Annotated in this window: 42 protein-coding genes and 4 pseudogenes (1 of these 46 running past the window's edge); 21 read left to right on the top strand and 25 right to left on the bottom strand. The window is 71.3% G+C overall.

Features of this window, described 5'->3' with window-relative positions; translation table 11 throughout:
* Positions 1 to 97: pseudogene (locus LJ657_RS49425) on the top strand (IS5 family transposase); the annotation flags it as partial.
* A gap of 21 nt (positions 98 to 118) precedes the next feature.
* Here LJ657_RS49425 and LJ657_RS41500 read toward each other — a convergent pair.
* The 3 genes from LJ657_RS41500 to LJ657_RS41490 all read right to left on the bottom strand — a co-directional run bounded on the left by LJ657_RS41500 (position 119) and on the right by LJ657_RS41490 (position 1973).
* Complete coding sequence (locus LJ657_RS41500; RefSeq protein WP_232654871.1) at positions 119 to 442, bottom strand: 6TM ABC transporter family protein; 324 nt, start codon at positions 440 to 442, stop codon at positions 119 to 121.
* Between the two features lie 80 nt (positions 443 to 522).
* Entirely contained in the window at positions 523 to 696 is a 174-nt protein-coding gene (locus tag LJ657_RS41495; protein ID WP_232654870.1) for a hypothetical protein, read from the bottom strand.
* Positions 697 to 740: 44 nt separating this feature from the next.
* Positions 741 to 1973 carry a cupin domain-containing protein gene (locus LJ657_RS41490; protein WP_232654869.1) on the bottom strand — a complete coding sequence of 411 codons (1233 nt, stop codon included), beginning with the start codon at positions 1971 to 1973 and terminating at the stop codon, positions 741 to 743.
* 364 nt (positions 1974 to 2337) lie between these two features.
* Here LJ657_RS41490 and LJ657_RS41485 point away from each other — a divergent pair.
* Positions 2338 to 2511 (top strand): annotated as a pseudogene (locus LJ657_RS41485) (uracil-DNA glycosylase); the annotation flags it as partial.
* 409 nt (positions 2512 to 2920) lie between these two features.
* A complete protein-coding gene (locus LJ657_RS48400) occupies positions 2921 to 5917 on the top strand; it encodes a helix-turn-helix transcriptional regulator (RefSeq protein ID WP_308117127.1) in 2997 nt (998 codons plus the stop codon).
* 151 nt (positions 5918 to 6068) lie between these two features.
* Here LJ657_RS48400 and LJ657_RS41470 read toward each other — a convergent pair whose 3' ends face one another.
* Positions 6069 to 6449, bottom strand: a complete 381-nt coding sequence (locus LJ657_RS41470) for a hypothetical protein (protein WP_232654868.1) — start codon at positions 6447 to 6449, stop codon at positions 6069 to 6071.
* A 323-nt stretch (positions 6450 to 6772) separates the two neighbouring features.
* On the bottom strand, positions 6773 to 7480 hold the full coding sequence (locus LJ657_RS41465) for a hypothetical protein (protein WP_232654867.1): 708 nt from the start codon (positions 7478 to 7480) through the stop codon (positions 6773 to 6775).
* Positions 7481 to 7627: 147 nt separating this feature from the next.
* Between LJ657_RS41465 and LJ657_RS41460 the strand changes: the two genes are divergently transcribed.
* On the top strand, positions 7628 to 9616 hold the full coding sequence (locus LJ657_RS41460) for a WD40 repeat domain-containing protein (protein ID WP_232654866.1): 1989 nt from the start codon (positions 7628 to 7630) through the stop codon (positions 9614 to 9616).
* A gap of 539 nt (positions 9617 to 10155) precedes the next feature.
* Here LJ657_RS41460 and LJ657_RS41455 read toward each other — a convergent pair.
* The 3 genes and pseudogenes from LJ657_RS41455 to LJ657_RS41445 form a co-directional block, all read right to left on the bottom strand.
* A pseudogene (locus tag LJ657_RS41455) lies at positions 10156 to 10278 on the bottom strand (uracil-DNA glycosylase); the annotation flags it as partial.
* Between the two features lie 72 nt (positions 10279 to 10350).
* On the bottom strand, positions 10351 to 11436 hold the full coding sequence (locus LJ657_RS41450) for a WD40/YVTN/BNR-like repeat-containing protein (RefSeq protein ID WP_232654865.1): 1086 nt from the start codon (positions 11434 to 11436) through the stop codon (positions 10351 to 10353).
* A 222-nt stretch (positions 11437 to 11658) separates the two neighbouring features.
* Positions 11659 to 12693, bottom strand: coding sequence for an IS110 family RNA-guided transposase (locus tag LJ657_RS41445; RefSeq protein WP_232654864.1), 1035 nt, complete (start codon positions 12691 to 12693; stop codon positions 11659 to 11661).
* A 318-nt stretch (positions 12694 to 13011) separates the two neighbouring features.
* On the opposite strand from LJ657_RS41445, the gene LJ657_RS41440 reads away from it, so the two are divergent.
* The 4 genes from LJ657_RS41440 (at position 13012) to LJ657_RS41425 (ending at position 17475) form a co-directional block, all read left to right on the top strand.
* A complete protein-coding gene (locus tag LJ657_RS41440; RefSeq protein WP_232654863.1) occupies positions 13012 to 14226 on the top strand; it encodes an IS110 family RNA-guided transposase in 1215 nt (404 codons plus the stop codon).
* Between the two features lie 226 nt (positions 14227 to 14452).
* Entirely contained in the window at positions 14453 to 15037 is a 585-nt protein-coding gene (locus tag LJ657_RS41435) for an Rv1733c family protein (RefSeq protein ID WP_232654862.1), read from the top strand.
* 218 nt (positions 15038 to 15255) lie between these two features.
* On the top strand, positions 15256 to 16083 hold the full coding sequence (locus tag LJ657_RS41430; RefSeq protein WP_232654861.1) for an MIP/aquaporin family protein: 828 nt from the start codon (positions 15256 to 15258) through the stop codon (positions 16081 to 16083).
* A 168-nt stretch (positions 16084 to 16251) separates the two neighbouring features.
* Positions 16252 to 17475 (top strand): MFS transporter, encoded by a 1224-nt coding sequence (locus LJ657_RS41425; RefSeq protein ID WP_232654860.1) that lies wholly within the window; start codon positions 16252 to 16254, stop codon positions 17473 to 17475.
* A gap of 55 nt (positions 17476 to 17530) precedes the next feature.
* On the opposite strand, the gene LJ657_RS41420 is transcribed toward LJ657_RS41425, so the two are convergent.
* From LJ657_RS41420 to LJ657_RS41400, 5 genes are all read right to left on the bottom strand, one after another.
* Complete coding sequence (locus LJ657_RS41420) at positions 17531 to 19417, bottom strand: phospholipase C (RefSeq protein ID WP_232654859.1); 1887 nt, start codon at positions 19415 to 19417, stop codon at positions 17531 to 17533.
* A gap of 205 nt (positions 19418 to 19622) precedes the next feature.
* On the bottom strand, positions 19623 to 20846 hold the full coding sequence (efeB, locus tag LJ657_RS41415) for an iron uptake transporter deferrochelatase/peroxidase subunit (protein WP_232654858.1): 1224 nt from the start codon (positions 20844 to 20846) through the stop codon (positions 19623 to 19625).
* Positions 20843 to 21052: a hypothetical protein gene (locus LJ657_RS41410; protein ID WP_232654857.1), complete on the bottom strand. Its 210-nt coding sequence runs from the start codon at positions 21050 to 21052 to the stop codon at positions 20843 to 20845. Before LJ657_RS41410 ends, efeB begins: the two co-directional genes overlap by 4 nt.
* Positions 21049 to 22278, bottom strand: coding sequence for an EfeM/EfeO family lipoprotein (locus LJ657_RS41405; RefSeq protein ID WP_232654856.1), 1230 nt, complete (start codon positions 22276 to 22278; stop codon positions 21049 to 21051). Before LJ657_RS41405 ends, LJ657_RS41410 begins: the two co-directional genes overlap by 4 nt.
* A gap of 319 nt (positions 22279 to 22597) precedes the next feature.
* Positions 22598 to 24268 (bottom strand): DNA alkylation response protein, encoded by a 1671-nt coding sequence (locus LJ657_RS41400; protein WP_232654855.1) that lies wholly within the window; start codon positions 24266 to 24268, stop codon positions 22598 to 22600.
* Positions 24269 to 24340: 72 nt separating this feature from the next.
* Between LJ657_RS41400 and LJ657_RS41395 the strand changes: the two genes are divergently transcribed.
* Positions 24341 to 25084, top strand: coding sequence for a PaaX family transcriptional regulator C-terminal domain-containing protein (locus LJ657_RS41395; RefSeq protein ID WP_232654877.1), 744 nt, complete (start codon positions 24341 to 24343; stop codon positions 25082 to 25084).
* Between the two features lie 92 nt (positions 25085 to 25176).
* Here the strand turns inward: LJ657_RS41395 and LJ657_RS41390 are convergent, their stop codons facing one another.
* Both LJ657_RS41390 and LJ657_RS41385 read right to left on the bottom strand, forming a co-directional pair.
* On the bottom strand, positions 25177 to 25980 hold the full coding sequence (locus LJ657_RS41390; protein ID WP_232654854.1) for a pectate lyase: 804 nt from the start codon (positions 25978 to 25980) through the stop codon (positions 25177 to 25179).
* A gap of 29 nt (positions 25981 to 26009) precedes the next feature.
* The gene (locus LJ657_RS41385; RefSeq protein ID WP_232654853.1) at positions 26010 to 26984 is read right to left on the bottom strand and encodes a pectate lyase family protein; all 975 of its coding nucleotides are present in this window, start codon (positions 26982 to 26984) and stop codon (positions 26010 to 26012) included.
* A 345-nt stretch (positions 26985 to 27329) separates the two neighbouring features.
* On the opposite strand from LJ657_RS41385, the gene LJ657_RS41380 reads away from it, so the two are divergent.
* Positions 27330 to 28643, top strand: a complete 1314-nt coding sequence (locus tag LJ657_RS41380) for an extracellular catalytic domain type 1 short-chain-length polyhydroxyalkanoate depolymerase (protein WP_232654852.1) — start codon at positions 27330 to 27332, stop codon at positions 28641 to 28643.
* A gap of 82 nt (positions 28644 to 28725) precedes the next feature.
* Positions 28726 to 29294, top strand: a pseudogene (locus LJ657_RS41375) (cation-translocating P-type ATPase C-terminal domain-containing protein); the annotation flags it as partial.
* A gap of 108 nt (positions 29295 to 29402) precedes the next feature.
* On the opposite strand, the gene LJ657_RS41370 reads toward LJ657_RS41375, so the two are convergent.
* A complete protein-coding gene (locus LJ657_RS41370; protein WP_232654851.1) occupies positions 29403 to 30482 on the bottom strand; it encodes an NADH:flavin oxidoreductase/NADH oxidase in 1080 nt (359 codons plus the stop codon).
* 92 nt (positions 30483 to 30574) lie between these two features.
* Between LJ657_RS41370 and LJ657_RS41365 the strand changes: the two genes are divergently transcribed.
* The gene (locus tag LJ657_RS41365; protein WP_232654850.1) at positions 30575 to 30940 is read left to right on the top strand and encodes an ArsR/SmtB family transcription factor; all 366 of its coding nucleotides are present in this window, start codon (positions 30575 to 30577) and stop codon (positions 30938 to 30940) included.
* Here LJ657_RS41365 and LJ657_RS41360 read toward each other — a convergent pair.
* Together LJ657_RS41360 and LJ657_RS41355 are read right to left on the bottom strand one after the other, a co-directional pair.
* A complete protein-coding gene (locus LJ657_RS41360) occupies positions 30863 to 32260 on the bottom strand; it encodes a nucleobase:cation symporter-2 family protein (RefSeq protein ID WP_232654849.1) in 1398 nt (465 codons plus the stop codon). The two genes, LJ657_RS41365 and LJ657_RS41360, sit on opposite strands and share 78 nt — an antisense overlap.
* 128 nt (positions 32261 to 32388) lie before the next feature.
* A complete protein-coding gene (locus LJ657_RS41355; RefSeq protein ID WP_232654848.1) occupies positions 32389 to 33735 on the bottom strand; it encodes an FAD-dependent oxidoreductase in 1347 nt (448 codons plus the stop codon).
* A gap of 190 nt (positions 33736 to 33925) precedes the next feature.
* On the opposite strand from LJ657_RS41355, the gene LJ657_RS41350 reads away from it, so the two are divergent.
* Positions 33926 to 34393, top strand: coding sequence for a DUF6214 family protein (locus tag LJ657_RS41350; protein ID WP_232654847.1), 468 nt, complete (start codon positions 33926 to 33928; stop codon positions 34391 to 34393).
* Here the strand turns inward: LJ657_RS41350 and LJ657_RS41345 are convergent.
* The gene (locus tag LJ657_RS41345) at positions 34378 to 35064 is read right to left on the bottom strand and encodes a TetR/AcrR family transcriptional regulator (RefSeq protein WP_232654846.1); all 687 of its coding nucleotides are present in this window, start codon (positions 35062 to 35064) and stop codon (positions 34378 to 34380) included. The two genes, LJ657_RS41350 and LJ657_RS41345, sit on opposite strands and share 16 nt — an antisense overlap.
* Before the next feature lie 331 nt (positions 35065 to 35395).
* On the opposite strand from LJ657_RS41345, the gene LJ657_RS49205 reads away from it, so the two are divergent.
* Complete coding sequence (locus LJ657_RS49205) at positions 35396 to 35524, top strand: DUF2630 family protein (RefSeq protein ID WP_372488044.1); 129 nt, start codon at positions 35396 to 35398, stop codon at positions 35522 to 35524.
* A 14-nt stretch (positions 35525 to 35538) separates the two neighbouring features.
* Here LJ657_RS49205 and LJ657_RS41335 read toward each other — a convergent pair whose 3' ends face one another.
* From LJ657_RS41335 to LJ657_RS41325, 3 genes are all read right to left on the bottom strand, one after another.
* Complete coding sequence (locus tag LJ657_RS41335) at positions 35539 to 36228, bottom strand: HAD family hydrolase (RefSeq protein ID WP_232654845.1); 690 nt, start codon at positions 36226 to 36228, stop codon at positions 35539 to 35541.
* Entirely contained in the window at positions 36225 to 36899 is a 675-nt protein-coding gene (locus LJ657_RS41330) for a phosphatase PAP2 family protein (protein ID WP_232654844.1), read from the bottom strand. The genes LJ657_RS41335 and LJ657_RS41330 overlap by 4 nt, the downstream gene beginning before the upstream one ends.
* Before the next feature lie 61 nt (positions 36900 to 36960).
* The gene (locus LJ657_RS41325; protein WP_232654843.1) at positions 36961 to 37506 is read right to left on the bottom strand and encodes a DUF5134 domain-containing protein; all 546 of its coding nucleotides are present in this window, start codon (positions 37504 to 37506) and stop codon (positions 36961 to 36963) included.
* A 168-nt stretch (positions 37507 to 37674) separates the two neighbouring features.
* On the opposite strand from LJ657_RS41325, the gene LJ657_RS41320 reads away from it, so the two are divergent.
* From LJ657_RS41320 to LJ657_RS41305, 4 genes are all read left to right on the top strand, one after another.
* On the top strand, positions 37675 to 39339 hold the full coding sequence (locus LJ657_RS41320) for an FUSC family protein (protein WP_232654842.1): 1665 nt from the start codon (positions 37675 to 37677) through the stop codon (positions 39337 to 39339).
* Between the two features lie 46 nt (positions 39340 to 39385).
* Positions 39386 to 39928 (top strand): MarR family winged helix-turn-helix transcriptional regulator, encoded by a 543-nt coding sequence (locus LJ657_RS41315; RefSeq protein WP_232654841.1) that lies wholly within the window; start codon positions 39386 to 39388, stop codon positions 39926 to 39928.
* Positions 39929 to 40065: 137 nt separating this feature from the next.
* Positions 40066 to 42630: a carbohydrate-binding protein gene (locus LJ657_RS41310; RefSeq protein ID WP_232654840.1), complete on the top strand. Its 2565-nt coding sequence runs from the start codon at positions 40066 to 40068 to the stop codon at positions 42628 to 42630.
* Between the two features lie 28 nt (positions 42631 to 42658).
* Complete coding sequence (locus tag LJ657_RS41305; protein ID WP_232654876.1) at positions 42659 to 42952, top strand: DUF1905 domain-containing protein; 294 nt, start codon at positions 42659 to 42661, stop codon at positions 42950 to 42952.
* Here LJ657_RS41305 and LJ657_RS41300 read toward each other — a convergent pair whose 3' ends face one another.
* Positions 42953 to 43717 (bottom strand): VOC family protein, encoded by a 765-nt coding sequence (locus LJ657_RS41300; protein ID WP_232654839.1) that lies wholly within the window; start codon positions 43715 to 43717, stop codon positions 42953 to 42955.
* Between the two features lie 178 nt (positions 43718 to 43895).
* Between LJ657_RS41300 and LJ657_RS41295 the strand changes: the two genes are divergently transcribed.
* The gene (locus LJ657_RS41295) at positions 43896 to 44810 is read left to right on the top strand and encodes a GNAT family N-acetyltransferase (protein ID WP_232654838.1); all 915 of its coding nucleotides are present in this window, start codon (positions 43896 to 43898) and stop codon (positions 44808 to 44810) included.
* Between the two features lie 2 nt (positions 44811 to 44812).
* On the opposite strand, the gene LJ657_RS41290 is transcribed toward LJ657_RS41295, so the two are convergent.
* A complete protein-coding gene (locus tag LJ657_RS41290; RefSeq protein WP_232654837.1) occupies positions 44813 to 45205 on the bottom strand; it encodes a VOC family protein in 393 nt (130 codons plus the stop codon).
* A gap of 71 nt (positions 45206 to 45276) precedes the next feature.
* Between LJ657_RS41290 and LJ657_RS41285 the strand changes: the two genes are divergently transcribed.
* A complete protein-coding gene (locus LJ657_RS41285; RefSeq protein WP_232654836.1) occupies positions 45277 to 45816 on the top strand; it encodes a GNAT family N-acetyltransferase in 540 nt (179 codons plus the stop codon).
* 20 nt (positions 45817 to 45836) lie between these two features.
* Here the strand turns inward: LJ657_RS41285 and LJ657_RS41280 are convergent, their stop codons facing one another.
* On the bottom strand, positions 45837 to 46520 hold the full coding sequence (locus tag LJ657_RS41280; protein ID WP_232654835.1) for a glycerophosphodiester phosphodiesterase: 684 nt from the start codon (positions 46518 to 46520) through the stop codon (positions 45837 to 45839).
* Positions 46521 to 46915: 395 nt separating this feature from the next.
* On the opposite strand from LJ657_RS41280, the gene LJ657_RS41275 reads away from it, so the two are divergent.
* Positions 46916 to 48214, top strand: partial view of a DUF6421 family protein gene (locus tag LJ657_RS41275; RefSeq protein ID WP_232654834.1) — the 5' portion only. The gene runs 99 nt beyond the window's last position; the window shows 1299 of its 1398 coding nt (coding positions 1-1299); it begins with the start codon at positions 46916 to 46918; its stop codon lies beyond the right edge, outside the window.

The following is a 48214-nucleotide window of genomic DNA, read 5'->3' as shown; positions in this document are numbered from 1 at the left end:
TCTCAAGCGCCACCGGGCCGTCGCCACTCGTTACGACAAACTCGCCGTCCGCTTCGAAGCGACCGTGCTGGTCGCAGCCATTAACGAGTGGCTGTGACCAGCACTTTCGCAACAGGCCCTAGACCGCCCCACGCAGGTCGTTCATCATGCGCTGACCGACGGTCAGCGTCAGATAGGACTGGACGACGCCCGCCGCGGAACCGAGGGCGGCGAGGACGAGCATCCCGCCCGCCAGTGCCGTCAGCAGCCCCGTCCGCCCCCGCGGCAGGGCCACGTCCAGCAACTCGCGGAGCATCAGCGGTGGTGCCAGCGCCAGCACCGAAGACCCGGTGACGATCAGCAGGACCACGGTGAGCCGCCCGGCGTACGGGCGGAAGAGTCCGGCGACCCGGCGCGCCGAGACGCGCGGCGGTGGCTCTCCCAGCGGTGTCCGAGCCTGCATGGTCCCCCCTCCTGTCTGCAGTGTGGCCGGGCCGGGGCCGCGCGCGTCGCGCGGCCCCGGCCCTCACCCGTACGGCCAGGTCACTTCTTGCCGTCCCACGGGTCCCAGTCGTCGTCGTCCCCTATGTCCCCGTCGAAGTTCCCGTCGGGGTGGTCGCTGTTGTTGGGGCTCCCTCCCCCTCCGTCGTTGAACGGCCGGACGACCGTGCCCGCGTGCAGCACCCGGATGTCTTCGGGATTGAGCGATGTCGCCATGATTTTCACCTCCTCTCACAAGGCCATGACAGTGCGTCACTGTCTTAGGCGAGGGTGAGGAATCCCTCGCGAACCAGGGTCCGCACCAGCAGGAGGCGCCCCGGCCCGTCCAACTCACCGCGGATGCCGGCCGCGGTGAACCCCGCTCCGCCGCTCTGCGCCACGTAGCGCACTTCGGGCTCCACGTGCGCGGGCAGCTGCACGGTCTTGCCGTGGAAGTCCAGGTTGACCAGTCGGCCGTCGACGCCCAGCCGGAACGGCAGGCCGGTCCGCCGACGCACCTTGGTGTCGGCCTCCACCTCGGCCTGGTGCTCCAGGTCGGCCAGATGACCGAGCAGGTCCGGCGGGCTCAACGCCAGCGAACGCGCCAGAGACGCCTCGACCAGCTCCGGAGGCCGCAGCCGCTCGGCCAGCGCCGCAACCAGTTGGGCCGCGGTCTCCTGCGCCGTGCGCTGTGCCGCCTCGTCCCAGCCGAAGCCGAGCGGCAGCCCGTGGCGGAAGCGGACATCGGCGTGGGCCGCGCCCCGCACCGCCTCCTCAAACACGTCGTGCCACAGGACCGGGTGCACACCCAGCGTCATGTGGACCGAAGTCCGGTCGTTCGAGGTGCCCGCGTGCACGGTGCCCCGCGGCAGGTAGAGCACGTCGCCGTCGCACAGGTCGAACTCCTGGAGCGGCTCCGTCGGTTCGGGTAGGGACTTGTTGTGCGGCTGACTGGCCAGCGGCAGGTCGAGCGGGGCCCCGAAGAGCTGCCACCGTTTGCTGCCGTGCACCTGGCAGATGAAGACGTCGTGCGTGTCGTAGTGCGGTTTGAAGCCGCGGTTCCCGGCGGGCGTCACATAGATGTTGGCCTGGATGCGCGCGGTGATCTCGGTGCCCAGTGCGTAGGCCAGCCGCCGCAGCGGCGCGAAGCGCCGCTCGAGCGCGTTGACGACCACGGTGGAGCCGTCCCGGTAATGCTGGTAGAGGACCTCCAGGCCGTGCGCGCCGCCCTCTCCCCGGCGGGAGTTGAGCTGATTGACGGGGGTTTCCTTGCCGTCCCGCACGACGCGAAGGTCGCCGTCGCGGACATTGGAGAGCGAGAGGACCCGGTCCACGTCGGCCAGAGTCAGCAGTTCCGCGAAGTAACCCGGCGCACCCCGGCCGACGAGGAGCGGCTGCCGGGCCCAGTACTCCTGCCGGAAGGTCTCCTCATCCACCGGATCGATCAGTCGGGCGAGCGTGAACCCGTCCGGTCCGGCGGAAGTCCTGTCCACACCGTCAGAGTGCAGTGCCATCAGCCCATCCCCCTCACTCCTTGGCAGTACCAGGACCGTAGGTGCGGCGTCCGCCGCGCAGTACCTGAGAGTTCTCAGGGTCCGTGCACTGCGGTATGCCGCTGCTGTGCGGTATGCGGAGGGAGGGGCCCGACTGCTGAGCGGCGGGCTGTGCGTGGGGAACTCACACCATGGCGGAGTGGGTTGACCACTGGTTGCGACGGGCTCCCCTCCTTCTCGGTGACCGGCTGCGAGCGTTGCTGGACCGGCCCGATGACCTTGGCGAGGAGGCGAGCAGCGCCGCGTGCGGCGTCTGTGCGCGGAGGGGCTTCTGTTTGTGCGAGGTCCCGGCGGCCGGACGTAGCTTCCGTCCGGGGCGAATGCCTTGACGCCGTGGACGCAGCAGGGGGTGCTGCCGCTGAACAGGGCGCTCGCGAGGGCGCCGCGCAGTCCGGGCGCGCATCGTGGCAAGGGGTGGGAGGAGGTCACCGAGCGGGCGATCCGGGCGCCGGCGGCACGGGGCAAGCCGCCGATGTCGATCCTCTGGGGGCGCGACGCCCCGTGCGCGAGTCTGCCCCGCCGCGCCGGCGCGACGAGATGCTCGACCTGCTCGCCGCGAGGGCCCCGCGCCCTGCACAGACAACACCACCCCCACGGACGTGACCTTGTCGGCCTCCACCCGCGGCACGGGCTGCTGCGCCGCCCGGCGCCACGTGGGGCACCGCCGCAGGAGTGGCCGTGGCCGTGTGCCCCGCTGCGGAGGTGCAGGCGTCGGCGCGCCGGATCGCTGCGCGGTACGCGAAACGGATCGAAGCGCTCACTGACCCGTAGCCGCACGGCCCTGTCCAGTGCCACACGAAAACACCGCCGAGCAGCGGCCGCTGCCGACTCCGGCCCTAGGCAGGTCACCATTCAGCCCACAAGTCGGCCAACTTCATGACCTAATATCCGAATCGACGACAACGGTCGTGATCGCTCGCGTGTACATCCAGGGAAGGGAAGAGGAGTACTTGGCCCCCAAGGATCCGACCCATGACAACGGCGCCGTTCTCGACGGCAGACACACGCAGGTCGAGGGTCTTTCCGTGGTCGTGCAGGATCTGACCGACGGCCGGGGAGCGATCCTGGAGGTCACCGGTGAGCCGGGGATCGGCAAGACCACCCTGCTCGGGCTGCTCGCCGAGCGGGCGGCTGAGGCGGGGGCACTGGTGGCGCGAGTTCATGCCGCGCGGGGTACGCCGCAGCCCGGTCAGGTCATCACAGAGGTGCTGGATGCCCTGGAGATACGGGATTGCCCCATCCCGCGGGAGCTCGGCGCCGGGGCGGGCGACGATCTGCGGAGCGTGCTGAGCCGCTGGGCGGCGCGGCGCGGCGGCGTACTTGTTCTCGACAACGTGCATCTGTGCGACGAGCATTCCGCGAGACTGATCGCGCAGCTCGTCCGGACACCCCCGCCCGGCCCGTTCGTCCTGGCGCTGGCGCACCGCCCGCGGCAGTCCAGCCCGGTACTGAGGGAAGCGCTCCAACACGGAGTCGAGACCGGCTCGGTCACTCGCCTGGCCCCGTCCTCCCTGGATCTCCGGGCGATATCCACCTTCCTCGGCCACGGGGGGTCTCACGCCGACACCACGTCCCGTCACGCCTTCCCCGACCCGGCGCGTGACCACGCGTACACCGAGTGGCGCGCCTCCCCGGCACCCGTGATCGACGGCGCATACGCCGAGCAGTTGCAGGCCGCTTCCGGCGGCAACCCGCGGATGCTGCGGATCCTGGTCGCTGCGCGGTGGGACCCGGACGAATGGCCGCTGAGTGCCGGTCCGGACCGGGACGGCATGCTCCGGGAAGCCGTCCCCGTCGTCACCGAGCTGGATTCCATCACCGCTGACGCCGCGCTCTCGGTCCAGGTCGCCGCCGTTCTCGGCGATCCCTTCCTGCCGGACGACGTCGCTGCGGTCTCCGACCTCGGCCTGCAACGGACCCTCGGAGCCTTCACCGAACTCGTCGCAGTGGACCTGATACGGCCGCTGCCCTGGGGCGGCGGCTACGTCTTCCGGCACCCGGTGCTCGGCCACGTCGCCCTGGAACACGCCTCGCCGTCGCTGCGCGTCAACGCCCATAGACGGGCCCTGGATCTGCTCACCACGCGAGGCGCGTCGGCGCTCCGACGCGCCCGGCAGGCCGAGCACCTGGTGGGCGCGGGCAGCGCGGAGGCCCGGCAGATTCTGGTCGAGGGCGCAGCGGAGGCGATGGCCAAGTCCCCGGCCGTGGCCGCCCGCTGGCTGCGCCTGGCGCTGGACCACCTGCCCGCCGGGGACGGGATCAGCGCCCTCAGGGTCGTTCTGGTGCTCGACTGCTGCCGGGCTCTCAGCGCCGTGGGCCGCCTGCGGGAAGCCCGTTCCCTGGTGCACGATCTGCTCCGTCATCAGTCGGATCTCTCCGAGGACCTGAGGCTGAGCGCCTACGCCGTCTGCGGAGAGCTGGAGCGGTTGCTGGGCCGCCACCAGGAGGCCGAAGCAGTCGTCCGGACGGCACTCGACCTCATACCCCGCCCCCTGCCGGTTCCGCTGCCGGCGCCGGCAGCGGAACTGATCACCGCATACGGACGGGTGGAGTTGTTCCGGGGTGCCTACGGCGAGGCACGTGACGTCGTCCGCGAGGCGATTGAGGCCGCCGGAGCGGTCGGCCCGGCGGTGCCCTACCTACGGGCCCTGGGCGCCCTCGGCGATACCCAGCTCGGGCTGCTGCCCGAGGCTGTCGCCGAGGTCACCGAGTGTGCCCGCATCGTGGACGCCCTGCCGGACGCCGCTGCCGTCACCATGCCCGACGTCCTGGCGATGCTCGGCTGCGCGGAGCTGTTCCAGGAGCGGTTCCACGACGCCTACCGGCATCTGGAACGAGGATTGCAGGCGACCACGGGTGCCACCCGGAGGTTCATCCGGATGAACCAACTGGTGGCCCTGTGCCATCTGGACCAGACGACGGGGCGTCTGGAGTCCCTCTGTCGCCGTGCCGGCGAGGCCGAACTGCTCGCCCGGATGACGGGGGCCGACGAAGCCGCCGGGCTCGCCATGATCCTGCGGGCGACGGGGCTGCTGTGGACACGGCCACGGCGGGACACCGACAGGCTGCTCGAACTCGCCGGGGAAGGACTTTCCCTGGCCCTGCGCAAGCGGGGCTGGCGGGCAGCCGTAGCGGTGGGCCTGCGCGCCCACGCCCAGTTCCTCGGCGGGGACCCGGCAGGCTGTCTGCGCACCCTCGTCGAGGAGGGCGGCCCGCGGCTGCAGCGGCTGCAGCGGGCCTGGCAGCCCTCTCTTCTGGCCCTCGCCTCCGTCGCGGCACTGCGTTGCGGTGACTTCGACGCCGCACGCGACTGGGCCAGGGCGGGGGAGGGCGCGGCCGAGCAGCTGGGGCTGCCGCTGCAACAGCAACACGTGCGCAGAGCCCGGGCGGCGCTCCACGCCGCCGAGGGAGAACACCGGATGGCGGCAGGGCTGTTCCACGAGGCCGCGGAGTCGTTCCGCCGCGCGGGCCTGCCGGTGGAACACGCCTGGACCCTGGTGACCGGGGCGCCTTCGGTGCACGCGGCCCATGGGCCCCAGCAGGCGCTGGAGTGGCTCGACACGGCAGGAAAGGCCGCTCGGGCCTGTGGCGCACAGCGGATCCGTGAGGAGGCGGCAAGGGCCAGGGTCCTGCTGGCGGCGTCCCGCGCCGCCATCGGTACGACGGTCGTGACGGCGCAGGACGCCGAGGCCCCTGCGCCAATGGCCCTTCTCACCGAGCGAGAGCGGGAGATCGCGGAACTGGCGGCAGGGGGCAAACGCACCAGGGAGATCGCGGAGCAGCTCTTCGTCAGCACCAGGACGGTCGAAACCCACCTCGGGCGTATCTACCGCAAGCTTGACATCCCCTCCCGGGCGGCACTGCCGCGCGCACTCGGCCGCGTGGTTCACCGGCCCACCATTTGACCAGTCGCTCCGGTCCTTCGTCGGCGGTCGCGCCACGGCCCCGTGGCGCGGGTGATGACCATGACCGTGCCGACGAGGCTCCTCGTTCCCGGTCCGGCCCATGGCCCGCTCGCCGCCTGGTCCGACGGCCGGCCGTCCGCTTTGCCGCCGGTCAGGAACGGAGTTCGGGCAGCAGTGCCCGGACGGTCTTGGTCATAGCCGGCCAGGCCGCCGTGACCTGTTGAGCCGTCAGGGGTTTCAGGCTCTGGACCTGGACCTCGCATTCCAGGTTGCTGTCCCGGACCAGGAGCCGGAGGTCGTCACTGAACGGTGCGGCCTCCTTGACGTTCTCGTAGCGGAAAGCCCCCCGGCCGAGCCCCGGCTCCCGCACCACCGGGCCTCGGGCCTCCTGCGCTGCCGAGGACAGCCGGTACTTGTACTGCTTGATCGCGGTGGCGACGTCCTTCCACGCGGTGCAGTAGATGGTCGAGCGGCCGTCCACCTTCGTGCCGGCCGTTCTGAAGCCCTGCAGGCAGGCGGCGCCGCTGGCCATCGCCGGATCGGATCCGGTCCGCTCCCCTTTCGTCGGGCCGGCTGTCGGCGCGACGGCGGCAGTCAGGGGGCCGAAGTCGACCTTCGGGCAGAGGTCCGTCGGCGGACGGTAGTCGCCCGGCCCGTTCGTCGGCCCGGCAGACGCCGTCGGCGTTGCTCCGGCATGAGCCGGTGCCTTCCCGTCCCCGCTGCCGCATCCGACCAGTGAGCCAAGGACGAGCAACGCGCCGGTACCCCATCTCGCTGCACGCATGCCTTTGCCCGTAAGACTCACGCTGTGCTGGGCGGCTCGCTGCCTTTGGGACAAGCCCATCTTCTCTCCCCTCAGGGTCGGCGCGCCTGCGGCCGACGGGTCGTCACCCTCGCAGAGCGCAGTCCAGGATCCATCGGGGGAAACACGGAACGCTCTACGTAGACAACGGGACGAGTCAGGCCGTTCACGGCGGGAGCGTCAGGCGGCGGACTGCTCGTGCAGGCCGTGGGCGAACGCCAGGAACAGATGCAGGTTCGTGATGTCCTTGGCATGGTGGTTGGACCAGCGGACGGGGGCGCCCGCTGCGCCCGCACCACCGCGTCCTGCATCCGGGGACCCCAGACGCCGGGATCCTCGTAGAACTCCGTGATCCGCACCGACCCCTGGCCGGGGGTGCTTGCCGAGTAGGTGTATCTGGTCGGCGCGGGGCGGCAGTTGATGATCAGCTGGGTGATCTCCTGCTGGACACGCAGGGCGTCCCAGCGCAGGGCGACCGGCTCGCCGCCGGACAGAGGGTGCACGACAAGCCCCTCTTCGAACAGGCGCAGCCGCTGGGCGACCCGCTTCCGGCTGAAGTCGGGGAAGCGGCGCATGCAGAACCAGTGGTACAGCAGCCCGGGGACCAGGAAGAACAGCATGAGCATGAGGCAGTTGAAGACATGCGCGGCGAACACCGCCCGCCCGAGGCGCTTCGGCGCGAACACGCGTTGGAGCGCCCCCAGCCGATGGCGGGCGGCCAGGTCGGTGACCTCGGGCGACGCGGGGGTGAGTGGAGTCATGGGGACGAACCTCCGAGCCGCGTCCACACGTGACAACCGTGGGTCTACGTACATCAGTTACGTATCTTCCGCACCGGTCGCCGGCGTGCATCCCGGACGGTACGTGGAGCCGGGCCGGTGTCGGTGGAGCCGGTTACCGTACCGGTCATGTCTGGTGCTCTTCAGGATCACGGCCCACGAGAACTCACCCTGGTGTGGGAAAGGCCCGCGGGCAGGGTGCGGCCCTCGGTGACGTTGCGTGCGTTCAAGGACGGTCTGGGTGTGGCGGTCGTCGTGCCCGTGGGGGACGACCGCGTCCTGCTGGCCGCGTCAGGCGATCACGAAGAAGACGACGTGGTGCGGTTGTGGGACCCGGTGACCGGCGAGCAGGTGGGCGGCCCCCTGCGGGAGAACTCGAAACAGGGTGGGCTCGTCATCGCGATGGTGGCCCTGCCGTTCGCCGGCGGACACACCCGGCTCGCCACGGCGCACTACGACGAGGACGACGATGGGCATGTGGTCTACCTGTGGGACACGGTCACCGGCGAGCAGGTCGGTGGGCCGCTGCCCGGCCCGGGACGCGCAGCGGAGCTGGTCGCCGTACCGACGCCGGACGGGCGGAGCCTGTTGGCAGTCACCCCCTACGATGAGGAAGAGGTGTGGCTGTGGGACGCGGCCACAGCCGAGCGGACCGTCGGTCCGCTGAGTGCCCCCGCGGGTGTGGACGGCCCGAGCGCGATGGCGGCGGTAACGCTCGCCGACGGCCGCACGCTGCTGGCCACCGCCCATGGCCACGCGGAAGGCGCCCTGCTGGGGCTGTGGGACCCGGTGACGGGGGAGTTGGCTCAGACACTGCTGTGCCCGCACGAGGACGAGGGCTGGCCGAGCGGACTGGCAGCGGTGCGGCTGCCCGACGGAGGCAGCCTGCTGGCCTTGTCCGTCAATGACGACGACCACGAGACGGTGCGGCTGTGGGACGTCGCTACCGGTGCTCCGGCGGGCGGGCCGTTCACCGGCCGCGGACTGCGTCCCGTCCCCATGGCCGACGGGACGACCCTGCTGTCGATCGGGTCGGGACTGTGGGATCCGGCATCCGGGCGCCGCATCGGTGACCTGGGGACGAACGGTGTACCCGCCGCAGTCGCAGCGGTTCCGTTGCCGGGTGGCCCGACATTGCTCGCAGGAGAAGTGCCCGGTGGTGCGGGCTGGTTGTGGGATCCCACCGCCGTGGAGCCACCGAATGAGCCGGCGGAAGTCGGCTGGGACGGCCTGGTGGCACCGGTGACGGTCCCCGACGGGCGAACGCTGCTCGCCACCCGCAACGACACGACTGTCTGGCTGTGGGACCTGCGCACCGGTGAATCCGCCGGACGGCTTCACACCGGCGATACGGACGTCCTCACGGCGATGGCGGCGGCGCCCCTGCCGGACGGGCGCACCGTTCTCGTCACCGGCCACAGGAGCGGCGCCCTGCGGTCGTGGGATGTGGCGACGGGCGGGCCGGTCGGTTCACTGCTGCCCGGTCGCACCAGCGCGATCCGCACCATGGTGCCGATCGCGTCGCCCGACGGGCGGATACTCATGGCCACCGGTAGTCACTCGGGCATCATCCGTCTCCGCGACCCCGAGACCTGCGAAACCGCGAGTGATGTTTTCAACCGGCCCGACCGACCACCGCTGGCACTGGCCCGCGTTCAGATGCTGGACGGACGCACTCTCCTGGCAAGCAGCGAAGCCACCCCCGCCCGGGGCGGCAGCAGGGCGGTCCGGCTGTGGGACCCGGCCACGGGGCTACCGGTCGGCGCCCCCTTCGAACACCACCGGTACGTGACGCACCTCGCGGCGATGACCTTGGCGGACGAACGGACTCTCCTGGCAGTTCGGGACTTCGATGACTCGATCCGCGTCTGGGACGCCGACAGCCGCCGGCTCGTGGGCGAACTCACGGGCGGGCCGATGGCCGCGATCGCCCCGTCCGGCGGGCACCCCCTATTGGCCGTCGCCAGGCGGGGCGCTGTCGAGTTGTGGGATCCCCTGACCTGCCGATGGGTGGGTTCCCGTGTGGTGGAGCGACCGGTCACGGTCCTGGCCGGTGTCGGGTCGAACCTGATCATCGGATGCACCGACGGCCTTGTCGTCCTCGCCCTCGACGGCTGAGACCTGCGAAGCCGCGCTGGTGCCCTGTTCGCGGCCGCCCGGGCCCCCGTCGAGCTGGTGCGGGCGTCCGTGGAAGTACGTATGTTGCTAACGGAGTTCGCTCGGGTGCGCACAGCGAGACGGTCGGGGAGATGACGGTGCCGGTCATGTCTGGCGATCTCCGAAGCGATGGTCCGGCCCGTGAGGTTGCGGGGGCGGCCGGTTGTGGTCGGCGGCAGCTCCGACGGCGTGGTGCGGGTGCGGGATCTTGCCGCCCTCACCCGGCGCGGTGAGCTTTTGACGATTCACACCGGCGGCGTGAGCTCTCTGGCGACCGCGGTGCTGGACGGCCGCCCCGTCGCTGTCACCGGCCGTTCCCACGGAACCGTCCGTGTGCGGGACCTGATCACGGGACAGGAGTTCGGCGCCCGGAGTGGCCGCGCCGAGCAGCCCGGCATGGTCACGGACCCGGCCTCGGACCGCCCGACGGCCGCCGGCAGTGACGGGGAGGGACGCGTCTGCGTCACCGTGGAGCTCAACGCCATTCCGGCCGGAGGTCAGGTGCGCCCCGCGGTGATCTCCGCGCGCAGGAAGTCCCCCATCTCGGCGATCCGCCCGGCCACGGGTTCCAGAGCCTTCGCCCAGCCCGCTTCGACGATTTCATGCACCGGTCGTGGTGCCACGGGCGTCACCCTACTGCCGTACGGGCAGCGGAGATCAACCGGTGGCCAAGGCCGTGCGATCCCCCGCAGAGCTCATCCGATCACCGCGGCCCGCACACACAGGACGTCCGGCAGATGCGAGGCCAACTGCCGCCAGCTGTCGCCGTCGTCGGCCGATGCGAACACCTCGCCGTTGCGGTTGCCGAAGTACACACCCGCGGGGTCCGCGTCGTCGGTGCACAGCGCGTCCCGCAGCACCGTGCCGTAGTGGTCCTCCTGCGGCAGGCCCACCGACAGCGGCTCCCAGCTCTTGCCCGCGTCGGCCGTGCGGAAGACCCGGCAGCGGTGGCCGGCGGGCACCCGGTCCGCGTCCGCGTTGATCGGGAACACGTACGCCGTGTCGCCGCGGCGCGGGTGGGCGGCCGCGGCGAAGCCGAAGGTGGACGGCAGGCCCTCTCCGATGTCGGTCCAGTGCCCTCCCGCGTCGTCACTGCGGTACACGCCCCAGTGGTTCTGCAGATACAGCCGGTCCGGGTTGGCCGCGTCCCGTGCGACCTTGTGCACGCACTGCCCGAACTCCGGGTTCGGATCGGGCAGGAACACCGCGGAGACACCCGAGTTGGACGGCGTCCAACTCGCCCCGCCGTCAGTGGTCCTGAACACCCCGGCCGTGGAGACGGCGACCGTCACGGCCTGCGGGTCGCGCTGGTCTGTGAGCACGGTGTGCAGGCCCTCACCGCCGCCGCCCGGCACCCACTTCGAGCGGGTGGGATGCTCCCACAGCGGGCGGACCAGCTCGAAGGTCTCCCCGCGGTCCTCGGAGCGGTACAGCGCGGCCGGCTCCGTGCCCGCGTACACCACGTCCTGTTCCGCCGCCGCCGGGTGCAGCTGCCACACCCGCTCCAGCGACGCCCCCGTGTCCTTCGGGAACTTGACGGCAGGCCGGGCCGGTTCCGTCCAGGTGCGGCCCAGGTCGTCGGAGTGGAACACGGACGGGCCCCAGTGGGCGCTGTCGCCGCCGGCCAGCAGGCGCGGACGGTCGCCGCGGGTGTCGACCGCGATCGAGTACACGGCCTGTGCGTTGAAGTAAGGAGTCTCGTCGAACTCCCATGCGCCACCGCGCCGGCGCCCGATGAACAGGCCTTTGCGCGTGCCCACGGCGAGCAGTACCTCGGTCATGCCGAATCACCTCCGCTGGTGCCTGTGACAACTCTGTCCCAGACACCGGCCAGTCTGCACCCCGCCACTGACATTGATACTCGTAAGCGGGTTCCGGTGGTCGTGGCTCTGCCACTGACTGACACCCTGCTGGGTTGTCCTCCGGCTGTACCGTCCGGCTGCCGGGGCCCGTTCTTCATGGCTCCGGCCAGGTGGAACATGACCTGATAGCGCCTCTGTGTGTCAAGCGGCTTGAGCGAGGTGGTTCTGTTGGTCTCGTTTCATGATCCGGTAGACCACGTTGGACAGGCGTCGCTTGAGAGCCCTGCGGGCCTCCGAAGGCGTCTTCCCCTCAGCGATCTTGCGGAAGTAGTAATCCTGCCCGCGCCCGCCGTCGCGGATCTGGCAGACCGCGATCGTGTGCAGCACCGAGTTCAGCGCGCGGTTGCCGCCGGTGTTGAGCCGATGGCGGACGTTATTGCCGCTGGAGGCATCCAGGGGTGCGCTGCCGGTGTAGCTGGCGAACTGGTGCTCCGTCGGGAAGCGGCTGATGTCCCCGATGTGGCCGATGACCTTCGCGGCCAGCACGGTGCCCAGGCCCGGCAGGGTGGTCAGCGTGGTGCGGGTCGCGGCGAGGGTCTCGCGCATTTCGGCTTCGTTGTCCTTGACCTGCCGGTCCAGTCGGCGCAGGTCGGCCAGCAGGTCACGGGCTATGTCCCGGCGGCAGTTGTCGGTGGCCGTGACCGGCCGGATCCCCTTCATTAGGACGGCGGCCTTGTCTGCCGACAGCCCGGTGGGGGCACCGCCGGGCACCAGATCGCGAAGGACGGCGTGGAGCCGGTTCAGGACGCGGGTGCGTTCGTGGACCAGGTCGTCTCGCCGCTCGGTCAGCAACCGCAGGATCGTGGTCTGGTCTTCCTGGACCACGGGGCGCAGGTCATGGCGGAAGAGAGCGACCTGAGCGATGTGGAGGGCGTCCTTCGCGTCGGTTTTGCGGTCGCCGCCCGTGGCCAGCAGCCGGGCTCGCGCCGAGAGGGTGGAGGGCACATCGACGACGATCTCGCCCGCGGCGGCCAGCTGCTGGGCGAGCGTACGGCCCAGGCCGCCGGCTCCCTCAACCGCGAAACGACGGTCGGGCCACTGCTCGCACCAGCGCATCAACTGGCCGAAGGTCCCGGCGTTGACGACAAACCGGCGCTGGGCCACCGGGTGGCCGGCGGCGTCGACGGCGACGGCGGTGTGGGACGACTTGTGGGGATCAATGCCGATCAGGATCACAGGCTGCTGCCCTCGCACTCGATGAGACAGGAAGGGGAGTGCGGCGGGCACCCTGACTTGAAGTCACCGTGTCACCTTCATGCCTCTGTCGAGCCACACCGCGCGGGTGTCGGCCGGCGACGGCACGCTATCAGTGAGCCAGCCCGAAGGCGGCAAGAAGCACTGCGAGCCCGTGCCGACCGACACCCTGGACGCTACGGCTGCAGACCGAGCATCTGGGGTCGATTCAACAAGTCAGGAGCTTGGTCAGAAGCCCCCTCAATGTCCTGTCTGCCCCACCCGGCCGGTGCCGCCTCCGGCTAGGAAGGCATCTCCAGCATGACATCAGCGGGCACAGCGGACATGGTCGGCCAGTGGGTGTTCGGCGGTGTGGACTCCCATGCCGACACCATTCATGTCGCGGTCGTCACCGGCAACGGCGGCCATCTCGCCGACGCCGAGTTCCCCACCACCTCTGCCGGATATGCGGCAGCCCTCGCGTTCCTGTCCGCACACGGAGACGTGGCCGCGATCGGCGTCGAAGGCACCGCGTCCTACGGAACGGGCTTCACCCACGCGGCTCGCGCCGACGGTCTGACCGTGGTCGAGGTCAACCGCCCCGACCGGGCCGAACGCCGCCGCAGCGGCAAGTCCGACCCCATCGACGCCTATGCCGCCGCCCGCGCCGCGCTCTCCGGACGCGCATCGAGCACGCCCAAGGACGAGACCGTCACCGGTATACGGGCCCTTCACAACGCCGCCCGGTCCACGGTCAAAGCCCGGACCGCCGCCATGAACCAGATCGGGCACATCCTCATCGGCGCCCCCGACACCATCCGCGCGCACTACCGGGCCCTTGACGGCAAACCGCTGATCGACGCCCTGGCACGCCTGCGTCCCACGGGAGACGCCGTCCACACCGCCGTCCTGACCGCCCTGAAGAGCCTCGCCCGACGCGTGAAAGCCCTGGCCGCCGAGCACGACGAGCTCACCGCCGTACTCGACGCCGTCGTCACCGGACACAATCCGGGCCTGCGGGCGGCCTACGGCGTCGGTCCCGACACCGCGGCCCAGCTGCTGATCACCGCCGGCGGCAACCGGGACCGCCTGCGCACCGAGGCGTCCTTCGCAGCCCTGTGCGGCGTCGCACCGGTCCCGGCCTCCAGCGGCAAGACCAACCGCCACCGCCTCTCACGAGGCGGAGACCGGGCCGCGAACGCGGCCCTCTACCGGATAGCCCTCGTCCGCATGTCCAGCGACCGCCGCACCCGTGACTACGTGACCCGGCAGAGCACAGCAGGCCGCACCAAGAAGGAGATCATCCGGCTCCTCAAACGAGCCATCGCCCGGGAAGTGTTCCGCTACCTGACCACCACGGTCACCGTGCCCGACATCGCGGACCTGCGGCCCGCACGCCAGGCCAAGAACATCACACTCACCGCCGTCGCCCACCACTTCGGTGTCCGGCCCGCCGTCATCTCCTGCATCGAACGCGGCACACGCCGCGACGACGACCTCGCCAACGCCTACCGCAACTGGCTCCAAGCCGCTTGACAGCCAATAGGAGCTTCAGTCTCCTCTGGAACTGCCATCAGTGCAGGTCAGATCGGTGTTGTCGGCTTGAGCGGCGATAACCGGCCCCGCTTGCGCAGACGCCGGCGCGAGCGAGGTGACGCGTGCCACCGTCGAGTCGGTGGAGTCGACCTGAGCATCCGGCGGCCTCCGCCCGTATGGGAGGGAGGTTCCGGATGATCGTGCGCTCATGAGGAGGATGCCTTCGATGGCGTTCCGTGGTCCGAAGGTGTGGCTGTGGCGCTGGCGGCGCAACCCGCTCAAGCGTCGCGCCGACGCGGTGGAGGCGTGGGTCGTGCTCGGTGCCTGGCTGGTCACCGTCCTGGCCGGCGTGCTCGCGGGTCTGACGGCCACCAGATCCGTCGAGGACGGTCTGGCCCGCGAGCGCGTCGAGTGGCGGCAGGTCGCGGCGCGGCTGACGCAGAAGGCGCCCGGTTCGGCCTCCGACCACCCCGCCACGTTCAGCGGCGACCGGGTGTGGGGAAACGTGCGCTGGACCGCCCCGGACGGCACCGCACACACCGGGCAGGTCCGGGTCGGCCCCGGCAGCAGTGCCGGCTCGGCGGTCACCATCTGGACCGACCCGCAGGGCCATCTGGTCACCCGGCCCGCCACCGCCGCCCAGGCCCAGCTGCGCTCCTCGCTGATCGGCGCCCTCGTGGGCATGAGCGCAGCGGCCGTGCCCTTCATCGGGGGCCGTGTCCTGTGCGGCCGTCTGGAACGCCGCCGGATGTCCCGGTGGGACACGGAATGGGCCCGCTTCGGGCCCCTGTGGGGGCGCAAGACGAGCTGACGAGGAACGGCCGCCGCCAGGACCGCGGCAGGGCGTCGCGCTGCGGGCTCGTGATCCCTGTGCCATCGTCGTAGGTGACGCCCCGAGGCGGCGCACACCGGGGCCGGCTCAGGGCGGAAGTGGTGGCGGTTACTCCAGTTGATGCTGGGCCCCTGGACGCCTCGCGCCGGACAACTACCCTCGCGGACACAACCATTTCTGGCGGAAGGCGGTGCCTCATGGCGGAGCAGACTTCCAGAAGGGAACTGGTCGGCGAACTGTCGGCCGAGTTCCTGGGCACCATGGTCCTGATCCTCTTCGGCTGCGGTGTGGTCGCCCAGGTGGTGGCCGGCGGTCTCGGCGACCACGACAGCATCGCCTGGGCCTGGGGTTTCGGCGTCACGTTCGGCGTCTACATCGCGGCCCGGCTCAGCGGCGCCCATCTCAACCCCGCTGTCACCCTGGCCCTGGCCTGCTTCAAGGGCTTCGCATGGAAAAAGGTCGGGCCGTACGTGGTGGCGCAGACCGTGGGCGCCTTCGTCGCCGCGCTGCTGGTGCGCTGGAACTACACGGAGGTCCTGGCGAAGGTCGACCCCGGCCACACCATCAAGACCCAGTTCGTCTTCTCCACCCTCCCGGGAAACGGCGCCCTGCCGGTGAGCGAGCTCGGCGCCCTGCGTGACCAGGTGATCGGCACCGCCATCCTGGTCCTGCTCATCTTCGCCGTCACCGACCTGCTCAACACCCCGCCCGGCGCCAACCTGGCGCCGCTCATCATCGGTTTCCTGGTCGTGGCGATCGGCATGGCCTGGGGCACCGACGCCGGCTACGCCATCAACCCGGCCCGTGACTTCGGGCCGCGGCTCGCCAGTTACCTCACCGGGTACGGGACCGCCTGGCGGGACCAGTACGGCAACTTCTACTTCTGGGTGCCGATCGTCGGGCCCCTGGTCGGCGGCGTGGTCGGTGCCGCCATCTACAAGCTGTTCATCTCGCCGTATCTGACCGGCGAGGAGGTGCAGGAGCCGGGCCGGGTCCCGACACCGGACGGCGAACACACGGCCTAGCAGGAACGGTCCCACCGAGCCGGGCGGGCGTCGGCGCTCAGCAGTTGCGCCCTTCGCCCGTCCGGCTGCTCTCGGCCCGACGGGTGCGGTTACCGTCGTACGCAGCGGTGTGCGCCCGTTCGCGCAGGGCGACGAAGTGCCGCACGCCGGGCGAGGAGCGCCACAGCCATGCGCGGGACCGGCGACAGAACCACGCCTCAGGCCGCGGAGGCCGGGCCCGGGATGCGGCCGTGGCGGTTCGTCGTCGCCTTCGGCACGGTCAGCCTGCTGGCCGACTTCGTCTACGAGGGCGCCCGCTCCGTCACCGGCCCCCTGCTCGCCTCGCTGGGCGCGTCCGCCCTGGTCGTCGGCGTGGTCACCGGCGTGGGCGAGGCCGCCGCGCTGGTGCTGCGGCTGGCCTCCGGGCCGCTGACCGACCGCACCCGCCGCTTCTGGGCGTGGACGATCGCCGGATACACGCTGACGGTGGTCTCCGTGCCGGTGCTCGGTCTGGCCGGGGTCCTGTGGGTGGCGAGCGCGCTGGTGATCGCCGAACGCGTGGGCAAGGCGGTGCGCTCACCGGCCAAGGACACCCTCCTCTCGCATGCCACAGCCGCCACCGGGCGCGGCCGAGGCTTCGCCGTCCACGAGGCGATGGACCAGGTCGGAGCACTGATCGGCCCCCTGGTCGTGGCCGGGATGCTGGCCGCGACCGGCGACGACTACGGGCCCGCGCTGGGTGTCCTGGCCGCGCCCGGGGTCGCCGTACTGGCCCTGCTGGTGTGGCTGCGCCACCGGGTGCCGGATCCGGCCGCCTACGAGCCCGAACCGGAACCCACGGTCGCCGTGGGGCACGTCGGACGGGCGAGGCTGCCGCGCGCCTTCTGGGTGTACGCCGCCTTCACCGGCGCGACGCTGGCCGGGTTCGCGACCTTCGGTGTGCTCTCCTACCACCTGGTCGAGCGGCATCTGCTGCCCACCGCGGCGGTGCCGGTGCTGTACGCCGCCGCCATGGGCGTCGACGCACTCGCCGCACTGGCCACCGGCTGGGCCTACGACCGGTTCGGCACCCGCACCTTGGCCGTCCTGCCCGTCCTGGCGGCCGGAGTGCCGCTGCTCGCCTTCACCGACACCGTGGCCCTGGTCGTGGCGGGCGCGCTGCTGTGGGGCGCCGTGATGGGCGTACAGGAGTCGACGCTGCGGGCCACCGTCGCCGACCTCGTGCCGCCCGGGCGCCGCGCCACCGCCTACGGTCTGTTCGCCGCCGTGGTCGGCGCGGCCACGCTGGTCGGCGGCATCCTCGCCGGCGCCCTGTACGCCCGCTCGATTCCGGCGCTGATCGTCGTCACCCTGGCGGTCCAGGCCCTGGCGCTCGTCCTGCTCGCCGTCACCCGGCCGGGGCGTCCGTCCTGAAAAGCGCGGACGGTCCGCGGGCAGGTGCCCAGCGGACCGTCCGGTGCAGACCCTCCTAGTGGGCGGCGTGCCCGATGCGCCGCCTGCGGCGGTGCAGGGCGAACGCGGTGCCGGTGGCGCCCGCGGTGAGCAGACCCGCGGCGACGGCTATCGGCAGCGCCGGGGAGGCCGAGCCGGTGTCGGCGACGTTCTGCGCCTTGAGGTCCTGGACGTAGGGCGGGTAGGCACCCTGGGCGGAGGCGTCGGTGACTGTCCCGCTGTGGTGCGGGATGCCCTTCACGGACTTGACCGAGCCGTCCGTGTTCAGCAGCACCTGCTTGTTGTTGGGGTGCTTGAAGTCGAACAGGCCGCTCAGGGTTCCGGAGCGCCGGTCGAAGGAGGCGTCACCGATGCGGCCGGTGTGCCAGTTGTTCTCGATGAACCGGGTGATCGACGCCTGCTCGGTGGCGGTGTGGTCGATCGAATTGACCCTGCTGTAGGGGGAGATGACCAGCAGCGGCTGCCGGGTGCCGGGGCCGCAGCGGTCCGCGTAGCCGCCGGCCGCGGCCGGACCGGACTGGCAGGCGGGGCTGTCCAGGGCCTTGCCGTTGGAGCCGGCGGTGGCGTCCTTGGAGCCGTTGAGCACCTTGTCGGCCACGTGGTCGTACCAGCCGTCGGAGTCGTCGTAGGCGACGACGACCGCGGTGGACTTCCACTGCGGCGACTGCTGCAGCGCGTTGATCTCCTTGACCAGGAAGTGCTGTTCGTCCGTCGGGTCCGAGTAGCCGGCGTGACCGTCCTGGTACTCGGCCGCCTTCAGGAAGCTCACCGCGGGCAGGCGGCCGGCCTCGAGGGCCGCGTCGAAGTCCGTCAGGTCGTAGTTGTGGTTGGCCCGGCCGGCGTGTCCGATCTCGGCGACGCTCTTGGGGGCCAGGTGGTGCGGGTTGGACGTCGACTTGTAGTACTCGAACGGCGAGTGGTGCGGGCTGTAGTCCTCCGACGCCGCGCCGCCGACGTTGGCGTGGGTGGCGCCGCCGCACTTGGCGTAGTCGCCCTGCTTGCCGTCCCAGGCGGTGCTGGGCCGGAAGCCGCCCTGGAACCAACCCCAGCTCACGCCCCTGGAGTTGAGCAGGTCACCGATGTTCTTGCCCTGCATGACCGCCAGCGCGTTGGTCGACGTGTGGTCCTTGTCCGAGCAGTCGTCGAAAGCGGGGTCCGGGTCGTTGACCAGCGTGCCGACGCCCTTGGCGTTCGGGGAGAGGACGGTGTACGGGTCCGGGGCCGACGTCTGCTTCGGGTTCTCCGTGCCCGAGGCCGGGTCGACGGAGATCACGCCGTGGGTCTGGCCGGAGATCAGGTTGAGCGCGCCGGGTGTGGAGGGCCCGTAGACCGAGCTGAACGACTTGTCGTTGAGCGCGTAGTGCTGGGCGTAGTTCCACAGCGCCGTGACGGTGTTGCCGTCGTAGTAGTCCATCACCAGGCCGGGCTCGCCGAAGAGCCCGCTGCACTTGTTGACCTCGGTGTTCTCGACGTACTTGTCGGCCTTGCCGCCGTCGGCCGCGTACTGCTCGGGGCCGTAGGAGTGGTTCTGGTCGCAGGTCATGGCCTGCGAACTGGCCAGCCGCTTGGGCTTGTAGAGGTTCGGGTTGTTCTTGAGGAGCCCGGCGTTGAGGAGGTTGTCGGCCTTCGGGGTGTGCGCCGCCGCCTTGAACTTGGTGCCGTCGGTGTTGGCGGCCTTCGGATAGGTGGCGAAGTAGTGGTCGAACGAGTTGTTCTCGTCGTAGATCACCACCACGTGCTTGATCGGTGTCGCGGTGTGCGCGCCGGAGTGGCCGCCCTGGCCGCCGGCGGCCGCCGAGGCGGTGACGGCACCGCCCGCGCTCGCCAGGGCCGCCGCACCGAGCAGGGCGCCTACGCGCGTCAACCGCCGCCGCGACCTTGGGGTACTACCTGTGCCGATCATGCTGTCTCGCCTTCCGAGAGCACGGAATTCCACTGCATTCCACCGAATCCACCGCCACGGAATCCGTGGCCAGGACATCTACGGCTGGATCCTGGGCAATGGTGGCGGCGGGGCGGGGGAGTGGCAATGACGCGTCAGCGAATCTTCGGTCAGGAAATCCTCATCATCTCTTGGCATGCTCTTGACCGAAATCGGCAGGGCGGGATCAGGCCAGTAGCGCGCGCCCCAGCCAGTCGGAGCCGTCCCGCACACCGGGCAGGGCGAAGAAGTAGCCGCCGCCGAACGGGGTGACGTAGTCGACGAGCGGCTCGCCGGCCAGCCGCTTCTGCACCGTCTCGAACTGGCGGGCCAGATCCTGTTGGTAGCAGCAGAACAGCAGGCCCATGTCGAGGTTGCCGTTGCTGTCCGTGCCGCGGTCGTAGTTGTAGCCGCGGCGCAGGATGCGCTGGTCTTCGGTGGCGCCGGTGCGCGGATTGGCTCGCCGGATGTGGCTGTCCAGGGGGATCACATCGCCCTGCGGGTCCTGCGGGTAGTTGGGGGTGTCCGTCTCGTGGTGCCCGTCCAGGGGTGCGCCGGTGTCCCGGGCGCGGCCGAACATCCGCTCCTGCTCGGTGATCGAGACCCGGTCCCAGAACTCCACCAGCATGCGGATCAGCCGTACGACCTGATAGCTCCCGCCCACGGCCCAGTCGGGCTCGCCCGCGCCACTGCCCACCCACACCAGGCGGTCCATCGCCCGGGCGTCGCGTCGGTCGGGGTTGGCGATCCCGTCCTTGAACCCCAGGTGGTTGCGGGGAGCGCCCGAGGGGCGGGGCGGGCTGACGAAGCCGTCCATGCGCCAGCGCACCTGCATGCCGCCGCGGGTGTGCCGGGTGAGATCGCGCAGGGCGTGCAGCACCGTGTCCTGGTTGGCCGCGCACAACTGCACGCTCAGATCGCCGTGGCACCAGGCGGCATCCAGGTCGTCGTCGGGGAACGACGGCATCGTGGTGAGCCGGTGGGGCGCGCGGGAGCCCAGGCCGTACCGTTCGTCGAAGAGCGAGGCGCCGACGCCCACGGTGACCGTCAGGGCGTCTGCGGGGACGTCCGGGCCGAGGGTGCCCGAATCGGCGGGCGGCGCGGTGATGCCCAGCTCCTGCGGACTGCCACCGGACGTCAGGAACCGGGCCCGGTCCGTCAACGTGCGCAACAGGTCGGCCAGTTCGCCCCGGTTCTCCGCGGTGGCGTCGAAGGCGACGAACGCCGTGGCGCGCTGCGCCGGAGTGACGATCCCCGCCTGGTGCCGCCCGTGAAAGACCACCCGCCCACTCTCGCGGGGCTGCGCGGCGGCGGAGGCGGCCTGCCGGTCGGCGGCCACGAGCCCGGCTCCGGCCACAGCGGCAGCGCCGGCCAGAAGACCGCGGCGTGCGATGTTGTGCGCCGGGTTCACGCGGTCCTCCGTATCTCGGTGGGGGTGGCCGTGGCGGAGGGCTTTTCGATCGGCTCGCATGGGCCGGCGTCGATGGTCTCGGGCTTGGCGCGGAGCGTCTCGGCGGCGGAGGCGGCCTGGTGGTCGAGGGCCACGTGCCCGGCGCCGGCTTCGGCGAACGCGCCGGCGAGGAGGCCATGGCGGGCGGTGTCGGGCGGCGGTGTCACGCGGTTCTCCGTACGTCGGTGAGGGCGGCCACGTCGGCGAGTCGCTCAACCAGCTCGCCCAGGTCCGCGTCGATCTTCTCCCGTTGGGCACGGGGGAGTGCGTCCAGCGCTGTCCAGTGGCCGTCGTGCTCGCCGCCGTCGAGCGTGCGCCGGGCACGGGTCATCCAGGAGTCCAGGCCGGACAGGTCCTTGTCGCGGGTCTTCAGCAGCGGTCGCAGACAACCGAGCAGCACGCGGGTGCCGTCGAGGTTGGCGCGGGCGGTGGCCAGGTTTGTGCCGCTGCCGTAGTCGGTACGGCCCGTCAGCTCCAGCTGCACGGTGTTCTCCAGGATCTCGTGCGCGCGCAGACCGACGTCGGCCGGATCCATCCGCTGGTCGGGCCAGCTGTCACGCAAGGCGTGCACGGCCTGGTCGAGCCGGCCCGCCGGCCCGCGCAGGCTGCCCGCCGACTCGCCGTGCCACAGGCCGTACTCGACCCGGTGGAACCCCGTGAAGCCCGCGTCGCGCACCCCGCCGGACAGTCCCGCCGTGGTTCTGTTGATCGCCGAGTCCGCGTCACCGAAAGTGCCGTAGGCGGCGCCCATCCGCTCGTACACGAGGTGCGCGGGAAGCCAGGCGGCGCGGGCGGCCGGGAGGTCCCCGCGGTCGATCGCGGCGCGCAGTACATCGGTCTTGTTCGCCAGCTCGACCGTGCGGGCCCCGATCCACTTCTGGTAGGCGAGCGTGGGCGGTATGAGCTGCTGCTGGGTCACCGGGACGGCGGCCGGGCCGCTCCGCACGTTCCCGCCGGTTATCTGCACGGTGGGGCCGGTGACGGCGTCGGCGTCGTCGGGCAGGCACTTGAAGGCGTACGCGCCCTTGCCGAGCGTCACCCGTATCGGGCGCTCGGTACCCGGGGCCAGCCCCTCGACCTCGCCGTAGACCGCGCCCGTCTTCGCGTCGGTCAGATAGACCTCGGCCGCGGCGCCGGAGGTGTTGCGCAGCTCGAAGACCTGACGGCCGGGTTCGGGGTGGGTCCAGCCGCGGCCGCAGTGGGCGGAGGTGACCTCGACGGTCGTGTGCCGCAGCCCGTCGGCCGTCCTCGCCTGCTGCCGGCCCCCGCCGGAACCAGCGGCAGCCAGCACCCCGGCCGTCACCGCGGCCACGGCCGTCAGGACACCGCCCGCGAGCAGCGCGGTGCGCCGCCGGGACCGGGCAGCGGGTGGACCGGATGCGGTTTCGGGCATGCCGGCCCTCCTGGAAGTCGTACGAACGAGTCGGCGCCGAATGATCCTAAGCAGGTCCGAGGACCGCGACAGCCTTCCTGACCGGTTCCTCACCGGAGGAGGAGCCAGAATTCGGCCACGGTTCACCCGCTCGTTCCGCAGGGCGGCGGCGTCTCACGTGCGGTGATGCCGGTGCGGTCTGTGCGTGGCGGCCGACTGGTCCCGTGGTCAGGAGGTATCGGGCCCGCCGGGAAACGAAGCAGCGCAGCGCCGAGCATGCCGACATGGCGCGGTCCGAGACGGCTGCCCGCCTGGACGACGTGGCCGCACCATGACGTCGTCAGCCGGCCCCGCCCGGCAGCGCCCGCTCCAGCACCCCGTCCACATCGGCGGCGTCCGGCAGTGTGCCGAAGGCGTGACCCCAGTCGCCGCCCAGCCGGGTCGCGCAGAAGGCGTCCGCGACGGCGGGCGGGGCGTGCCGGACCAGGAGGGAGGCCTGCAGGGTCAGGGCCATCAGCTCCACCAGGCGCCGGGCTCCGGCCTCGGAGCCGGTGGTGAGCAGTCCCTCGAGCCGGGTCACGGCGGCGTCCAGGCGGGCGTCCGCCCCCTGTGCCAGGGCGAGTTCGTCGAAGAGAGCCTGAGCGGTGCCCGGCTCCCGCCTCAACGCCCGTAGTACATCAAGGGCGTTGACGTTCCCGGAGCCCTCCCAGATCGACAGCAGCGGAGCCTCGCGGTAGTGGCGGGGCATGCCCGACTCCTCCACGTAGCCGTTGCCGCCGAGGCACTCCAGGGCCTCCGCGGTGAAGGCCGGGCCCCGCTTGGTGACCCAGTACTTGCCGACGGCGGTCGCGATCCGCCGGAACGCCGCCTCACCCGCGTCCCCGCGCACCGCCCGGTCCGCGGCGCCCGCCAGCCGCAGGGTGAGCGTCGTGGCCGCCTCCGACTCCAGCGCGAGGTCCGCCAGCACGTTGCGCATCAGCGGCTGGTCGACCAGCCGCGCCCCGAACGCGCTGCGGTGGCGCACGTGGTGTCCCGCCTCGACGAGCGTCTTGCGCATCAGCGTGGCCGACATCATCACGCAGTCGAGCCGGGTGCAGTTGACCATCTCGATGATCGTCTTGACGCCACGGCCCTCCGGCCCGACCAGCCAGGCCACCGTCCCGTCGAACTCCGGTTCCGAGGAGGCGTTGGACCGGTTGCCCAGCTTGTCCTTGAGCCGCTGGATGCGGAATGCGTTGCGGCTCCCGTCCGGCAGGACGCGCGGCACCAGGAAGCACGACAGCCCCTCCGGGGCCTGCGCCAGCACCAGGAACACATCGCACATCGGCGCCGACGTGAACCACTTGTGCCCGCGCAGCTGGTACACGCCCGGCTCGGCGGTCGGCCACGCCGTGGTGGTGTTGGTACGGACGTCGGAGCCGCCCTGCTTCTCGGTCATCCCCATGCCGGCGAGCAGCCCGCGCTTCTCGGTCGGAACCCTCAGGCCCGGCTCGTACTCCCGGCTGGTCAGCAGGGGTTCGTAGATCTTCGCGAGCTCGGGCTGGGTGCGCAGGGCGGGTACGGCCGCGTACGTCATCGAGGTGGGACAGCCGTGCCCGGCGTCGGTGTGCCCCCACACCAACCCGCCCGCGGTACGGGCGACATGGGCCCCGGGCCGGTCCTCCGCCCACGGCGTGGCGGCCAGCCCCTCGGCCACCGCGGCCCGCATCAGATGGTGCCAGCTCGGATGGAAGTCGACCTCGTCGACGCGGTTGCCGTATCGGTCGTGCGTGCGCAGCACCGGCTCGTGGACGTTGGCCTGCTCGGCCCACTCCTGTGCCTCGGCGCTGCCGGCCCGCAGCCCGAGCCGCCGGACGCCCTGCTCGGCCCATCCGGCGCCCTCCCGGCGCAGCCCCTCCAGCAGGGCCGTGTCCTCCGAGGCGTCGTACGGCGTCAGGGCGGGAGGCTGGTTGGTGACGTCGTGCGTGGCGTACTGCCGGCGGGGCTGCGCGGGCGCGGGTGTCGGGACCATGCGACCATGTTGCATCTTTTCTGCGACCGTAGCAATGGTGCAACAAGATGCGTGCACGTAAAGTACCTGCTCATGCGGATGAACATGCCGTCGCAGCCCGGCGAGGTCGACCTGCCGCCGCTGTCCGCGCGGTCGGTCGTGCTGAGCCTGCTGCTGGGCACGCATCCGCCGGAGCTTCCGGTGAAGGAGCTCGTGCGCGCGGTGGAGCCCTTCGGTGTCGGCGGCTCCACGCTGCGCGCCGTGCTCAGCCGGATGGTGGCCGCCGGTGACCTGCGGCGTGCCGACGCCGTCTACCGGCTCAGCGACCGTCTGCTGGTTCGCCAGCGCCGCCAGGACGAGGCGGTGGAGGCCCGCACGCGCGCGTGGCACGGCGACTGGGAGATGGTGGTGATCACGGCGACGGGCCGCGGCCCCGCCGAACGCGCCGACCTGCGCACCCGGTTGACCACCCTGCGCCTGGCCGAACTGCGCGAGGGTGTCTGGCTGCGCCCCGCCAACCTCAGCCGCCCCCTGCCGGTCGACCTGGAGCAGGTGGCCCAGTCCTACACCGCCCGCCCCGGTCGGCCTGCGCGTGAACTGGCCGCGCAGTTGTGGCCGTTGGATGCCTGGGCGGAAACCGCCCGGTCCCTGCTCGCCCACGTCGTCGAGGCACACCGCCCGGCGGACCGCTTCACCGCCTTCGCCGCGGTCGTCCGCCACCTGCTCGCCGACCCCGTGCTGCCGACCGAGCTCCTTCCCGGGGACTGGCCCGGCGCGACGCTGCGGGCCGCCTATGCGGCCTATCAGGGGGAGATCACCCGGTCGATCGGGCACTGAATCGAGCGGCGCCGACACGGTGCCGGCACGGCGGCGGCCGTACGAAGCGCCGTGCGGGTGCGCTTCGTACGGCCCGTTTCACCGTGGGGGGCCTACTTGTAGGTGATGTCGGACGACGCGTACTTGCAGTACGTGCCATCCGGGCCCGAGCCGTTCTTGGGCGGCTCGGCGCCGGTGTTGTTCCCGATGTACTTCTGGCAGGGCACGATCTTCTTGCTGCTGTCCCCGACGATGGTGATCTTCTTCAGGGTCGCGCTGTCGCCGTAGTTGGTGTTGATGCCGACGAGGGCAAGACCCTTGTAGGTCGCCTCGATATTGCTGAGGTTGATGGTCCGCTTGTACTGCGTCTTGCAGTTGCCGCAGGAGCGCACCAGCTTGCCGAAGTTCTGCACCGCGAAGTTGGAGACGTTCAGCGTGCCGGCGCCGTTGAACTGGAACACCTTGTCGCTGGCTTCCTTCGCGCCGCCGCCGGAGACGGTGTAGACGTTGGACGACGAGGAGCCCCGGAAGGTCGCCGCGTCCTCGCCGACGTCCTCCCACCACACGTTCTGCAGGGTGCAGCTGCCCTCGCAGTGGATGCCGTCCGCGGCGGGGGCGCCGATGATGACGTTCTTGAGGACGGTCCCGGCCGCCAGGTCCAGGATCGGGTCCTGGTTCTCGCTCTGTCCTCCGGTGCCCAGGTCTCCGCTGCCGTAGAGGCGCTTCATCCCGTAGTCCTTGGTGCCGGAGAGCTTGATGGTGGCGGTGACGGGCTGGCTGCCGTTCGCGGTGGGCCAGGTGGCGGCGCCGGCGGGCGAAGCGCTTTCTGTCATGATCATGCCAAGCGAGAGGCCGAGTGCGGCCAGGCCTCCGGCGACTGCGCGCCGGCGGGTGCGCGGAAGTGCTGGTGAAGTCATGTCCCGATGCCTTCCTCCGGGTGGGGTGGTCAGAGCTTTCCGGCGCCCGCGCCGCCGGTCACCGAGGCGACCACGGACGAGGCCGGTTCGGCGGTGTAGCTGTAGGGCGGGCTGGTGAAGGTGCCGACCTGGGAGATCTCGGTCGCGGCTCCACCGAGATCGTTTCCGCTCAGGTTGGCGTAGCCGTCCTTGTCGCTGTCGCGGCTGGTGGTGACGGCGACCTGGGTGTCGCGGAACACGTTGTTCTGCACGAACATCTGGGCGCCCATGCGGGAGTGCACGGCGGTCTCGGCGCCGACGACGTAGTTGTCGTAGAAGTGGCCGGTCCCGAACCGCAGGCTGGGGATGCGGGAGTTGACGTTGTTGAACCAGTTGTGGTGGTACGTCACCCGCAGATGCCCGGTGTCCTCGCTCGCGTTGTTGTCGCTGTGCCCGACGAGCGAGCCCTTGTAGTGGTCCTTGAAGGTGTTCCAGGAGACGGTGACGTAGTCCGAGGCGTGGGTGATGTCGACCAGGCCGTCGTAGTAGTCCTTGCCGTGGTCGCGGTCCGACGACAGCGAGTTGTGGTCGATCCACACCTTTGTCGAGGTCTGGACCGTGATCGCGTCCGTCTTGACCGCCTTGCTGAGGTTCAGGTTGCGGATGACGACATTGGACACCTTCTTCAGGCGCAGCCCGCCGCCGGTGAACCCGGAGGACGAACCGACGCCCAGCACCGTGGTGTTGGAGCCGACGTCGACCTGACCGCTCAGTGAGATCAGGCCATTGACCTTGACGACCTTCGCGGTGCTGCCGGAGACCGCCGACTTGAAGGCGTCAAGCGTCGAGACCGTCACCGCCGCGGCGCTGCCGCCGCCGGTCGTCCCGGCGCCGAACCCGACCGGCGAGGACTCGGCAGCCCCGGCCGACTGGGGGAGTGTCAGGACGGACACCGTCGCGAGGGCGGCCGCCGCGGCCACCAGGGCGGACCTTTGCGCGTGTGTACGTGGGGGGAGAGTGCGCATGCGGGTGCGTCCCTTCAGGAGGACTTGCTCGATCGTATACGTGAACGATGTACAGCATGCTGAACCCTGAGTGCGAGCAGCGTGGCCATGCAGGCCTACAGGGGGTGCCCGCTGGTCACACTGCTGAACGGAACGTAGAGGGCAAGCGCTTTCTAGTCAACGCTTTGCGCAGAAGGCGTCAGGGAAGGCCTGGTGAGCGGCAAGGGCTGTCCGGAACTGCTCGGGCAAGAGACGCCAAGTCCCGTGGGAGCGCTTCCATGATGGTTGTGTCCATGCCACCATGCGGGCGATGCCGCCTGAGAACGGCCCCCTGCCCACCCCTCCCGCAGAGAAAGGGGCAAAGACGTGCCCACCCCCACCCCCACCTCCACCGGGAGAGTCCTGCGGACGGCGCTCCTGACGCTGGTCGCCGCGCTGGTGCCGTTACTCGCCGCGGTGACCCTCACCGCACCCCCGGCCGCCGCACGCACCGCCGTCCCCACCGCGACCCTCACCGAGGTCACCGGCTTCGGCACCAACCCCAGCAACCTGCAGATGTACCTGTACGTGCCGGACAGCGTCACCGCGCACCCCGCGGTCGTGGTCGCCGTGCACTACTGCACCGGCTCCGGACCGGCCATGTACAACGGCACCGAATGGGCCCAACTGGCCGACACCTACGGCTTCGTGGTGATCTACCCGTCGGTCACCCGTGCCAGCAAGTGCTTTGACGTCTCCTCGCCCCAGGCCCTCAGACGGGACGGCGGCAGCGACCCCGTCGGCATCAAGTCGATGATCGACTGGGTCACCCGCACCTACTCCGCGGACACCAGCAGGATCTACGCCACCGGCATCTCCTCCGGCGCGATGATGACGAACGTCCTGCTGGGCGACTACCCCGACGTGTTCGCGGCCGGCGCCGCGTTCTCCGGCGTCCCCTTCGGCTGCTTCGCCACCACCGACGGCTCCGAGTGGAACAGCGCCTGCGCGAACGGCACCGTCACCCACACCCCGCAGGAATGGGGCGACCTGGCCCGCGCCGCCTACCCCGGCTACACCGGCCACCGCCCCCGCATGCAGCTGTGGCACGGCACCGAGGACGCGACGCTGCGCTATCCCGACTTCGGGGAGGAGATCAAGCAGTGGACCGACGTCCTGGGCGTCGGCCGGACCCCGGCCGCCACGGACTCGCCCGCCTCCGGCTGGACCCGCACCCGCTACGGCTCCACCGGTGACCAGGCTCCCGTCGAGGCCATCAGCCTCCAGGGCGTCGGCCACAACCTCTACAGCCACGGTATGGCGTTCCGCGCGCTGACCTTCTTCGGCCTCGACAGCTCCGGCCCCGCGCCCCAACCCCGGCCCGGCGCCTGCAGGGTGACCGCCACCACCGACGCCTGGAACACGGGCATGACCGCCTCCGTGACGATCACCAACACCGGCACGACGACGATCAACGGCTGGCAGCTCGCCTTCACCCTGCCCGCCGGCCAGGCCGTCACCAACGGCTGGGGCGCCACCTACACACCGGCGACCGGCGCCGTGACGGCCACGAACGCCTCGTACGACGCCACCCTCGCCCCGAACGCGAGCGTCACCATCGGCTACCAGGCGAGCCATACGGGAAACAGTGCGGCGCCGGGCGCCTACACGCTCAACGGAACGTCCTGCACGGGCAGTTGACACCCCCAAATCCACGGTGGCAGGGACGCCCGGCTCCGGCCGCCGTGATCTTCGGGTCCGAAGGGGATCCGAAGTGATCAGGCTCCTGTCGGGCGCGGCACCCCTGTCCACCCGTCAGATGCTGCTGGTGAACCTGCTCACGGACCTGTTCCCGGCGATGGCGGTGTCGGTGACGCCGGCGGGGGCGGGGGCGGGAGAGCAGGACACCAAGTCGCCGGAAGGCGCGAACGGCGGCGAGGGGACCGAGCCGCTGGGCACCTCACTTCTCGGCGCCCCCCTGATGCGCAAGATCCGCCATCGCGCCCTCACCACCACCTGGGCGCGACCACGGCCTGGCTGTTCGGCCGCTTCACACCGGGCACGGCCCGCCGCTCCGCCACGATGGCGCTGTGCGGCCTCGTCGGCACCCAGCTCGCCCAGACACTCGCCGACCGCCGCAGCAGCCCGCTGGTGGCCGCCACCGCTCTCGGCTCGGCCGCCGCCCTGTTCCTCGTGGTGCAGAAGCCGGGCCTCAGCCGGCTCTTCGGCTGCACCCCACTCGGTCCGCTCGCCTGGACCGGCGTCGCCGCGGCGATCGCGGTCGCGGTGGCCTGCCAACGGGCGGTGCCGTACGTGGAACGGGCGGTCCTGAGAGTTCTACCGAGCGGATGATCTCGGCCGAGGGGGCGTGCCGCCCCTGAAGGGGCGCGGGGAGCGGCGAGACCGGCCACAACCAACCCGTAGTCGCAGGACGAGACTAGTCACCCCCCGAGCAGGCGATCAAACAGACCGGTGGTACTGATCAGGCACGCGCACATCCCCGCCCAGCTCCCGCGCAGCGCGTCGTGCCCACGACGGATCGCGCAGCAGTTCCCGCCCGAGCAGCACCGCGTCCGCCTCCCCGTTGGCGACGATCTTCTCGGCCTGCTCGGCATCGGTGATGAGCCCGACCGCGGCGACCGGCATCGTCGTCCCGGCCTTCACCCGGGCGGCGAAGGGGACCTGGTAGCCGGGGCCGACGGGAATGCGGACGCCCGACGCGTTGCCGCCGGTGGAGACGTCGAGCAGGTCGATGCCGTGGGCGTGGAGGTCGGCGGCGAAGCGGACGGTGTCGTCGGCCGTCCAGCCCCCGTCCTCCAGCCACTCGGTGGCCGAGATACGGAAGAACAGCGGCTTGTCGTCCGGCCACACCTCCCGTACGGCGTCCACGACTTCGAGGGCGAAGCGGGTGCGGTTCTCGTACGAGCCGCCGTAGGCGTCGGTGCGGTGGTTGGAGTGCGGTGAGAGGAACTGGTTGATCAGGTAGCCGTGGGCGCCGTGGACCTCGGCGACCTCGAAACCGGCGGCCAGGGCCCGGCGGGCGGCGGCCGCGAACTGGCCCACGATCTCCCCGATCTGATCGGTCGTCAGCTCGGTCGGCACCGGGTGCCGGTCGTCGAACGCGACCGCGCTCGGCGCGAGCGCCTGCCACCCGTGAGCGTCCGGACCGACCGGCGCGCCGCCCTTCCAGGGCCGGTCGGTCGAGGCCTTGCGGCCGGCGTGGGCGAGCTGGATTCCTGGCACCGTGCCCTGCGAGACGAGGAAGCGCGTGATACGTCGGAAGGCCTCGGCCTGGGTGTCGTTCCAGATACCGAGGTCGTACGGCGAGATGCGGCCCTCGGGTGAGACGCCGGTGGCCTCGACGATGATCAGCCCGGTGCCGCCGGCCGCGCGCGCCGCGTAGTGCGCGAAGTGCCAGTCGTTCGGCGCGCCGGTCTCCGGGCCCTCCGGCGCGGCCGAGTACTGGCACATCGGGGGCATCCAGACCCGGTTCGGGATGGTCACATCACGCAGGGTGAAGGGCTGGAAGAGGGCGCTCATGGGGAGCTGCTCCGTTCTCGCGGGACCGAAGGACGGTTCGTACGATAGGCGTCGTAGTACGGGGGATGTCAAACTACGATGTCTCTCGTACAATGGGTGGCGTGAGTACCACCGCCCCTGCCGCCGGCAGCCGTGATCTGCCGCACCCCGCGTGTGACGAGATCCGGCTGGAGACCGTGCTGCACGCGCTCTCCGACCCGATGCGGCTGCAGATCGTGCGAGAGCTCGCCGCCGACGGCGGCGAGCTCTCGTGTTCGCAGTTCGAGCTGCCGGTCACCAAGTCCACGTCCACCCACCACTTCCGGGTGCTGCGCGAAGCGGGGGTGGTGCGGCAGATCTACCGGGGCACGGCGAAGATGAACGGCCTGCGCCGGGAGGACCTAGACGATCTCTTCCCGGGGCTGCTCGACAGCCTGCTCGCCGCCGCCACTCGGCAGGCCGTCCGCCTCGGCGGCTGAAGCCGCCGCTGAAGTCGCCTTCGAGGGAAGGTGGTTGAAGAGCAGGTTCAGCACGATCGCCGTCAGACAGCCCGCGCTGATGCCGCTGTTCATCACCGTCTGGAACCAGTCAGGGAACTTCGCGTAGACCGTCGGCACGCCGACCGGCAGCATGCCCACGGCCACCGACACCGCCACGACCGTGAGGTTGTGGTTGTCCTTGAAGTCCACCTGGGCGAGGGTCCTCAGGCCGCTCGCGGCCACCGTCCCGAACATCACCAGCCCCGCACCGCCCAGCACCGGCGCGGGTATCGCCGCGACCACCGCGCCCAGCTTGGGCAGCAGGCCGAGCACCACGAGAATGCCGCCCGCGGCGGCCACCACCCAGCGGCTGCGCACCCGGGTCATGCCCACGAGGCCCACGTTCTGCGCGTACGCCGTGTACGGGAAGGTGTTGAACACGCCGCCGAGGACGGTCGACAGGCCGTCGGCGCGCAGGCCGTCCGCCAGCGAGCGTGCCGCCACCTTGCGCCCGGTCATCTCGCCCACCGCGATCAGGTCGCCGGTCGTCTCGGTCATCGTCACCAGCGCCACGACCAGCATGGAGATGATCGCCGAGGCATGGAAGCTGGGCGCCCCGAAATGGAACGGCGTGCTGATGCCCAGCCAGTGGGCGTCGCCGACCCCGCTGAAGTCCGTGAACCCGAAGGGGACCGCCGCCGCCAGCCCGACCGCGATGCCGATCAGCACCGCGATCCGGCTCAGGAACGCCGGCGCGAACCGCTGCACACCCAGCACCACCGCCAGCACGAACCCGGCCAGCGCCAGGTTCTCCGGCTCCCCGAAGTCCTTCGCACCGACCCCGCCCGCGGCCCAGTTGCCCGCGACCGGCAGCAGCGACACCCCGATGATCAGAATGACGGTGCCCGTGACCAGCGGCGGGAAGAACCGCAGCAGCCTGCCGAAGACCGGAGCGAGCAGCGCGATCGCGAGCCCCGCGACGATCACCGACCCGTAGATCGCGGGCAGCCCGCCGCCCGTCGTCCCGATCAGCACCATCGGCGACACCGCCGCGAACGTACAGCCCTGCATGATCGGCAGCCGCACCCCGAACCGCCAGAAACCCACGCACTGGATGAGCGTCGCGACACCGCACACCAGCAGATCGGCGGTGATCAGATAGGCCAGGTCCGCGGGCGACAGCTTCATCGCACCGCCCACGATCAGCGGCACCGCCACCGCGCCCGCGTACATCGCGAGCACGTGCTGCAGACCGAAGGCGGCCAACTGCCGTACGGGTGGGACCTCGTCGACGGGATGGACGGGGGCGGTCGTGGCCATGGGCGCTCCAGAGCGGCGGCGGGGAGGGGACATCCGAACAGCACGAGACCGTAAGGGGCTTGAACAGTTTGTTGATTGCCGGGTTGTTGCCGATGTGTGTCCTGCCCACTCGGCGCCGTCCGACTCTGCTACGACGCCTGCCGCGACCCCGCCGCCGCCAGCAGCGACTCCCAGTCCGCCAGCTTGACGACTCCGCGCCCGAGCGAGGCCCCGAGGCTCGCCTCGGCCCGCTCGATGGCCAGCCATCCCGCCCACGGGACCGGTTCGATCCCCTCCGCGCACAGCATCGCGACCGGATCCTCCGGAAGCTCCCTGCGCACGAGCACGGGGGCGTCCTCGAGCAGCGACAGCACCGTCTCCCTGGCGCACGGACGGTTGGTGCCGATGACGCCCGTCGGGCCGCGCTTGATCCAGCCGGCCGCGTACTCGCCCGGCGCGACCACGCCCGCGCGCAGGACGCGTCCCGCCAGATGGGGCACGGTGCCGTTCGCCGTGTCGAAGGGCAGCCCCTCCAGTGGCATCCCGCGATAGCCCACCGAACGCAGCACCAACTGCGCCTCGACGTCCTCGTACCGTCCCGTGCCCGCCACACCGCCCTGCCCGTCGGGCTCCGTCCGCTCGAAGCGCACCGCCCCCACGCGCCCGCCGTCGGCGAGCAGTTCGACGGGGCGCAGGAAGAAGCGCAGCCGGATGCGGCGCGGGGTGTCCCCGGGCGGCGTCTGCGCCCAGCCGCGCAGAACGTCCACGTTGCGACGCTGGACCGCCGGCAGTGCGGCTGGATCCAGGTAACCCGGATCCAGCGCCAACTCGCCCGGATCCGCGAAGAGTTCGGTCTCCGGCAGGCCGCCCAGCTCGCGCAGTTCCTTCGTCGTGAAGCGGGCCTGGGACGGGCCGCGGCGGCCCACCATGTGGATGTCCCTCACCCGGCTCGCGGCCAGCGAGCCGAGCGCCGCCTGCGGCATGTCGGTCGGGCTCAGCTCCGCCGGGCCACGGGCCAGCATCCGGGCGACGTCCACCGCGACGTTCCCCACGCCGATGACCACGGCCGAGCGGGCGTCGCGTACGAAACCGTCGTCGGCGGCGTCCGGATGGGCGCTGTACCAGGACACGAACTGCGTCGCCGACCAGCTGCCCGGAAGGTCCTCGCCCGGGATCCCCAGATGGCGGTCGGTGGCGGCCCCCACGCAGTACACGACCGCGTGGTACAGCTCGCGCAGCCGGGCGGCCGGCAGCCCGCCGGGACCGATCCGGACGCCGCCGAGGAACCGCACCCGCTCGTGCTCCAGCACCGTGCGCAGGTTGTTCTGCAGGGACTTGATCTTCTCGTGGTCCGGTGCCACGCCGTAGCGCACCAGGCCGTAGGGGCACGGCAGCCGGTCCAGGACGTCGACGAGTACCCCTGAGTCCAGCTGGACGAGGTTCTGGGCGGTGTAGACCCCGCTCGGCCCGGAACCGACGACGGCGACACGCAACACGGCGGAACTCCCTACGAGAGGAGATCGCTGACGGCTCCAGGATCGCACCGCTGCTGCTCCGCTGACAGGGTGCAGGCGCGGTACGGACGTGCGTGTCCCCCCTTGCTGAATGTGATCAAGTGGTTACGTTCCGCGTGTGCTAGACGCATCCTTTCTTAATCTTTCTGATCGTTGTCCGACGGACGGCACGGTGTCCGTATGGCCCGCGTGGGAAGTGCGGGAGGACGAGCGTGCCACCTCCTGGTTCACCGTGCGGCTTGCGTTCACCGACGGTGCCCGGATCGACGCGCTCGCCGTGGTCTGTGAGGGCTGTGCCTCGCTGGAGGAGGTCCGCTCCCAGCCGGCCCTGTCCCTGCACGACCTCGCGGAACTCGCCGAGTGGATCGAGGAGCCGCTCTTCGAGGCGTGCGGCCCCGGGGCGGCTCCGGCCGCCGGGGGCGACGCATCCGTGGCCCCCCGTCGGGCCCGCCCCGCGTGGCCCCCGGGTGTCGAGGGCCGCTGGCTCGTCGCCCAGGAGTACCGCGCGGCGCAGGAAGGGGGCTTCGATCCGGTCCTCGCGGTGATGTGCGCGACCGGCCACAGCCGCCGCAAGTCGCTCAGACTGATCTCGCAGGCGCGCGACTCGGGGTTTCTGGCGCCGCGTCACGCACGGCGCTGAGACGGGGCCCCTGGCCCTTCGCCGGTCTCGAAATACCGTGACAGGTCCGTCTCGCACGTCTCGCCGGCGTCCGCTGCGGTGTCCGGCGGCACGCCCATCTCCCAGCCGAGCCGGTAGCGTTCGAACAACTCGGCGCGCAGGGTCGTGATCGGCATCGGCACGTTCGGCAGCACCATGGCGTAGACGGCTCCCATCAGCAGGGAGCGCAGCATCGGGTAGTCCGCGTCGACGTCCTGCGCCCCGTTCCGGACGACGACGTCCCGCAGTACTTCGGCGAGGCGCTGCTGCTCCGGGCACTGCACGAAGCCCTCCGCCTGCAGCAGCCCGGCCATGTGCTGGCGCATCAGCACGGGCCGGTCCCGGGCCAGCCGCAGAATCGCGTCGATGGCCCGCGCCATCCGCTCCCGGCCGTCCTCGGTCCGCGGCTCCCGCTCCACCGCCTCCTCCAGCGTGCGATGCATCAGCCGGTGTACCGCGGACTGCACGAGCTGGCGTTTTCCCGGGAAGTAGTACGACACGAGGCCACGCGCCGAACCGGCTCTGTCGGCGATGTCGCCGAGCGTGGTCGCCTCGTACCCGCGCTCGCCGACGAGCTCGACGGCCGCCTGCAGGAGCCGCTCCCGGGAACGTCTCCGCAACTCTTCATTGACCGAGGCGCTGCGCGGGGACATGCTGTAACTCCTGCGTTGACTGGCTATCAGCCAACTATACTCAGAACGTCCTGATCGGAGCTCCATAGGGGCTGGTCAGGGCTGCCGTCTGCTTCGGGCGACGCGGGGGATCGTCCGAGGCGGGCGGCTTCCTCGCCCTGAAGGTGTCCTCAGGCTACTTTCCGGGTCGACGTCTGTCCGAAGGCCCGGGACATGGAACAGGACCAGCGGGTCCTCCCCAGGATCACGGAGATGGTCGAGGGCGAGCGCAGGCTCCGCGAGTCCCTCGCCTCCGGCGAGATCGACAGCGTGACGGAACACCTGGGGGTACCCCCTCTGGGGGAGGCTCGGCGTGCTGGAACGCGAACTCGACCAGTGCTGGGGCCGGTTGCGGCAGCGGTGCCCGAAGACAGAGTTCGGGCGGAACCCGGACGACGTTCAGACGCGGCCGTCGCCGCGGGTGGAGGGGTATCAGGGCTGACCGGGCGGACGGGGTCAGCCCGCCAGGTCCAGCACCGGGCGCAGCCCGTCCGGCCGCTCGGCCGTCGGAAGTGGGTCCACCAGGTGCACCCGGCACCCCAGGGCCGCCGCGCCGCCGTCCGCCCGCCGGTCGTCGCCGACCATCAGCGTCTCCCGCGGATCGACTTCCAGCGCCTCGCAGGCCGTCGCGAACAGCCGCGGGTCGGGCTTCTGGATGCCGTGCTCGTACGACAGGACGTACGCGTCCACGAAACGGTCGAGCCCGTGCTCACGGAAGACCGGGCGCAGATCCCAGCCGATGTTGCTGACCACACCGATGCCGATCCCGCGCTCGCACAGCCCGTACAGGACCTCGGCGGCGTCGGGGTAAGGGGTCCACGCGGCCGGCGTCCTGTGCCGGTCGTACAGCGCGTCGTGCAGTCCCGGGTCGGGGAGCGGCACTCGGCGGGAGAGCCCGGTGTAGGCGGCCCGGTGCAGTTCGGCGCTCTGGTCCCGGATCCGCCACACCTCGGCGAGCTCCTCGGGCAGTTGCGCCGGATTGGCCCCGCCGGGCAGGGCTCCCGCGACGTGAAGGGCTTTCGCCGCCTGGGCCAACTCCGGTTCCGGGAGCGCGATGTCGGCCTCGTCCAGCACGGCACGCAGCCAGGACGCGGTGGACTCGATACGGAAGAGGGTGCCGGAGAAGTCGAACAGGACAGCCGTCATGACTGGATCCTACGTCGGTGGACCACCACGGCCAGCGCCACCAGCATCGCCCCCAGGAGCCAGCCGCCCACCACGTCGGAGGGCCAGTGCACACCCAGCCACACGCGCGTGAGGCCCACCCCGAGCACGGAGACCGCCGCCACGGCCACCGCCGTACGCCACAGGGCGCGGCCGGGGCGGTGGCGGTGCAGGAGCCACAGCAGAAGGCCGCAGACGACCGTCGCGGTCATCGCGTGCCCCGAGGGGAAGGCCGCGTAACGCGCCGAGTCGACGGGGCCGGACCAGACGGGGCGGGGGCGGTCGACCGCCGCCTTGAGGGCCTGTTGCAGCAGGCTGCCCAGTGCGCAGGTGCCCGCGAGCCACAGTGCCGTCCACCACGCCGAGCGCCACCACGCCAGCCACACCACGGCGATCGCGCACACCAGACGCATCGTCCAGGGGTCCCAGACCCAGTCCGTCAGGATGCGGAAGACGTGGGTGAGGCCGGATTCGTCCACGGCCCGGCGATGCGTGGTGCGGGCGATCTCGTCGTCGGCGCTGATCAGCGGGTGCCACTCGACGGCAACCAGCGTGAGCAGCAGTGCGGAGCACAGGGTGAGGACGGCCGCGGCACGGGCGGCGGTGCGGTGGTCCGGCGGGCGGGGCGGGGAGTCGACGGGCGGGGAGTGCATGCGGTGATCCTCGCCGACCGGCGGGGCGCGAAACCAATGCCCGGATTCCCGCGGCCCCGCCTCACAGCGTGATCAGCATCGCCACCATCGCGATCCCCATCGACAGCCGGCACGCCCGCGCCAGCTCCGGCCGGTCGCTCCAGCCCACCGCTCCGCCGGCCGTCGCCACGACGGGCATCAGCCGGGCACCGGACAGCAGCACGTACCCCGTGAAGTAGAGCAGCAGCACCCCCGTCACCAGCGGGACTCCGCCCGAACTCCCGTGCTCGGCATGGTGTTCCGGGGCGGCGGCCATCACGACCGCCATGTAGACCATGGCCGAGGCGCCCACCAGGTGGTGCAGATGGTGCGCGTTCGTCCGCGCCGCCCACAGGGCGCGCAGCGCGGCCGTTCCGAAGACGGCCGCGTAGCCGGGCCAGGCCCAGGCCGGCGGGCTGAAAGCCACCGCCGGGACGGCCATGGCGGCCATGCCGAAGCCCATCAGCGCCTCGCCGCCCGCGGCCCGGCGCTGCTCCTCGACCGCGCTGCGCATCCGCAGCAGGCAGTAGGCCCCGGTCGCCGCACACAGCGCGACCAGCAGCCAGCCGGGCGAAGCCGGTCCGTGCACGCGCACCTCCCCGCTCGACGGTGTCGACAGTCGGTGGTTGCCCGCAGCACGCGGCGCGCACGCAAGCGCAAGGATGTACACGGGGAGCATTCGCCGGAGCACAGCAGGTGAGCACCGGCTTCCCGGGGTAATCCTTTACGAGTAAAACACCTGCTAAACTCATGCACCATGCACCGTGCGACCCCCACTCCCGCCACCCCACACGTCCGCCGCCTCCCACTGGCGGGCGTGCTGCGGGTGGGCCGCCCCGCGGACATCTGGTTCAAGCCCGCCCTGAGTGTGGTCGCCTCGGTCGCCCCGCCGAATCTGACGCTGCTGGCCCTCGGCCGGCTCGACCTGGCGATGTACACGATGGCGGGGTCGCTGTGCGCGCTGTACGCCCACAACCGCCCCTACGCCGCCCGGGCCCGCGCCCTGGCCTGGGTGGTCCTCGGCATGGTCGGCGGCCTCGCAGTCTCCCTGGTCGCCGCCTCGCTCACCGGCAGCGCCGTCGTGCTGGTCACGATCGGCGCACTGCTGGCCGCCCTGCAGAAGGTGCTGTGCGACGCGACCCGCATCGGCCCGCCGGGCAACGTCGTCCTGACCTTCATCACCTCCGCGTCCCTCTTCGTTCCGCAGACCCTCGGCCAGGTCCCCGCCCACCTCGCGCAGGCGCTCGCGGCGGGCGGCTGGGCCTGGACGGTGGGCATGGCCCCCGGGCTGCTGCGCCCGCACGGCCCGGAGCGCCGGGCCACCGCGGGCGCCCTGAAGGCCGTGGCCGCCTACGCCGCCGCCCAGGGCACCGGCGACGGCCACGCCCGATCCCGTGCCGCGGCGGCCACCGCCGTCCAGGCCGCCTGGCAGCCGCTCCTTTGCACCAAGGACACCCGCACCCGGCGCGCCCTCGAACGCCTCGTCGTCCGCGCCGAGGTCGCCCTCGCCGCCCCCGCCGACTCCGACCCCGGACAACTGCGCACCTGGGCGCGCGAGCTGACCGGCAACGGTCCGGTCCCTGAGGTCCACGCCCCGGCAGCCGCCGCCGAACTCCCCGGTGTGGACACCGAACTCGCCGCCCCGACCCGCCCGTTGCGGCAACGGCTCGGCCCGCTCACCCCGATCGCCGTCCGCACCGCCCTGGGCTGCGCCCTCGCCGGCTACGCCGCCCTCGCCCTCGGTGTCGGCCGTCCCTACTGGGCCCTGGTCACCGCCGCCTCCCTCTACCAGGCCAACCTCGCCCTCACCTGGAGCCGGGGTCTGCAGCGCGTCGTCGGCAACATCGCCGGCGTGCTCCTCTTCGCCGCCGTCGTCCCGCTCGCCCACCTCGGGCCCGCGGCCCTCGTGCTGTGCTGCCTCGGCCTCAACTTCGGCGCCGAGGCACTGATGGGTCGCAACTACTGGCTCGGCAGCGTCTGCGTGACCCCGATGGCCCTCCTCGTCACCGAGTTCACCCGGTTCCAGGAGCCCGGGCAGCTGATCACCGAGAGGGTCGTGGACACCGTCGTCGGCGCCCTGGCCGGCTTCCTCGCCGCGGTCGCCGTCACCAACCGGCGGGCCGGGGACCGCGTCGAGGAGGCGCTGGCCACGGCCGAGCGCTCCCGCGAGCACGCCGCCCGCCTCCTGGCCGAGCCTGCCCCCGCACCCGCCGCCCTGGAGGCCGCCCGCCGTTCCCTCGCCGCATCCCTGGCGGATCTGCGCGCCACCGTCGACGCCGCGTCCGGCGAGTGGTGGCCGCGCGCCCTGCCCCAGGAGCGGGTCGTGCGCGCCGAGCAGGCCGGACACCGTACGCTCGCGGCGATGGTAGGAGCTCGTATCGGAAGCCCGGCCGCCGGGCCGGCGGTCCGGCACAGGCTCTGAGGCACCAGGGACCGCACCGGAGCGCGAGAGCGGAGGGCGTACGGCCATGACGGCAGCGAACGGACGGCACGCGGGGGCGACCAGGGGCGAGGACACCGTCTCCGGGGTCGTCCGGCAGTGGCAGGCCGTCCACCCCGATCTCGACACCGGCCCCATGGAGGTCATCGGCCGCATCAACCGCTGCGCAGCCCTCCTCCAGCAGGCCGAGGACGCCCCGCTGCGCCGGGCCGGACTCAGCCGCCCCGAGTTCGACCTACTGGGCGCGCTGCGCCGCACCGGCCACGAACTGACCCCCGGCGAACTCGCCCGCGAGACCTTCTCCTCGGGCGCCGCCGTCACCAAGCGCCTCAAGCAGCTCACCGAGCGAGGTCTGGTCGAGCGCCGCGGCGACACCCGCGACCGCCGCGTCGCCCACCTCCGCCTCACGGAGGCCGGCCGCGACCTCGTCGACGGCATCCTCCCCGAGCAGCTGGCCTACGAGACCTCCGTACTGGCCGTCCTGGATCCGCCGGGACAGGGCGAACTGGCCGGGCTGCTCGGTGAGTTGCTCGGTCGGCTGGAGGGCCGTCTCGGCGCTCTCCGCACCTGAGCGACCGCTGAGCGGAGCCTCCGGAACTTTCGGAGGCCCTGCGCCCGTTGACGTGATCGACATCGACTCCTTACGTTCGACCAGGCCGGTTCGGATCACTGACTGGCGTACGACATGCCGAACGAGAGGGCGATGACGTGACAGCCGAAACGCTCACTGTCGACCTGGCCACGGAGACCGGCCCCTTCCACGGCGGCGCCAGCGGCACGCTCTACGGACTGTACGGCGACGGCGTGCCCAGCCGCGCCGTCGTCGAGGGCATGTACGTCCGCACGGTCACCACCAAGGCCCAGGACGGCATCCAGCACCCCGGCGCCGACGCCCTGGAGATCCTGCCGTCCTTCGTCGCGGCGGGCGGCAAGGACGTCTACGTCTACCTGACCGACATCCACCGCGGCTTCCCCTACGAGTGGCCGGGCGCCACCGGCGAGGAACGGCTCGCGACCTATCTGCGCAGCGTGCGCCGCCAGGTCGAGCAGGCGCAGACGCTGGGCGCGCTCACGTCCCGACTCGTGTGGGTGCCGTTCAACGAGCCCGAGGGCAACATGTTCGGCACGGGGGAGTGGAGCTACGACCAGGTCTCCTGGCACACCGAGCCGGGTCCCTACTTCGCGGCCTGGCAGCAGACGTACCGTCTGATCAGGGAGATCGACCCCGAGGCGCGCATCGCCGGACCCAACACCTGCATCCTGTACCCGGAGGTGCGCGGCTTCCTGGAGTTCGCGCGGGATCATGACCTCCTGCCCGACGTGATCACCTGGCACGAGCTGTCCTCGCCGGACGAGGTGCGCAGGAACGTCGCCAAGTACCGGGAGATGGAGCGGGAGTTGGGCATCGGTCCGCTGCCCGTCAACCTCAACGAGTACGCGCACAACTACCACCTGTCGGTCCCCGGTCAGATGATCCAGTGGATCGCCGCGATCGAGGAGGCCAAGGTCGACGCCGACATGGCGTACTGGAACATCGCCGGCAACCTCAACGACTCGGCGGTCGAGGCCAACAGGGGCAACGGCCAGTGGTGGCTTTTCAACGCCTACGGGCAGCTCTCCGGGAACACCGTCCAGGTCACCGCGCCGCACCCCGACGTCCAGTACACGCTGCAGGGCGTCGCCACCCTGGACCGGCTCAAGCGGCAGGCCCGCGTGCTGTTCGGCGGCGCGAGCGGCTCCGTGTACCTCGTCCTGGAGGGCGTCGACGCCGACGTGTTCGGTACGACCGCCCATGTACGCCTCCAGGAGATTCCCTGGACCGGCCAGGTCGGGGCGAGCGCCCAGCCGTCGCGGCTGCTCGACGCCGAACTGCCCGTCACTGACGGCCGCGTGACACTGCCGCTGACCGGCCTCGACGAGATGTCCGCCTACCAGCTGGTCCTGGCTCCCGGCGGCCATGGCGCCGCGTTGCTGCCGCCCGCGGTGGGCCGTCGGCTGACCTACGAGGCCGAGGACGCCACGTACACGGGTGGCGGTCACGTGAAGCACGGCCCCGAGGGATCCCCCTCCCACGTCGACAAGTTCGCGACCTCCGGCGGTTACCACGTCGGCGGCCTGCGCACCGGCTCCGACGGTGTGCTCGCCTTCGACGTCGAGGCCCCGCAGGACGGGACCTACGAGCTCCGGGTCTTCGCCAACTCCCACAACCTGGCCGACCTGGTGCGCGAGAACGGCCCCACCAACGTCTTCCTGCGCATCGACGGTGAGGACGCCCGCCAACTGCTGCTGCCGCTCGGCTACAAGTGGGCCGTGTGGGGCCACACCGACACCGAGGTCGAGCTGACCGCCGGCCCGCACCGCATCACCCTCGCCGCACACGACCCCGACCTGGGCACCACCAAGGGGGACGCGGTCGTCGACAAGCTGGACCTCGTCCTGCGCGACGACCAGGAGGCCCTGTACGACGCCGAGTTCGCCGCCCTGGACGCGGGCGCACGGGTCAGCTATGCCGACCTCGGCGCCTCCGGCCCCGGTGCTGCCGTCCTTCCCCGAGGCGGCACCGTCACCTTCTGGGTGCACGCCGCCGACGACGGCGAGGCGACGGTCACCGTCGACCTGCTCGGGCCGGGCGAGGGCCTGCTCACGGTCAACGGGGAGGAACTCGGACGCGTGCAGCGAGGCGCCGTCCCGCTCTTCCTGGCCGGCGGCATCAACAAGGTCACGGTCACCGGAACCTCGGAACGCCTGGTGGTGGACCGCCTGCGCGTCGCCCCCTCCCGCGGACTGCTGCCCGCCGGCGTGTCCGCCGCCGAGGAAGGCACCCTGACCGGCACCGCAAGGGTGACGGGACACTCCTACGCCACCGGCGGCAAGGCGGTCGAGGGCATCGGCGCCGGCCCCGGGAACACCCTCACCCTGACGGTGACGGCCGAGCACGCCGGACGCCATGCGCTCACCATCCGCTACTCCAACGGCGAGCAGGCGCCCGCCACCCACTACAACCCCGACCCGGTCTGCCGCCACGCGGACATCTCCGTCAACGGCGCCGCCCCGCACCGCGTCCTGTTCCCCACCACCTTCCACTTCAACAACTTCTGGAACCTCTCCGTCCCCGTCACCCTCGACGAGGGCATCAACACGCTCACCTTCACCGCCGACGAACTTCCGGACTTCGAAGGCCGCACCAAGAACGCACACGGCCAGCGCTCCCCGTACGCCCCCGTCATCGACCAGGTCACGGCGACACCGCTGGTCCAAGAGCCACTGTCGTGACGGGCAGGCGCGAGGAGAGGCCCTGATGGTGGAGTTCACGTTCTCCGGCCGGGTGATCGAGTGGCGCGGCCCTGCGCCCTACTACTACCTGCCCGTGCCCGCCGAGGAGGCCGCGGACATCAGTGAGGTCGCGGCGATGGCCAGCTACGGCTGGGGCGTGGTCCCCGTGGCCGCGCGGATCGGCGACATCGACTTCGAGACCTCGCTGTTCCCCAAGGACGGCGGCTATCTGCTGCCGCTGAAGGCCGCCGTCCGGGGGCCGTGTCGGATCACCGCCGGCGACGAGATCAGTGTCGAGATGACCGTCCGGTTCCCTCACTGATCAGTGCTCGTCGCCCGCCCGGTACACGCCGAACACCGCTCCCGGCGGATCCCGCAGCACCGCGATCCGCGGCCCGTCCGGCACCGAGGTGGGCTCCATGAGGACGGTGCCTCCCGCCTCCGTCGCCGTGGCCGCGGAGGCGTCCACATCGGCCACCGCGAAGTACGGCAGCCAGTGCGGCGGCACCTCGGGCGGGAACTTGTCGTCCATCGGCATCATGCCGCCGAACTCCGCGCCGTCGATGCCCCACTGCGTGTAGTGCGCCGAAGCGCTGACGCTCCAGCCGAACACCGTCGTGTAGAAGCTCTCGGCCCGCTCGGGCGCGCGGGTCAGCAGCTCCACCCACCCCAGCGAGCCGGGCGCGTTGAACAGCCCGGCACCCGGAAAGGCCCGCGCCTGCCACAACTGGAAGGCGGCACCCGCCGGATCGAGCGCCACCGCGAAACGGCCCATGTCGAACACGTCCATCGGCCCGAGCAGAACCGTCCCGCCGGCCGCCGTCACCAGCGCGGCGGTGGCATCCGCGTTCGCCACCGCGAACGACACGTTCCATGCGACGGGCTGGGACTCCTGGTACAGCGGGGTCAGCGCGGCGACCGCGGCGTCCCCCAGGTGCGCGACCGTGTAGCCGCCCGCCTCCTGACGCGGATCCGTCTCGCTGCGCCAGCCGAACAGCGCCGCGTAGAACCGCTCGGCCGCCGCCAGGTCGCTGGTCCCCAGCTCGGTCCAGCAGGGCCCGCCGGTCACTGGCCTGTCGAGCTTCATGGTGTCCTTCCGAAGCCTTGGGCGAACAATGGCCCCTCCAGCACGCTAAGCCCGGGCCCGCCCTCCGGCCATCCGGGCCCCAAACCCCTCGCGCACGGCGCCGCCCACGACGTACGCTCACACCCGTACCGCACCGTATGGCGGCCTCCAGCCCACGTCCTTGCCCCGGAGGTTCCCCATGCCCGCGCCCACGGTGCGCCCCTACCGCCGCGACGACCGCGACCAGCTCACCGACCTGATCAACGCGCATGTCGCCGCCGTCGTCCCCGGTGTCTCCGTCTCGGTGAACACCGTCCTCAGCGATCTGGAGCGACAGCCCCGCGAGTTCATCACCGACCCCTGGGTCGCCGAGCGCGCCACCCTCGTCGCCGAGCAGCGCCGATACGTCGTGGCCGCCGCCCATCTGCTGCGCTACCGCTCCGGCGACGAGGTCGCCGAGAACTACCGCGACGCCGGCGAGATCGACTGGTTCGTCTGCCGACCGCCGGCCTCCTTCCGGCCCGACTCCGAGGAAGCCGCGGACCAGCTGATGGCCGCATGCCTGGCCCAGCTCGCCCGCTGGAACGTACGCGTCCGCTACGCCGACGGCGCCGTCCCGGCGCCTGTCGTCCACGGCCTGCCCCGCAACTGGCCGCACATCCGCGTCGTCTACGAACGCGCGGGCTTCCGGCACGTCGGCGACACGGAGGTCATCCTGCTCGCCCAGGTGGCCGCCCTTCCGGCGCCCGCCCCCCGGCCGGGCACGACGATCGAGCGCACGCTGGGGGAGTGCGGCACCCGCTTCACGGCCCACGCCGGCACACGCGCCCTCGGCTTCATCGAAGTCGACACCCACCTGGCCCGCCCCGAGCGCCACACCCGTGCGGGCGGCCTCGCCGACATCGGCAATCTGCACATCGACCCGAGCTCCCACGGCGAGGGCCTGGAGCACCGGCTCCTGGCCGAGGCCGCAGCGTGGCTGCGCCTGTGCGGGGCGGACCGCCTCCTCGCCTACGAGCAGGCCGACGACGCGGCGGCGATCGACCTGCTGCTCGGCGCCGGCTTCCGGGAACTGACCCGCACCGACCGCCGCTGGGAACACCGCCCCCGCTGACCTCAGATCCCCGGCCGGTACCGGATCGGATGGTCCGCCGGCACCTCCACCAGCACGATCCGCGTACCGTCCGGATCCACGATCCACATCTCGACCAGCCCCCACGGCTCCTTCACCGGCGGCCTCACGATCTCGACGCCCTTGGCCCGCAGCTCCTCGTGCGCCGCGGCCACGTCCTCGACCTGCAGCCACAGCTGCACGGCGGGGGAGGGCGGGGTCTCGGAACGGCCCGAGACCTCCAGGAAGCCACCCCCGAGGAAGTAGACGATGCCGCGCTGCGGCCCCGTGCCGAACTCGCGGTGGACGGCGAGGCCCAACTGCTCGCCGTAGAAGGTCCGGGAGCGCTCGGGATCGCTCGGGTGGAGAAGGGTCCGGCTGCTGATTACGTGCACCATGCATACGGAGCCTAGTGGCAGGGCTACCCTCGTCCCTGCCCGTGCCGAGCACAGAGACCGGAGTGACGCCCATGGAGACCACCGCCGCCGGACTGACCTTCCGCGACGCCACCGACGCCGACGCCGACGTGCTGGTCGCCCTGATCGAGTCGGCGTACCGCGGGGACTCCAGCCGGGCCGGGTGGACCACAGAGGCGGACATCCTCCAAGGGCAGCGCACCGATCCGGAGGGCGTCCTCGCCGTCATCAAGTCGCCCGACAGCCGCCTGCTGACGGTCGAGCGGGACGGCGCCGTCGTCGCCTGCTGCCAGCTCGAACACCGCGGTGAACACGCCTACTTCGGGATGTTCGCCGTCAGCCCACAGCTGCAGGGCGCGGGCCTCGGCAAGGTGATCATCGCGGAGGCGGAGCGCACGGTCCGCGAGATCTGGGGCGCGCGGGAGATGCACATGACCGTGATCTCCGTACGTGACGACCTCATCGCCTGGTACGAGCGCCGCGGCTACCGCCGTACGGGCCGGATGACCCCGTTCCCGTACGGCGACGAGCGTTTCGGCATTCCGCAGCGCGCAGACCTGCAGTTCGAGCTCCTGGTCAAGGAGCTGCTCTGATCGCGGAGCCGGTCTGAGACTCAGGCCGTGAAGCGGCCGGTGCGTTTGATCTCCGGGTAGTCGGTGGTCGCGCCGTCCAGCTGCAGCGCCCGCACGAGGCGCAGATGGTCCTGCGTGTTCACCACCCAGCCGATGATCCTCAGGCCCGCCTTGCGGGCCTGCTCCACGACCTCCAGGGTGAGGCGGCGGATGTTGAGGCAGACGGTCGCGGCGCCGGCCTCCACGGCGCGGTCCACGATGTCGGTGCCGTAGCGGCTGCCGATCAGCGCGGTCCGTACGCCGGGCACCAGGCGGGTGATCTCGGCGACGGCCTCGTCGTGGAACGAGGACACCTCGACCCGGGCGACCAGGTCCCGTTTGAGCATGACCTCGGCCAGCGCCCGGGCTGCCGCGACGTCCTTGATCTCGGCCTGCAGCGGTGCCCGCACGGCTTCGAGGACCTCCTCGAAGACCGGGACGCGCTCCCCGCGGCCCGCGTCCAGGGCGCGCAGCTCGGCGAGGGTCTTCTCGGCGATCGCGCCGGTGCCGTCGGTCGTGCGGTCCACGTCGGCGTCATGCATGACGACGAGGGCGCCGTCCTTGCTCAGATGCAGATCGAGTTCGATCACGTCGAGCCCGGCGTGCTGGGCGGCGACGAAGGAACGGAGGGTGTTCTCGGGCTCGGTACCCATGACTCCGCGATGACCGATGGTAAGGAAGTTCAAGGTTCAACTCGCTTCCGTCGACGGCGGCTCGGCTCCGCGCGCGGACCGGAGCGGACGGCCGCGCGGGCAGAGCCGCAGCCTAACGGCCCGACACGGCGATGAACCCGCGCGTACGCGGGGGATTGGCGTGCAGCCAAGGGCAGGCATGGCCTGTGTCCGTCCGGCGATCACCCTGGCGTGGGCGAGTCCTTTCGGCATTGACCGGTGGCCGGTTTCGGCGGTCCGGCCCCGGGGTAGCCGCGCGATACCCAAATGTCTGCCGGATCGGTTTCCGGCAGGAAAAAGTTCGGTGACCATGGAGTGGTGCAGAATAATCTCCCGAGACTTCTCTTGCTGAGAGGAAGTCCGTACGTATACGGTCTCCATACGCGAGCTTCTCCCGTGGAGGATGGGACATGACGGAAATTCTTGTGCAGGCGGCTTCGGAGGACCGGGTTCCTCCGGTGACCAGGGTGGTCGAGCACCCGGCATGGGCCGTGCTCAAGAATGCCGTGGAGCAGATTCGGCCATGGCAGTCCAAGGACGGATCGATCGACCCCGATGCCGAGAGCGCGCCCGCCCGCGCCGACGCCGAGGCGGCCGTACGGCGTGTCGCGGAGGCCGTCGAGGAGCTCTCCCCGCTGCTCCCGCACGACGCCGACTACCACGAGGCGCTGGCCAAGGACCTGATCCGGTGGGCCGAGGGCGGCTTCGACGTGCCCGACTTCCTCGACTCCCTGCTGGCCTTCCAGCCCGCCGCGAACCGTACGGACGGCCTGCAGCACCTGGTCGTCTTCCCCATGTACACGCAGAACGGCAACCCGGACCGCAACCTCGAGGCGGTCGTGCTGCGCATGGTCTGGCCCGACTGGCTGGCCGAGCTGGAGCGCACCCGCTACGACAACGCCCTGTTCTGCGGCATCAAGTTCGAGGACTTCACGGCCGGCTACGACACCAACTCCGCCGTCCTCTTCCCGGAGACCATAGCCGTGCGCGAGGCGCCGGAACGTTTCTCCTGGGGTGGCATCTTCTGTGACCGCGAGGCCGCCCGCTTCCGCCGGGTGACCGACGCCGCCGTCGACATCCTGGGCCTGGAGCTGCCCGAGGACATCGCCGCGATGGTCCACGACCAGAAGCGCTGCGAGGAGGCCTTCGTCCTGTGGGACATGGTCCACGACCGCACCCACAGCCACGGCGACCTGCCCTTCGACCCGTTCATGATCAAGCAGCGGCAGCCGTTCTGGATGTACGGCCTCGAAGAGCTGCGCTGCGACCTCACCGCCTTCAAGGAGGCCGTGAAGCTGCAGGAGGACGGCGTTCCGCAGGCCCGTGACGTCCAGTACGCGGTGCTCTTCGACCGCATGTTCCGCTTCCCGGTCACCGGCGAGCGAGCGCGCAACTACGACGGCCTCGGCGGCCAGCTGCTCTTCGCCTATCTGCACAAGCACGACGTCGTCCGCTGGACCGACAACAAACTGCACATCGACTGGCAGCGCGCCCCGCACGTCACCAACCAGCTGTGCGCCGAGATCGAGGACCTCTACCGGGCCGGCATCGACCGCCCGAAGCTGGTCCACTGGTTCGCCGCGTACGACCTGGTGTCGCAGTACCTCGCCCCGCACCCCGGTTCCCGCTGGGCCAAGGGCCCCGACGCCCTCGACCTGAGCCGGCCGCCGCGAAAGCTCGTCGATGACGTGCTTCCGGACGAGTTTCCC

Origin of the sequence: Streptomyces guryensis (assembly GCF_021261325.1) — a bacterium.
Classification (GTDB): domain Bacteria; phylum Actinomycetota; class Actinomycetes; order Streptomycetales; family Streptomycetaceae; genus Streptomyces; species Streptomyces guryensis.
The sequence above is the reverse complement of the archived record's forward strand: the minus strand, read 5'-3'. Positions and strand labels throughout refer to the sequence as shown.

What these genes read in the sequence shown, in the direction of transcription:
- LJ657_RS41500 (WP_232654871.1), bottom strand. Translation starts at nt 442, where the DNA reads ATGCAGGCTCGGACACCGCTGGGAGAGCCACCGCCGCGCGTCTCGGCG.
- LJ657_RS41495 (WP_232654870.1), bottom strand. Translation starts at nt 696, where the DNA reads ATGGCGACATCGCTCAATCCCGAAGACATCCGGGTGCTGCACGCGGGC.
- LJ657_RS41490 (WP_232654869.1), bottom strand. Translation starts at nt 1,973, where the DNA reads ATGGCACTGCACTCTGACGGTGTGGACAGGACTTCCGCCGGACCGGAC.
- LJ657_RS41470 (WP_232654868.1), bottom strand. Translation starts at nt 6,449, where the DNA reads ATGGCCAGCGGCGCCGCCTGCCTGCAGGGCTTCAGAACGGCCGGCACG.
- LJ657_RS41465 (WP_232654867.1), bottom strand. Translation starts at nt 7,480, where the DNA reads ATGACTCCACTCACCCCCGCGTCGCCCGAGGTCACCGACCTGGCCGCC.
- LJ657_RS41460 (WP_232654866.1), top strand. Translation starts at nt 7,628, where the DNA reads ATGTCTGGTGCTCTTCAGGATCACGGCCCACGAGAACTCACCCTGGTG.
- LJ657_RS41450 (WP_232654865.1), bottom strand. Translation starts at nt 11,436, where the DNA reads ATGACCGAGGTACTGCTCGCCGTGGGCACGCGCAAAGGCCTGTTCATC.
- LJ657_RS41440 (WP_232654863.1), top strand. Translation starts at nt 13,012, where the DNA reads ATGACATCAGCGGGCACAGCGGACATGGTCGGCCAGTGGGTGTTCGGC.
- LJ657_RS41435 (WP_232654862.1), top strand. Translation starts at nt 14,453, where the DNA reads ATGGCGTTCCGTGGTCCGAAGGTGTGGCTGTGGCGCTGGCGGCGCAAC.
- LJ657_RS41430 (WP_232654861.1), top strand. Translation starts at nt 15,256, where the DNA reads ATGGCGGAGCAGACTTCCAGAAGGGAACTGGTCGGCGAACTGTCGGCC.
- LJ657_RS41425 (WP_232654860.1), top strand. Translation starts at nt 16,252, where the DNA reads ATGCGCGGGACCGGCGACAGAACCACGCCTCAGGCCGCGGAGGCCGGG.
- LJ657_RS41420 (WP_232654859.1), bottom strand. Translation starts at nt 19,417, where the DNA reads ATGATCGGCACAGGTAGTACCCCAAGGTCGCGGCGGCGGTTGACGCGC.
- LJ657_RS41405 (WP_232654856.1), bottom strand. Translation starts at nt 22,278, where the DNA reads ATGCCCGAAACCGCATCCGGTCCACCCGCTGCCCGGTCCCGGCGGCGC.
- LJ657_RS41400 (WP_232654855.1), bottom strand. Translation starts at nt 24,268, where the DNA reads ATGGTCCCGACACCCGCGCCCGCGCAGCCCCGCCGGCAGTACGCCACG.
- LJ657_RS41395 (WP_232654877.1), top strand. Translation starts at nt 24,341, where the DNA reads ATGCGGATGAACATGCCGTCGCAGCCCGGCGAGGTCGACCTGCCGCCG.
- LJ657_RS41390 (WP_232654854.1), bottom strand. Translation starts at nt 25,980, where the DNA reads ATGACTTCACCAGCACTTCCGCGCACCCGCCGGCGCGCAGTCGCCGGA.
- LJ657_RS41385 (WP_232654853.1), bottom strand. Translation starts at nt 26,984, where the DNA reads ATGCGCACTCTCCCCCCACGTACACACGCGCAAAGGTCCGCCCTGGTG.
- LJ657_RS41370 (WP_232654851.1), bottom strand. Translation starts at nt 30,482, where the DNA reads ATGAGCGCCCTCTTCCAGCCCTTCACCCTGCGTGATGTGACCATCCCG.
- LJ657_RS41365 (WP_232654850.1), top strand. Translation starts at nt 30,575, where the DNA reads ATGGGTGGCGTGAGTACCACCGCCCCTGCCGCCGGCAGCCGTGATCTG.
- LJ657_RS41360 (WP_232654849.1), bottom strand. Translation starts at nt 32,260, where the DNA reads ATGGCCACGACCGCCCCCGTCCATCCCGTCGACGAGGTCCCACCCGTA.
- LJ657_RS41345 (WP_232654846.1), bottom strand. Translation starts at nt 35,064, where the DNA reads ATGTCCCCGCGCAGCGCCTCGGTCAATGAAGAGTTGCGGAGACGTTCC.
- LJ657_RS41335 (WP_232654845.1), bottom strand. Translation starts at nt 36,228, where the DNA reads ATGACGGCTGTCCTGTTCGACTTCTCCGGCACCCTCTTCCGTATCGAG.
- LJ657_RS41330 (WP_232654844.1), bottom strand. Translation starts at nt 36,899, where the DNA reads ATGCACTCCCCGCCCGTCGACTCCCCGCCCCGCCCGCCGGACCACCGC.
- LJ657_RS41320 (WP_232654842.1), top strand. Translation starts at nt 37,675, where the DNA reads ATGCACCGTGCGACCCCCACTCCCGCCACCCCACACGTCCGCCGCCTC.
- LJ657_RS41315 (WP_232654841.1), top strand. Translation starts at nt 39,386, where the DNA reads ATGACGGCAGCGAACGGACGGCACGCGGGGGCGACCAGGGGCGAGGAC.
- LJ657_RS41300 (WP_232654839.1), bottom strand. Translation starts at nt 43,717, where the DNA reads ATGAAGCTCGACAGGCCAGTGACCGGCGGGCCCTGCTGGACCGAGCTG.
- LJ657_RS41295 (WP_232654838.1), top strand. Translation starts at nt 43,896, where the DNA reads ATGCCCGCGCCCACGGTGCGCCCCTACCGCCGCGACGACCGCGACCAG.
- LJ657_RS41290 (WP_232654837.1), bottom strand. Translation starts at nt 45,205, where the DNA reads ATGGTGCACGTAATCAGCAGCCGGACCCTTCTCCACCCGAGCGATCCC.
- LJ657_RS41285 (WP_232654836.1), top strand. Translation starts at nt 45,277, where the DNA reads ATGGAGACCACCGCCGCCGGACTGACCTTCCGCGACGCCACCGACGCC.